57 protein-coding genes (1 of these 57 cut by a window edge) are annotated in these 57,355 nt (G+C 43.7%); 24 read left to right on the forward strand and 33 right to left on the reverse strand.

Annotation, left to right across the window (positions count from 1 at the left end):
• The first annotated feature begins 344 nt into the window (after nt 1–344).
• On the forward strand, nt 345–764 hold the full coding sequence (locus tag APB76_RS05275) for a hypothetical protein (RefSeq protein WP_054961216.1): 420 nt from the start codon (nt 345–347) through the stop codon (nt 762–764).
• A gap of 284 nt (nt 765–1,048) precedes the next feature.
• Here the strand turns inward: APB76_RS05275 and APB76_RS05280 are convergent, their stop codons facing one another.
• The 20 genes from APB76_RS05280 to APB76_RS05375 all read right to left on the reverse strand — a co-directional run bounded on the left by APB76_RS05280 (nt 1,049) and on the right by APB76_RS05375 (nt 24,815).
• Nucleotides 1,049–2,116, reverse strand: a complete 1,068-nt coding sequence (locus APB76_RS05280; RefSeq protein ID WP_054961215.1) for a hypothetical protein — start codon at nt 2,114–2,116, stop codon at nt 1,049–1,051.
• On the reverse strand, nt 2,109–4,565 hold the full coding sequence (locus APB76_RS05285; protein ID WP_054961214.1) for a TcfC E-set like domain-containing protein: 2,457 nt from the start codon (nt 4,563–4,565) through the stop codon (nt 2,109–2,111). Before APB76_RS05285 ends, APB76_RS05280 begins: the two co-directional genes overlap by 8 nt.
• 24 nt (nt 4,566–4,589) lie before the next feature.
• Nucleotides 4,590–5,321, reverse strand: coding sequence for a hypothetical protein (locus tag APB76_RS05290; RefSeq protein ID WP_054961213.1), 732 nt, complete (start codon nt 5,319–5,321; stop codon nt 4,590–4,592).
• 71 nt (nt 5,322–5,392) lie between these two features.
• Nucleotides 5,393–5,881 (reverse strand): CS1 type fimbrial major subunit, encoded by a 489-nt coding sequence (locus APB76_RS05295; protein ID WP_054961212.1) that lies wholly within the window; start codon nt 5,879–5,881, stop codon nt 5,393–5,395.
• 422 nt (nt 5,882–6,303) lie between these two features.
• Nucleotides 6,304–7,983, reverse strand: coding sequence for a DUF342 domain-containing protein (locus tag APB76_RS05300; protein ID WP_054961211.1), 1,680 nt, complete (start codon nt 7,981–7,983; stop codon nt 6,304–6,306).
• A 120-nt stretch (nt 7,984–8,103) separates the two neighbouring features.
• Nucleotides 8,104–9,801 carry a SpoIIE family protein phosphatase gene (locus tag APB76_RS05305; protein WP_049845857.1) on the reverse strand — a complete coding sequence of 566 codons (1,698 nt, stop codon included), beginning with the start codon at nt 9,799–9,801 and terminating at the stop codon, nt 8,104–8,106.
• 17 nt (nt 9,802–9,818) lie between these two features.
• On the reverse strand, nt 9,819–10,118 hold the full coding sequence (locus tag APB76_RS05310; protein WP_049845858.1) for an STAS domain-containing protein: 300 nt from the start codon (nt 10,116–10,118) through the stop codon (nt 9,819–9,821).
• 43 nt (nt 10,119–10,161) lie between these two features.
• On the reverse strand, nt 10,162–11,325 hold the full coding sequence (locus APB76_RS05315) for a methyl-accepting chemotaxis protein (RefSeq protein WP_054961210.1): 1,164 nt from the start codon (nt 11,323–11,325) through the stop codon (nt 10,162–10,164).
• Between the two features lie 30 nt (nt 11,326–11,355).
• On the reverse strand, nt 11,356–12,402 hold the full coding sequence (locus APB76_RS05320; RefSeq protein WP_054961209.1) for a protein-glutamate methylesterase/protein-glutamine glutaminase: 1,047 nt from the start codon (nt 12,400–12,402) through the stop codon (nt 11,356–11,358).
• Nucleotides 12,402–13,049 (reverse strand): chemotaxis protein CheD, encoded by a 648-nt coding sequence (locus APB76_RS05325; protein WP_049845861.1) that lies wholly within the window; start codon nt 13,047–13,049, stop codon nt 12,402–12,404. Before APB76_RS05325 ends, APB76_RS05320 begins: the two co-directional genes overlap by 1 nt.
• Nucleotides 13,050–13,058: 9 nt before the next feature.
• Nucleotides 13,059–13,916 carry a CheR family methyltransferase gene (locus APB76_RS05330; protein WP_049845862.1) on the reverse strand — a complete coding sequence of 286 codons (858 nt, stop codon included), beginning with the start codon at nt 13,914–13,916 and terminating at the stop codon, nt 13,059–13,061.
• Nucleotides 13,901–16,300, reverse strand: coding sequence for an aerotaxis transducer Aer2 (aer2, locus tag APB76_RS05335; protein ID WP_054961208.1), 2,400 nt, complete (start codon nt 16,298–16,300; stop codon nt 13,901–13,903). Before aer2 ends, APB76_RS05330 begins: the two co-directional genes overlap by 16 nt.
• 75 nt (nt 16,301–16,375) lie before the next feature.
• Complete coding sequence (locus APB76_RS05340) at nt 16,376–16,846, reverse strand: chemotaxis protein CheW (protein WP_049845864.1); 471 nt, start codon at nt 16,844–16,846, stop codon at nt 16,376–16,378.
• Nucleotides 16,843–17,406: a chemotaxis protein CheW gene (locus APB76_RS05345; RefSeq protein WP_082880279.1), complete on the reverse strand. Its 564-nt coding sequence runs from the start codon at nt 17,404–17,406 to the stop codon at nt 16,843–16,845. The genes APB76_RS05340 and APB76_RS05345 overlap by 4 nt, the downstream gene beginning before the upstream one ends.
• A 9-nt stretch (nt 17,407–17,415) precedes the next feature.
• Nucleotides 17,416–19,506 (reverse strand): chemotaxis protein CheA, encoded by a 2,091-nt coding sequence (locus tag APB76_RS05350; RefSeq protein WP_054961207.1) that lies wholly within the window; start codon nt 19,504–19,506, stop codon nt 17,416–17,418.
• Nucleotides 19,507–19,551: 45 nt separating this feature from the next.
• Nucleotides 19,552–19,911 (reverse strand): response regulator, encoded by a 360-nt coding sequence (locus tag APB76_RS05355; protein ID WP_049845867.1) that lies wholly within the window; start codon nt 19,909–19,911, stop codon nt 19,552–19,554.
• Nucleotide 19,912: 1 nt separating this feature from the next.
• Complete coding sequence (locus APB76_RS05360) at nt 19,913–20,197, reverse strand: STAS domain-containing protein (protein ID WP_049845868.1); 285 nt, start codon at nt 20,195–20,197, stop codon at nt 19,913–19,915.
• Nucleotides 20,198–20,527: 330 nt separating this feature from the next.
• Nucleotides 20,528–22,528, reverse strand: coding sequence for a tRNA(Met) cytidine acetyltransferase TmcA (locus APB76_RS05365; RefSeq protein WP_054961206.1), 2,001 nt, complete (start codon nt 22,526–22,528; stop codon nt 20,528–20,530).
• A gap of 90 nt (nt 22,529–22,618) precedes the next feature.
• Entirely contained in the window at nt 22,619–23,590 is a 972-nt protein-coding gene (locus APB76_RS05370; RefSeq protein WP_049845870.1) for a ParB/RepB/Spo0J family partition protein, read from the reverse strand.
• 7 nt (nt 23,591–23,597) lie between these two features.
• On the reverse strand, nt 23,598–24,815 hold the full coding sequence (locus APB76_RS05375) for a ParA family protein (RefSeq protein WP_049845871.1): 1,218 nt from the start codon (nt 24,813–24,815) through the stop codon (nt 23,598–23,600).
• A 1,238-nt stretch (nt 24,816–26,053) separates the two neighbouring features.
• Between APB76_RS05375 and APB76_RS05380 the strand changes: the two genes are divergently transcribed.
• Entirely contained in the window at nt 26,054–28,024 is a 1,971-nt protein-coding gene (locus APB76_RS05380; RefSeq protein ID WP_049845872.1) for a replication initiator protein RctB domain-containing protein, read from the forward strand.
• A gap of 498 nt (nt 28,025–28,522) precedes the next feature.
• Entirely contained in the window at nt 28,523–30,058 is a 1,536-nt protein-coding gene (locus APB76_RS05385) for an alpha/beta fold hydrolase (protein ID WP_054961205.1), read from the forward strand.
• An 80-nt stretch (nt 30,059–30,138) separates the two neighbouring features.
• Here the strand turns inward: APB76_RS05385 and APB76_RS05390 are convergent, their stop codons facing one another.
• Genes APB76_RS05390 through APB76_RS05400 form a run of 3 tightly spaced genes read right to left on the reverse strand, consistent with a single transcriptional unit; the run spans nt 30,139 to nt 32,380 of the window.
• Nucleotides 30,139–30,606, reverse strand: coding sequence for a hypothetical protein (locus tag APB76_RS05390; protein ID WP_054961204.1), 468 nt, complete (start codon nt 30,604–30,606; stop codon nt 30,139–30,141).
• Entirely contained in the window at nt 30,603–31,535 is a 933-nt protein-coding gene (locus APB76_RS05395; protein WP_054961203.1) for an ABC transporter ATP-binding protein, read from the reverse strand. The genes APB76_RS05390 and APB76_RS05395 overlap by 4 nt, the downstream gene beginning before the upstream one ends.
• Nucleotides 31,532–32,380: an ABC transporter ATP-binding protein gene (locus APB76_RS05400; protein ID WP_054961202.1), complete on the reverse strand. Its 849-nt coding sequence runs from the start codon at nt 32,378–32,380 to the stop codon at nt 31,532–31,534. The genes APB76_RS05395 and APB76_RS05400 overlap by 4 nt, the downstream gene beginning before the upstream one ends.
• Nucleotides 32,381–32,738: 358 nt before the next feature.
• Here APB76_RS05400 and APB76_RS05405 point away from each other — a divergent pair, with 358 nt between their 5' ends.
• The 4 genes from APB76_RS05405 (at nt 32,739) to APB76_RS05420 (ending at nt 35,486) form a co-directional block, all read left to right on the forward strand.
• Complete coding sequence (locus APB76_RS05405; RefSeq protein ID WP_004746308.1) at nt 32,739–32,936, forward strand: PA3496 family putative envelope integrity protein; 198 nt, start codon at nt 32,739–32,741, stop codon at nt 32,934–32,936.
• 163 nt (nt 32,937–33,099) lie between these two features.
• Entirely contained in the window at nt 33,100–33,309 is a 210-nt protein-coding gene (locus APB76_RS05410; protein WP_038202197.1) for a DUF3283 family protein, read from the forward strand.
• A 92-nt stretch (nt 33,310–33,401) separates the two neighbouring features.
• On the forward strand, nt 33,402–34,118 hold the full coding sequence (locus APB76_RS05415) for a YebC/PmpR family DNA-binding transcriptional regulator (RefSeq protein ID WP_054961201.1): 717 nt from the start codon (nt 33,402–33,404) through the stop codon (nt 34,116–34,118).
• Nucleotides 34,119–34,253: 135 nt separating this feature from the next.
• Entirely contained in the window at nt 34,254–35,486 is a 1,233-nt protein-coding gene (locus APB76_RS05420; RefSeq protein ID WP_237767881.1) for a lysozyme inhibitor LprI family protein, read from the forward strand.
• A 57-nt stretch (nt 35,487–35,543) separates the two neighbouring features.
• Here APB76_RS05420 and APB76_RS05425 read toward each other — a convergent pair whose 3' ends face one another.
• Nucleotides 35,544–35,780: a DUF2798 domain-containing protein gene (locus tag APB76_RS05425; protein WP_054961200.1), complete on the reverse strand. Its 237-nt coding sequence runs from the start codon at nt 35,778–35,780 to the stop codon at nt 35,544–35,546.
• Between the two features lie 83 nt (nt 35,781–35,863).
• Between APB76_RS05425 and APB76_RS05430 the strand changes: the two genes are divergently transcribed.
• Together APB76_RS05430 and APB76_RS05435 are read left to right on the forward strand one after the other, a co-directional pair.
• Nucleotides 35,864–36,769, forward strand: coding sequence for a LysR family transcriptional regulator (locus tag APB76_RS05430; RefSeq protein ID WP_054961199.1), 906 nt, complete (start codon nt 35,864–35,866; stop codon nt 36,767–36,769).
• A 38-nt stretch (nt 36,770–36,807) separates the two neighbouring features.
• Complete coding sequence (locus APB76_RS05435; protein ID WP_054961198.1) at nt 36,808–37,539, forward strand: glucose 1-dehydrogenase; 732 nt, start codon at nt 36,808–36,810, stop codon at nt 37,537–37,539.
• Between the two features lie 79 nt (nt 37,540–37,618).
• Here APB76_RS05435 and APB76_RS05440 read toward each other — a convergent pair whose 3' ends face one another.
• The 3 genes from APB76_RS05440 to ulaR all read right to left on the reverse strand — a co-directional run bounded on the left by APB76_RS05440 (nt 37,619) and on the right by ulaR (nt 40,956).
• Entirely contained in the window at nt 37,619–38,866 is a 1,248-nt protein-coding gene (locus tag APB76_RS05440; protein ID WP_054961197.1) for a leucine-rich repeat-containing protein kinase family protein, read from the reverse strand.
• A 151-nt stretch (nt 38,867–39,017) separates the two neighbouring features.
• Complete coding sequence (gene ulaG, locus APB76_RS05445; protein WP_054961196.1) at nt 39,018–40,085, reverse strand: L-ascorbate 6-phosphate lactonase; 1,068 nt, start codon at nt 40,083–40,085, stop codon at nt 39,018–39,020.
• Between the two features lie 115 nt (nt 40,086–40,200).
• Nucleotides 40,201–40,956 (reverse strand): HTH-type transcriptional regulator UlaR, encoded by a 756-nt coding sequence (gene ulaR, locus APB76_RS05450; protein ID WP_049845884.1) that lies wholly within the window; start codon nt 40,954–40,956, stop codon nt 40,201–40,203.
• 364 nt (nt 40,957–41,320) lie between these two features.
• On the opposite strand from ulaR, the gene APB76_RS05455 reads away from it, so the two are divergent.
• The 7 genes from APB76_RS05455 to APB76_RS05485 all read left to right on the forward strand — a co-directional run bounded on the left by APB76_RS05455 (nt 41,321) and on the right by APB76_RS05485 (nt 47,339).
• Nucleotides 41,321–43,081: a PTS ascorbate-specific subunit IIBC gene (locus tag APB76_RS05455; RefSeq protein WP_049845885.1), complete on the forward strand. Its 1,761-nt coding sequence runs from the start codon at nt 41,321–41,323 to the stop codon at nt 43,079–43,081.
• A 71-nt stretch (nt 43,082–43,152) separates the two neighbouring features.
• Nucleotides 43,153–43,629: a PTS sugar transporter subunit IIA gene (locus tag APB76_RS05460; protein WP_054961195.1), complete on the forward strand. Its 477-nt coding sequence runs from the start codon at nt 43,153–43,155 to the stop codon at nt 43,627–43,629.
• A 9-nt stretch (nt 43,630–43,638) separates the two neighbouring features.
• Nucleotides 43,639–44,331: an L-ribulose-5-phosphate 4-epimerase gene (locus tag APB76_RS05465; RefSeq protein WP_054961194.1), complete on the forward strand. Its 693-nt coding sequence runs from the start codon at nt 43,639–43,641 to the stop codon at nt 44,329–44,331.
• 21 nt (nt 44,332–44,352) lie between these two features.
• Nucleotides 44,353–45,174 carry a Cof-type HAD-IIB family hydrolase gene (locus APB76_RS05470; protein WP_054961193.1) on the forward strand — a complete coding sequence of 274 codons (822 nt, stop codon included), beginning with the start codon at nt 44,353–44,355 and terminating at the stop codon, nt 45,172–45,174.
• A 5-nt stretch (nt 45,175–45,179) separates the two neighbouring features.
• Nucleotides 45,180–45,827, forward strand: coding sequence for a 3-keto-L-gulonate-6-phosphate decarboxylase UlaD (locus APB76_RS05475; protein ID WP_004749371.1), 648 nt, complete (start codon nt 45,180–45,182; stop codon nt 45,825–45,827).
• Nucleotides 45,828–45,836: 9 nt separating this feature from the next.
• On the forward strand, nt 45,837–46,718 hold the full coding sequence (locus APB76_RS05480; protein WP_049845889.1) for an L-ribulose-5-phosphate 3-epimerase: 882 nt from the start codon (nt 45,837–45,839) through the stop codon (nt 46,716–46,718).
• A 198-nt stretch (nt 46,719–46,916) separates the two neighbouring features.
• Entirely contained in the window at nt 46,917–47,339 is a 423-nt protein-coding gene (locus tag APB76_RS05485; protein WP_049845890.1) for a hypothetical protein, read from the forward strand.
• Between the two features lie 39 nt (nt 47,340–47,378).
• Here the strand turns inward: APB76_RS05485 and APB76_RS05490 are convergent, their stop codons facing one another.
• Nucleotides 47,379–47,765, reverse strand: coding sequence for a hypothetical protein (locus APB76_RS05490; protein ID WP_054961192.1), 387 nt, complete (start codon nt 47,763–47,765; stop codon nt 47,379–47,381).
• Nucleotides 47,766–47,774: 9 nt separating this feature from the next.
• Nucleotides 47,775–48,080, reverse strand: coding sequence for a monooxygenase (locus tag APB76_RS05495; protein ID WP_054961191.1), 306 nt, complete (start codon nt 48,078–48,080; stop codon nt 47,775–47,777).
• A 131-nt stretch (nt 48,081–48,211) separates the two neighbouring features.
• On the opposite strand from APB76_RS05495, the gene APB76_RS05500 reads away from it, so the two are divergent.
• The 4 genes from APB76_RS05500 (at nt 48,212) to APB76_RS05515 (ending at nt 51,462) form a co-directional block, all read left to right on the forward strand.
• Nucleotides 48,212–49,105, forward strand: coding sequence for a LysR family transcriptional regulator (locus tag APB76_RS05500; RefSeq protein ID WP_054961227.1), 894 nt, complete (start codon nt 48,212–48,214; stop codon nt 49,103–49,105).
• Between the two features lie 175 nt (nt 49,106–49,280).
• Nucleotides 49,281–49,841, forward strand: a complete 561-nt coding sequence (locus tag APB76_RS05505) for a sugar O-acetyltransferase (protein WP_054961190.1) — start codon at nt 49,281–49,283, stop codon at nt 49,839–49,841.
• 318 nt (nt 49,842–50,159) lie between these two features.
• Entirely contained in the window at nt 50,160–50,372 is a 213-nt protein-coding gene (gene cspE / locus APB76_RS05510) for a transcription antiterminator/RNA stability regulator CspE (RefSeq protein WP_049845894.1), read from the forward strand.
• Between the two features lie 670 nt (nt 50,373–51,042).
• Complete coding sequence (locus APB76_RS05515) at nt 51,043–51,462, forward strand: VOC family protein (protein ID WP_049845895.1); 420 nt, start codon at nt 51,043–51,045, stop codon at nt 51,460–51,462.
• A 51-nt stretch (nt 51,463–51,513) separates the two neighbouring features.
• On the opposite strand, the gene cysS is transcribed toward APB76_RS05515, so the two are convergent.
• The gene (cysS, locus tag APB76_RS05520; RefSeq protein WP_054961189.1) at nt 51,514–52,884 is read right to left on the reverse strand and encodes a cysteine--tRNA ligase; all 1,371 of its coding nucleotides are present in this window, start codon (nt 52,882–52,884) and stop codon (nt 51,514–51,516) included.
• Nucleotides 52,885–53,173: 289 nt separating this feature from the next.
• Between cysS and APB76_RS05525 the strand changes: the two genes are divergently transcribed.
• Nucleotides 53,174–53,446 carry a DUF134 domain-containing protein gene (locus tag APB76_RS05525; protein ID WP_054961188.1) on the forward strand — a complete coding sequence of 91 codons (273 nt, stop codon included), beginning with the start codon at nt 53,174–53,176 and terminating at the stop codon, nt 53,444–53,446.
• A 7-nt stretch (nt 53,447–53,453) separates the two neighbouring features.
• Here the strand turns inward: APB76_RS05525 and nqrM are convergent, their stop codons facing one another.
• The 3 genes from nqrM to APB76_RS05540 all read right to left on the reverse strand — a co-directional run bounded on the left by nqrM (nt 53,454) and on the right by APB76_RS05540 (nt 54,797).
• Entirely contained in the window at nt 53,454–53,648 is a 195-nt protein-coding gene (nqrM, locus tag APB76_RS05530; protein WP_054961187.1) for a (Na+)-NQR maturation NqrM, read from the reverse strand.
• Nucleotides 53,645–54,070, reverse strand: coding sequence for a NifB/NifX family molybdenum-iron cluster-binding protein (locus APB76_RS05535; protein ID WP_054961186.1), 426 nt, complete (start codon nt 54,068–54,070; stop codon nt 53,645–53,647). Before APB76_RS05535 ends, nqrM begins: the two co-directional genes overlap by 4 nt.
• 232 nt (nt 54,071–54,302) lie before the next feature.
• The gene (locus APB76_RS05540) at nt 54,303–54,797 is read right to left on the reverse strand and encodes a MarR family winged helix-turn-helix transcriptional regulator (RefSeq protein WP_054961185.1); all 495 of its coding nucleotides are present in this window, start codon (nt 54,795–54,797) and stop codon (nt 54,303–54,305) included.
• Nucleotides 54,798–54,920: 123 nt separating this feature from the next.
• Between APB76_RS05540 and APB76_RS05545 the strand changes: the two genes are divergently transcribed.
• The 3 genes from APB76_RS05545 to APB76_RS05555 all read left to right on the forward strand — a co-directional run.
• Nucleotides 54,921–55,835 (forward strand): EamA family transporter, encoded by a 915-nt coding sequence (locus APB76_RS05545; protein ID WP_054961184.1) that lies wholly within the window; start codon nt 54,921–54,923, stop codon nt 55,833–55,835.
• Nucleotide 55,836: 1 nt separating this feature from the next.
• Nucleotides 55,837–56,430 carry an NADPH-dependent FMN reductase gene (locus APB76_RS05550; protein WP_054961183.1) on the forward strand — a complete coding sequence of 198 codons (594 nt, stop codon included), beginning with the start codon at nt 55,837–55,839 and terminating at the stop codon, nt 56,428–56,430.
• Between the two features lie 159 nt (nt 56,431–56,589).
• Nucleotides 56,590–57,355: the 5' portion of an MFS transporter gene (locus APB76_RS05555; protein WP_054961182.1), read on the forward strand. It continues 566 nt past the right edge of the window; the window shows 766 of its 1,332 coding nt (coding positions 1–766); its start codon is at nt 56,590–56,592; the stop codon falls past the right edge of the window.

Genomic DNA, 57,355 nt, shown 5'->3' on the forward strand with positions numbered 1-57,355 from the left:
AGCTGATCAGATCGTAGCTTCTTGATTTAGTTCCATCGATTTAAGCAACAAAGCCCCCTCAGAGTAGTAATAAAAGCACTGCCGTTATTCTTCCTAGTGCGAGTGAACGCTATTTATCCACGCCACTAATTACTGGCGCCTAATCGCGTAAATCGGAGCTGCAGGTTACCACCAGTAGCTCAGCCACCTACAAATAGATAATGAGCCATAAGGATATGTATTGTGTTTGATGACTTTCAAGGTATGCTGTTGGCTGTCTGGAGCCAAGATATAGCGTCCCTTCTCTCCCCTGAAAACGTGACCACCATCTATATTTTTCCGCTATCATCATTGGTTTGGAAGGAATGTTTATTCCTGCTGCCCTATTACCGAACGCTAGTGTCATCATTTTAATGGGCACGCTTGCAGCTCTTGGCAAAGTTGAGTCACAATTTGCACTGCCTTTACTCATTCTTGCCGCATCAATTAGTCACTGGATAGCATTTCTTCAAGGAAGTTTCCTCACTAAGCTGCCCACGGTTCAACGTTGGGTGAGTAGAGTTTCTGGTGAGCGACTCAAAACAGTCGACTCATTATTATTTAGGCACCTCTTTATCGCCCTCTTTATGCGCTCGCTTCATCCCAATCGTTCGGACACTTGTACCTATGACTATGGGTATACGCGGGCAGCAGTCAATGTTGTTTCAGTTTTACTCGATATTAAGTGCCATAATGTGGGTAAGCTTGCTGTTTGGGATTGGGTATTTGATACCCTCTCTCCCTGAAAACCTTAATAAGACTGTAACAGCTAGCCCGCAGCTACTTCTACCATCCGCTCAATGAACGGAACTCCATACCTTATTTGAAATATCACCATGACTTCGAGCGATGGCCATCAGCAGCGCCACCCAAGCTTAGTTTTAACGTCATCACCAGAATCAAGCTAGGCTTTGGACGCTTTTACACTGCCATTTACGCGAGCGCACCGTACCCAACTAGGGTACGGCGCGCTTTGTTTGGCCTATTGCGTTCATACGAGAAAGCGTCGAGTCCGGTCTAGTTTCGTTTGCTAGAAATCGGCTTCGAAAGTGAGGTTAATAGTATCAAAATAAGTCCTGCCGCTTTCGCCATATTGCTTGACCCCATTTAAAGTAAAGTCAATATAACCCTGGTAGTCATAATAGCTGCCAGTGAAATCTACCCCATCAATATAGGTAGGAGTACCATGTTGTAAGTCGAATGTCCTTACTTGCTCGGGGAACCTTGCTTGAGTCGCCAGCTCCATCTGGGTGCCGGCAAAATTGCAATCTCCACCAGAGGTCGCAGAGTTCGGACTGCTACATGTCATGGTGATACTGTACCTCTCATTACTCTGAGCCCGAAACCGCACTTGACCAGTGAAAGTATCGTCATTCTCGTACGATGGCTGCAACGCCACTGACGTATACGGCATATCAATCTTAAATGAGTGCCCAACAACCATACTCAGGTTTGGGATCAGTGGCGTGGTCTTAACACCAGTATACGAATCCGCAGTCAACTGTATTTCTTGACTGCGGAACAGATAGCCGCCACGTGTTGAATAATAACCCGGAGCAACAGCTTGAGGATCGAGCAATTCAAAGGCAAGAGTGACGTATAGAGAAATGTCTAAGCCAGGGTTGTGAGATATTTTGACTTCACCTAGTGCCCCTATATTTTTTTCACCATATAAATTGAAAATGTTAGTATCCTTAGCACAAGTATCCCCCGTTACACTTCCCGGACCGGCAAAGGCTCCGGGCGTTCGTTTGCGTGTGCCTAGCGGCGAGATTTTGATTCGGGCGGTACCATTACCAGTTTTTTCATACAAAGTCACCTCCACAGGCTGATTTACTATGCCCTCATACCCCCAAGATGCTGGGCCTTGGAGGGTGCCAGATATCTGGTACTCTCTAGCAAAAGCATTATTCTCCGTGCATAGCGGCATGCCCCCCCCTGACTGAGGGAACAAATAGCTACCTGACACACCCGGTGTATAATGAAGTAGCCCTACTGGTATGGTGTACTGCGCGCAATATGCCAAACTAGACCAAACCACTAGATAACAAGCTATCGCAAGTCGATGAAACCTTTTCTTTAACGTATTTTTACCCACCTTGGCACCCTACCTTACCAAGGTATATGAACTCTTGGCTGTTAGTCGATAAACTAGTATCAAGATTGACGGTGCATAACGAACGACCACTACCATCTAACAGCTCTATGACTGGGTACTGGCGCGATACTGTTAACTGAAAATATTCATCACTATCAGTGCCTAACACATCAATTACAGATTCATGGTTGCTCACTGTGATTTGTGACTCATGATTTTTAAGCGTGACGGTATTTCCACCCATATCACCGAAATCAATATAGCCCGCGGCTTCAAACGTCTGTCTCGGAGCGATAGCCAAAAAATCAAAATTACCTTTGTACAACACATAGTTGTAGCTGTAATCATCAATAACCGCATTTGAAGAGTTAAGATACATGCTGCTTTCGGTAAAGCTCGGTACATTGACCAAAGTATTGCTATTTCTAAGCTTAACTGAGGTGCCTCCACTCACATCCGCACGAATATCAATTGCGCTATCAGGTGGGGTTTCCATCTTTATAATAACTCCAGAACTTACCCCCTTTCGATCGAAAGCATATTGGTTTCCTGAAAAATACATATTGCCGCTGACCCTTCCATATTGATTGCTGTTATAAGTACCTTGTTGAGAATCGCGATAAACAAAGCCACCCAGATAAGCGTTAGCACTGTCAAACTTAAAATCGGCGTCAGCACCAAGTCTGATAAACTCCTCACCACCACCTGCCGAAAACGTTACTTGGTTCAACATGCTTTGCTCTAACCCTTGTTTCGACAAGATAGCTTCACCATAAGACGACTTTCGCTGCCCTGTGTATGTGAAGTTAGTGTCAAGCGAGTAATCCCGTCGGTTACCAAGTGTGAAATTAAGTGAAAACGTCACCAGCAGGTCATCAACCGACGAGGTACCGACAGAAGTCTGAAAGTTAGCAGGTAATCCAAACACATTCACAGAAGCCTGATTCGTTATATTCAGTTCTCGATACTCTTCTCTATACTGCGGTGCATTCGTCTTTGAAGTATGAGCATTAAACATAAATAGCTGGGAATATCTGAGCTCTGGCATTAACGATACATTTACGAACTGCGAGTGGTTTTCGACTCCAAGCAAATCACTAAAGCGGTAGTTAAAGTTGCTATTCACCATCTTGTCCAGAAATGTACCCACATAATTCGCTTGTACGTTAATCCCCCAATTTTTTTTCTCAATATCAAATTCAGTTGCGAGTTCAACACCAATTGGAGAAGCTAACTGATAGTTAATCGATGATTCTAAATATTGTGTATCTCCAATATTTAGCATTGAAAGTGAAACCGTTGCGTAGTCACTAACTTTGGAACTATAACGAAGGCCCACTGTAACAGCGTTGTAACTACCATCTAATACGTCGTTCTGCCCTTCTTCCGAGTTCATCGCCCCAAATGCCAGGGCGAAGCCATTATCCGTCAACGAATTACTCACGGTGTCCGTGATAACCTCTAGTTCTTCACCATTCAACGACCTTCGCACAATGGATACATCGTAAACACCGATTGGAAAGTCAATGACAGGGATGTTTGCCATACCTGCTGAGGCGCGCGTTACGTATAAAAGACGGTTGTCGCGGTATACCTCGACCATACCGGTAAATGGCATAAAAACCTGTAAGGGCCGCCCCGACCCTTGCTCTTTATTCCGGAACGTTTCACTAGTTGATGAGTACCACCCCCCTAGCATGTTACGGCTAGGTATGACTCCGATGCTAGACTTGATGAGATCGTTTTGACTCGAGGATTTGATCCCAAACTCATACTTTTTCCCAGCATAAGTTCTGGAGCCCAATATTTTGTTAACATTGAGCGAATCCTGTCCATTATAGCGTTCAAATGTCGGTTCGATTTCAAAAAGATATTCAGCATAGGAAGCCTGACCTGTTAACGACAAAGAACCGTTAGAGCTATCACCTTCAGTGAAATTAGCGTTGTATTGTACGCTTCCACTCACTTTGTCTACCGTACTTCGGCCAATGTGCTCTCGCGCCTGTGTTTCCCTGCCGTTATTAGCTTCAATAGAAAAATATTGGTTTAATGCCTCTACAGAGGACTCGTCCGGCTGTAGATATACTAACAATAATTTATCTTCGAGCTTTTCACGCAGTGTAAAGCTCATCGTTTCACAAAGCGTTTCATTAGCCAAAAGGTCTTGGATGAGTACACTTGACGCACAGTTGTATGTTTTGTCGAGATCTAGCTCTAGCTCTCCCGAACGGTAACGCTTAACACCAGATTCGGAGAAAACGACCTCACCTTCATCAATGGATTTGTTTAAATATACCAGTTCAGTAGGTGTGGCTTCGCGATCAAGCAGCCCTTCAAATCCGGGGGGAGTTGCAAAGTTAAAGCTATTCCTTTGAGTGGTTGTATTCGTATCTGAGGCGACCGCAGGAAAACAAAACAACACAGCACAAGTAGACAATAATTTTCTCACTTTTTGCCTCATTTTCACTACTTATTAATTTGTCACGACTCTCTTGCCTACAGCTGGTTCGACTAAGTCACACTGCCATGTTAATTTGCCAGTACCCTTGGCCATGGAACTAAAGTCAATTTGTCGCTTTGGTGGAAGTCGAAACTCAGTAAAAACCTGACACTCACTCCCGATGCAAATATTACAACTTTGCAGTAGAACTATACTGTCACCGTTATTCGTTATTGTGTTTTCATTAGTTTCGAGTTTATAGTCAGGGTCAGATTTAACGACAGTGGCAAACGTGGTGGAAGAAATTGAGAAGAACAATCTTGCTTCACTGTCATTCTTATCTTCAATCCCTGAGTACTCGACTTCGGTAATGGGATAAAATCGGATTTTATAGTTCCTATCTTCATTCACACTACTACCTGTATATATTGCTCTTACATTTGTCCTTCCATTTGGTGGAATAGCGACTTTATCTGGAAGAACAACCAAATCATCTTTCTTTAACCTTCCCTTTATCTCTATCAGCTCTTCTTTTTTAGTTCCAATACTCTCCGGTGAAATATAATAGACACCTATTTTTACGAATCTTGGCGTTTCTTTATCAGGATTAGATACTTGTATTAGTGATGACGAGTTATTTTTATTTGAATCTAGAATTGTTAATTTACTGTCAACTAATACCTGCATAACATTTGCTGTAGCAGGCCAGCTGAGAACGATGACAACAAATAGATATACTCGAATAAAATAATTGAGGTATGCCATGCTTTTATCCAGTTCTCAAGAAATGGAGTGCGACAAGCACTCCAGTTGTTTAAATGAACCAAGTATGAAGATTAAAAGTTATCTTCAAAAACCATGTTAACCACACCAGCATATAAGCCGACGGCTGTATGGGTGCCTGTAGTTTCGATTTCTAAATCGACGATATGCGTTTGAGATGAATTACCGGCTGAATTTCCAACGACTCCTACAGGCGTTGCGCCAAGCGCTTCTCCTTGCACTTTTACGACCAAAGGTATTTTATTTGTACCGCTGACCATAGCGGCTTCTTGTTGAAGACTAGCGGTAAGCCCAACCGCTGTCGTCGCTTCTAGACGTAAGCTATATGGGTTAAATGTTTGTGAAACTGTGTCATATGGTAATGAGATATCAGTTGGCCATGCTCCGTACGTGGGCTCAATAGTAAAAGTACCAGAAGGAATCGTTGCAGAAACATTGATTACTTTATTTATTTTGTCACCAGATGCTGCATTTACTGACCCAGTCGCAATCGCGGCCGTCAGAATCAAAGAAGCTATAATCCCTGCTTTAGTATTAACCATGTTTACACCTTATTTTTGGTTGAGTCGTCGACCGTCTAATCTCTTCGACGGTTTAATTGATAGGTTCTTCAAGTACTCCTCCCATGTACTATTATGAGAAAGCGCTCGTTACCTACTTAAACTCTGACCAATATACAAACATTAAACAAGTTAATTATCGACAGATAAATATCATTAACAATTTAACAAAAAGAATTACCCAATAACCACTATGGCCTGCACTTGTTAGTAAGATTAACGATTTAGTTAACAATTAACTTAATCGTTAAAAGTAAATACAATCATTTAAGAGGGGGGATATTGATAGGTAACTAACAAAAAAGTTGAGTTCTTAGATAGGAGAATATAAAAGGTTAGGATTTTTATTATATAAATCACTTTAGTAGTATCCTATTCCTCCTAAAAAGAATAGGATACAAATACTATAATTCTTGCCCGACATCTTCTTCTTCAAGCATTGAGGTAAACTTAATTTCAAACTGATTGAAATTGAATGTGCTTGGGCCATGAACACGTTTGGTGGTGACTTTCTCTTCACCAAACTGGACAGTAACATGGGTAAAGACTTTGTTTTTCACCTCAATAATAGATTCTTCCAAAGCAGCCTCAAGTTCCTGTTCATGGGTATCTCGCGCGTGTTTTACTTTTTCTAGATGAGCATTGGCATTACTCTTGTCCGCTTCGAGCTTCTCTTCCTGTTCTGGAGTGCGCTCTGATTTAGGAATTTTCTTTAACTCCAACTCCTTACGCACCATATCCATGGTTGCTTCTTGAGCTTGAGTGTATTGCTCTTTCAACTTCGCTTGCTTGTCTTTGAACATTTGGAAGCGAGCAAAGGCATGTACATGAGTGGCGGTATCCCCCTCGACCCCAAGATTTACACAAGTCACTTTGTCGCCAACTTTTGCGCTACCACCGCTAAGTGTTCCTTGCCTTTCATTGGCGTCACATACCACTAAATTGTGTCCGCATCGTATTTCATTGTTCATACAGTGTACGGCTAGGTGAATATCAGTGGCTGCTTGCAATTCGCTAAACTGCGCGTAATTCGCCGTAATTGAACCACCAGATTTAACCACGCAGCTCTTTTTCTCATCTTCGGAAACATTGTGACCTATGATTCCTTTCGCAACCTCTATGTCGCCTTGAGCCTGTATATCTGCAGATTCAATAAAGCCGCCAACCGTCAATGAGCCTGTAGTCCGTACGACCATATCGGACTCGATATTGCCAAATACCACTACATTGCCTTTAAACTTTACGTGCCCAGTAGAAACACCAATTGTCGGTAGACATAGAGCATCTTCTACATCAACACTCTTCTCTTTTAATACAGGCATTCCAGAGACTTCTGCAACCAGAAGGTTTGGGTTAGCGGGCGACACTTGGGTTCCTTTCCCGGCTTTTAGCACAGAGTCATTACCGGGTTTAGGGGGAATTATTTTTCCCTGCACGGTCATTCCAGGTTTGCCTTTTGTAGCAGGGACTCGCTTCATTAGGTGGTCATTGGCCGAAACAGTGATGGTTTCCCCAAGATTCAGCATATCGACTTTGCCGTCGTCACCTGACGCCTTTGGAGCAAGCACTTGTTTGGTTGGGTCTTGAACAAGAGGAATGAATTTAGCATCGACGCCTTGGACAGGATTCTTCCCCTTAGCAACAGGCTGCGTAAAGGTCTCACCAGCCTTCAACTGGTGGCTCATTACCAGCACCTTTTTCAGTGCTAGTTTGTTGATCCCTTTAGTAACATGGGCCTGCGCAAGTGCCTGAACAATCTGAGGGCCTCTGAGTGGTTTGCCTTTATAAGCACCGACCACAACCATACTCGCCAACATATCATGCTCGGACAACACCACTTCAACCGTTGCATCCTGTACTTCAGCAATTGCTATTCCGACGTAAGCTTCACTTTTCATATCCTTTGCAAGATTGATAAATCGCGCGACTTCCTCTTCAAGCAGTTTATACTCATCTGCATCAATTGCTGTTAGAGCTTCATTTAACCCTCTAGTATCAAAGTTATTATCCACCGTGATATCTGGTGATAACTTTGCGACTACCTGTTCCTTGTCTTCAGAAAAAGCGACAAACTTGTTCCACATGCCATTCTGCCCTATAAACTTCCTATCTTGAGTGTATAGAAGTTATTCCCACAACTGTATCAAGTGTGTAACAATTTAGGGCGTACGTCACTAGAAGGCGTTTTTACACTGTAAATAACGTTAGCTAGAACTCGGAAAGTGATGAGCAGCTCCTAAAGAGTACACAGCTTTGACACGGCAACCTTGTTTTGAATACTCCAATAAGTCACATAATTCGGAAGCAAGAATGATGCCTCTGCCATGAGTCAGGTTCTTGTCTGACAGGTTATAAGTCCTCTCATAATCGAATCCTACTCCGTTGTGTTCAAGTTCAAAACTTATCGTCTGGTTGACAGGCTCATAGTCAACCTTGAGCTCGACCCAAGCAGTGTCATCTAGCTGTTTAATTTTTTCTTCTCTCATCTGATAAAACAGGAAGAAACCATCTGATTGCTCTTTGATTGATGAATCTAGCTTTAGCAAGCCATGTTCAATTGCATTAGCGAATAACTCTGAGAGGACCGAACAAACGAGATCTAAATGCGCACCACTTATGAGAATGCCTGCTAAGAACTTACGTACCTCTGTCATAACGGTCACTTCCCGAAGAATACTACCGTCTAAGCGTAAAGTTGAACTTGATGGCACCTTACTCAATGGAATAATGTCACGAGGTGCTTGTTGAGAATTACCATTCAGAATTGGAAACTTCATGGTAAGTATCGACAAATCATCGCCGACAGATTTGTTAGCAAATTGACGGACAGATTCATACAGAACGGGAATTAAGCTCTGATCGCCAGAAAGTGACGCTTCTAGCCGCTTCTGACCAAACTGCTCTCCACTCTCGTTAGTCGCCTCAATAACACCATCGGTATAACACACAATCTGCTGGTCAGGCTCAAGCTTAAAATGGACAATGTTGGATTCAAATTCGTGTGTATTGAGCACCCCAAGTGGCATATGAGTCGAGGTTAGCCTTCTAACAATAGCTCCGTCGTCGTCAATCAAATAACCATCAGGTAGCCCACCTCCCCACCAAGACACTTCAAACCCATTCGCACGCACTTCAAAAATGCTGGCGGCCAACATCATACCCATTGGCAGGAAACGAACTAACACATCGTTAATTTCACGAGCGATCTCTCCTAAAGAGAGTCCTTTTGCCGCCATTGAAAAAAAGGCCCGAGTCGCAGGAATTGCTGAAATAGCCGCTGGTAAACCATGACCAGTCGCATCGGCAATCATCACGTAAACGCCACCATGAGGCCGATTTGCGACTACGATCAGATCGCCATTGAAAACAGTCGAAGGTGTCGATAAATAGTTAATGCCGTAGATGTTTTTAACTTGAGAACTCATCTCATGCATTAGGTTGGAAAATATAGACTCGGCAATAGCGTAGTCATAACGAACTTGCTCGCGGAACTGGCTAAGTTCATCACGTTGCTCTTTAACCTCATTATGCATTCTAACAATACGGCAATGTGCCTGAACTTTGGCAATTAAAACACTTCTTTCTACAGGTTTAAGAATGAAGTCATCGCCAACCGTTAAACAGCGCTCAAAAGAAACATCATCATCAAGCACCGTTAGGAAAATGATAGGAATATGAACATCAGAAAACGCTTGTTTTATCTCTTCCGCTGTAGTGAAGCCATCCTTGATCGGCATCATGACGTCGAGCAGTATCACGTCAGGCAAGCTGTCCATCTTTTTCATAGCTTCGACCACCCCTTCACCGTTTTCAAAAGTCGTTACGGTGTCTGACAGATGGTTGAGCATGAATCGACACAATTCTCGATTGGTCGCGTGATCATCGACGATCATTACATGCATATAAACCTCCGAGTATTTTACTCAATGGCAAATTTTTTATCGAATCGAGATATGGTCAATATCTTCCTCACTTGAGGTAAAGTGTTGGTAATTCGAATCATACCGTCTTCTTGCCCCAAGTAATTGTGCATATTGAGCAACATACCAAGACCCGCACTATCGATGTAATCGACTTTTCTAAGATCTATAGTGAAGCGAAACTCTTGGCGGTCGTTATAGCACCGACGAAACTCTTGAACCAAATTGAAACCAAAGGCTCCCTCAATCAAGATAGTGATGTGTTTAGTTGCCGAATCAATCACAGTTTCTACTGACATACTCTTCCCCTTTCACCTTATGTTGTAAACGAAAGTTTAATTGTTAGAAAAGCTCTACTTCCCCTTCTTGGATGTTTTCTTGCGATGCAGCCGGAGCGCCTCTGCTTTCTATTTCTAACTGTAGTGCAATTACCCCATCGGTAAAGTCTTGTTGATCAATATCTTGGCGAGCCCACTGCTCGCACAAGCTAGTAAACTGTTGCAAAAACGCCACCGACTGTTTGGCATAATCACCTTGTTGAACAATGATATCGGCAAACTGTAAAGCTCGAATGCCGTTGTCAACTTGCGCATGAAGCAAATCGCCGCTTGAGCGGATCTTGTGAACCTCTTGTTCGACAGTTCGGTTAACCTCCTGAACACCGCGTAGCATGTCATCAACCTTTTCTTTAGATTCAATCGCTTCAGTCATGTCGATTGAAGCCATCTCACCTACTGTCTTATTCGCTTCTTTAACCGTTTTCTGAGCGATGTTAATTTCTGCCTCAATTTCATCATTAAGCTCTTTAGCTTTGTGAGAAAGATTACGCACCTCTTGGGCAACGACAGCAAAGCCACGCCCAGCCTCTCCAGCTCGAGCCGCTTCAATCGCTGCATTTAAAGCAAGAAGATTGGTTTGTTCAGACAGTCCTCTAACTTGCGCCAACAATTTAAATACCGAGTCTAACTTGTCGGACATATCATGAATGCTATGCACAGCCGAGATACTTTTTTCTGAGACAACAACCAACGTATCGACGAAGTGACGAATTATTGCCTCCGTTTTTGGTAGCACCTGGCTGATATCGCTGTCCTTATCTTGATTACCGAGTAAGTTATCTACCAGCTCAGTGGTGATTTGATTTTGACTTTCAGCGAGTTTTTGTAACTCGAAATAGCTTTCATTAAGCGTTTCAACAGATTCGTCAACCACGCTACGCTGATGGTCAAGCGGCTCAATAAGCTGGTGCGCTATCCTACTTAGCATAGGAGAGACTTCTCGAGGTGGTTGGATCTTCGACTTCGGGGCTTTCTCAGTGGTACTTTTTAATGCAACATTTTCGGCTGCACGCTTTGGCAACACAAACCAAGGAATCGCTGCTGCTAACACGGTCAAAGCAACATGAGCAATTGAAGTCGACATACTCATTGCGATGGACAAAAGCACAATTTGTGAGCCAATTGCGATGAAGTATCGGACTTTTAAACTATGGGTTATGGCTTTCATCAGACTTCCTTGAAGTTGTATACCGTCTGACTAAGCGTCAGTCGACAAGTATTGACATATCTGCTTGGGGACCTGAGCTAGATCAAGCACTGATAACGCCGCGTTCATCTCGATAGCAACGCGAGGCATCCCCCAAACAACCGAAGAGGCTTGATCTTGGGCAATGGTTTTCCCACCAGCTTGCTTGATCCGCAACATGCCTTGAGCACCATCCTTTCCCATGCCCGTTAAAATAACGCCAATCGCATTCTTACCCACCGTTTCCGCCACTGCATCAAACATGACATCGACAGAAGGTTTATGAAGATTGACGGCTGGCCTATCATCTTGCTGGCAATACAGATGGTTACCGCGGCGAACAACCACAAGATGTTTATCTCCTGGTGCCACGTAAGCGCAACCATTAACCAAAGGGGCACGATTTACACTAAGTTCTTTTACATCGATTTTGCTACTGTCGTTTAATCTTGCGGCAAATGACGCAGAGAACATGGCGCTGATATGCTGGGTGATAATAATCGGTGGTAGCCCTGCGGGCAGTGCACTAAGCACCTGTTTAACGGCTTCTGTTCCCCCAGTTGAGGCACCTATTGCTATGACCTCTACTTTATGATGACCCTTTGATGGTGAGATAACTTGTTCGACTTCCAGCTGTACTGGTGATTTGTTGGCTACGTTCGCTCCCGCCGCCATCTTGATTTTGTCATTAACCAGTTGCTTGTAGTTGACCATCTCTGCGGTGCTTTCCACGGCAGGCTTAGGAAAATAGTCAACCGCACCTAGCTCTAGAGCAGTGAGCGTCGCTTCGGCACCATGCTGAGTTAAAGTAGAGATCATCACAACAGGCATCGGACGCAATCGCATTATGTTTTTCAAAAACTTAACGCCATTCATTTTCGGCATCTCAATATCGAGCGTAATCACATCAGGGTTATGCTGCTTGATGAGTTCTCTCGCCTGAAAAGGATCTTCCGCCATCGCCACTACTTTCAGCTCGGGGTCAGAGTTGATCAACTGTGACAGCAGCGCTCTAAAAACGGGGGAGTCGTCAACAATGAGTACTTTTATTTTTTTCATTAGAACAGCTCCACATCATCGTCATGTGGACGATGACTTTCTTTATCCAATTGACTGGCATATTTTTCTTCTTGATGCTGGAGGTTATGAACTTCGGTAAATGGAATGCGTTTAAGCCAGGCTTTACCACTAATCGGATCAAATAACACTTTTCGCGGTTCTAACCCTCCGAGATCTTGAGCAATAACATCAAGCCCTTCTTGTTCGACATAATTGAGAATAAAGGCAATGTTTTTGCCTCCAACCATACTGTTGAGTCCTAACATCTGCGCACCACCAAACAGCTTTACTTGCAGAGCGGCGCGTCGGGCACCTCTCTCAATTAAAGCGTTGATCAACATCTCCATCGCATAACTGCCATAGCGAGAGGCTGTTGACACCACCTCTTCTGGTTTCCATGTTTTTAGCTGTGACTTGTTATCAAATGGCAGCAAGAAATGATTCATCCCACCAACTTGCGCTTCAAGATCCCATATACAAGCAGCAATACATGATCCCAAGCCTGTCGCGATGATTTCGTCCTTTTTTTGGCTACAGTACACACCACCAGGTAGCACCTTCACGATATGCTTCCCTTTGGACGGATGATAAAAGCGATTAAAGTGACTGTTTTCGTACTTAGGTGTATCGGTTCTTGCCCAGTTCATGGTGCGTGCCTATTTCTTAACGTAAATGGTGTGCCCTAGATGATGAAAGATATCTAAGTCTGCTGGTACACCCTCTGAATGACCGATAAAAAGTACCCCATTAGGTTTCAATTGGTGGTGAAAACGTTTGAGCAACTTTTCTTGAGTTTGCCTATCAAAATAAATCATCACATTACGACATGAGATGAGGTCGAACTTGTGTTCAAAATCCCACTTATCTAATAAGTTCAGGCGTCGAAAGTGAATAAGTTTTTGTAAACCTGCTTTACATTTAATTTTGCCTTGATACTGACCGGAACCTCTGACAAAACAGGGCTTAAGGTATTGCTTAGGAATACTCGCTATAGCCTCATCGCTATACAAGCCACTCTGCGCATGGGTTAATACTTTCGTATCTAAATCTGTAGCTGTGATCCTGACATCTTCAAAATAGCTAAGGGCATTCGCCCAATGCAAAGATGAAATCAGGCTGTAAGGTTCTTCGCCCGTAGAACATCCAGCAGACCATAGTTTGAGGTTTTTTATCCCTCGCTCTCGCCACTCTTTAATCAAGACCTTCTCTATAAATTCAAAGTGATGGAATTCACGAAAGAACTGAGTTTTATTGGTGGTCAAGCTGTTGATAAACGTCATTTGCTCGGCCGGATCTTGTTCAATGATCGGACGATACTCACTAAAACGCTTCAAACCGAGCCGTCTAAGTTGTCGACTGACTCTGCCATATACCATGGTTCGCTTTCTATCTGAGAAGAATATGCCAACGTTCTTATGCATAAACCACTGAATAAACTTGAAATCTTTGTCAGTAAGTTCAAATTCATCTGCCGCTGGCATTGCTCTCTCAGTTTGAACTAGAACTCTTCCCATTCGTCTCCATCCTCTTCAAGCTTAAAGCTAGAATTGGCGACCTTAGGTGTTCGAATATCTCGAATGTTGGTCTCTCGGCTTGCCCTCTCAGACGGCTTTGATTCAAATGTCGTCACATTGTTGTCCGTCGCAAAGAAGTTCATCAGATGCAGTAACTCTTTACCTTCATCTTTCAGTGATTGACTCGCTGCGGAGGTTTCTTCAACCAGTGAGGCATTTTGCTGGGTCATCTCATCCATGGTGCTAATTGCGCGATTAATTTCATCAATACCTGTTGACTGCTCAAGGCTAGAAGAAGCAATTTGCGCGATAAGCTCTGTCACCTTTTGTACCGCTGCTACTATTTCGTTGAGTGTTTCGCCAGATTCGTCGACTAAACGAGAGCCTTCATCCACTTTCTCGACACTATCGTTGATCAATCCTTTGATTTCTTTCGCTGCTGCGGCACTGCGCTGCGCCAAATTGCGCACCTCACCTGCGACCACAGCAAAACCTCTACCTTGCTCACCTGCGCGAGCGGCCTCTACTGCGGCGTTCAGAGCTAGTAGGTTGGTTTGGAAGGCGATCTCATCAATGACACCGATAATGTCAGCAATTTTTTTACTCGCAGTATTAATTTCAGACATCGCAGATACCGCTTGTCCAACGACCTCTCCCCCTTTACTGGCTTTTTTCGCGGCATCATCAGAGAGTTCATTCGCACCTTTGGCGTTGTCAGCATTTTGGCGTACCGTTGCCGTCATTTGTTCCATACTCGCCGCGGTCTCTTCTAGATTAGACGCCTGCGCTTCAACACGTTGGCTCAAGTCATTATTACCTTCAGCAATCTCAGTCGAAGCTGTTGCCACGCGGGCAGAAGATTGGGTGATCTTGTCGACCATATTCCGAATATTGAGAATTGAAGTATTGACCGCATTAGACAGCCGAGCAAACTCTCCGGTGTTATCTTCAGACATGTTGGTATTGAGATTACCATCTGCCACCTGACTCATAACATCAATGCACTGACCAATTGGTGCAACCATAGTATCGAGTAAACTATTGATTCCATCTCCAAGTTCCTTCATAAAGCCGTTGTAAACACTGGTGTCAATACGTTCGTTTAAATCACCAGCAATGGCTTTTTGAATCAAGGACTCTACTTGTCGCTGCCCATCTTGTTGCTCGGTTATATCAATCCATTGTAAGGCAGGCCCAATATAATTCCCCTCGCCGTCGCGCATGGCGATACAGGTGAGGTTAAACTCCAGACCGCCAACCGCGATATTGGATGAAAATGGCAAGCGGTCAGGATTACTAATAATGCTACGCTGGTGCCCTGGATTCTTGTGGAAGATATCAATGTTTTTTCCAACTAGGTTACTCGCATCGAATCCTGTCAGCACCTTTCTAAGGTCGCTTTCTCTACTGCTGAGTAGTGTTTGTAAAGCAGGATTTAGATAGGTGATAATGCCATCTTTGTTGGCCATCATTAGATTTGTTGTCATACCGGAAACAGCGGAAGCAAGTCGTCCAATTTCTTCTTCTTTTGCACGCTCCTCTGTAACGTCACGCCATTCAAGCGTGTTACCAATGTAGTTACCTTGAGCATCGTTGATCGCGGCGACATTAAGCTCGATCTTGATGTCAGCAATGGCAATGTCTGTGCTGTATGGCAGGTTACTTGGATCTGCCAGTAATTGTCTTTGATGAGCAGGGTTGCGATGGAACTCGTCGATGCAACGCCCCAATAACCACTCTTCACTTGCTGTAAACCCAGACCACACGGATCGCATGGTCGCTTCATGCTTTTTAAATAAGCTGATGGTTTCTTGGTTGGCGTAGGTAATAGTTAGATCTCTATCAATCATCACCATAGCGGTTTGAGCTTGATTAACAGCTGCTTGCAAGCGCGATATTTCATTGTTTTGTTTGACTCTTGCTGTGACGTCAGACCATTCCAGTGTATTACCCACATAATTACCTTGAGCATCAATGATGGCCCCAACATTAAGCTCAATTAGGACATCTTTGACCGTAATTGTCGTGGTGTAAGGCAAGTTTGAAGGGTTGGAAAGCATTTGACGCTGATGGCTAGGGTTAGAGTGGAATAAGTCGATACAATAGCCAAGAAGGAACTCTTCCGTGGCATGGAAGTTAGGCCAAATAGACTGGAATAAGGCCTCATGAGTTTTGAGAAGATCTACTGACTTCCGGTTTAGGTACGTTATCTTAAAATCGCGATCGATCATCATTAACGCGGTTTGAGCAGCATTCAATGCTGAAAACAACTGCTCTGTGGTTACACCTTGTTCTTGTTCAGGTTCAAAATCTTCTGTTAGCGTATCCTGCGTTGGTGCTTCAAACTGAGCAGCAGGTACTGTTTTCCTATTCCAAAATGCCATGAGTTATCCCTCACTGGTTGCTTCTTCTGACGTATTTCACCAATATAAATAGACACGACTTGACTTACATTGGTATTAGGCCCAACTCTCTTCCTCTTGGTTGGGTACCGGAAGCTCAGCAACATCAAAAAGAGCTTCCATGTGAATAAGTATTAAGTGACCGTTATTAACAGATGCGATACCACGCACGTAGCTATGATCAACACTTGTCGAGACATGGGGCGACGGTTTGATTTCCTCTTCGGTCAGCGGGTAGACCTCTGAAACTCCATCAACAATGATGCCAAGCGGGTGTTTATGTGAGTCGTTAAGAACAATCACGACTGTCGTAGAACTGATTTCGGCTGGCGACAAGTCAAAACGCATACGGAGATCGACAATAGGTACGTATTCCCCTCGAATCTCTAGTACACCTTTCATATAGTTAGGAGAATTAGGGACTTGCCTTACAGCGCTCCACCCTCGAACCTCGCGGACATCTAAAATAGGCACTCCGTACTCTTCTCCCTCAAGAACGAAGCTAAGAAACTCTTCGGTCATAATCATCTATCAGCCCTCAGAATTCGGTCGATATTGAGCAGTTCTTCAGTATCAAGTAGCGACATCACATGATCTCCGACATTAATCAAGCCTTGGAGGTATGGTGTAACAAGAGACTCTCCCACCGCAGGGTAAAGCTCATTACTTCCCTGGCTAACCACATCACTGACCGCATCGACAACCAGGCCCATCAAACGCTCTTGCTCATCGTCACTGTATCGCAGCACAATAACCACGGTAGTAGGACGATAGTCATTAGTGCCAATTGAAAAACGCAGTCTCAAATCAATGACGGGCACAATCATACCCCGCAAGTTAATCACACCACGCACAAACTTCGGTGCTCTAGGTATAGGCGTTGGTCTCTCCCAGACACGGATCTCTTCGACATCTTTAATTTCTACACCATACAGCTCATGGTCGAGTTTGAAGCTCAGAAAATCAGCGCTCTCGCTCACTTCGCCACTGACATTTTCCAGCATCGCCGCAGTCTGAGCCTCAATATTCTGCTTAGCCACTCCCGAGATATCATTGACATTGGTGATGTCACTCGTCACTGTATCCATGTTTGCTCCTTAGGCCGCCACGCCTTTGTGAGTCGTTTCAGACGTTCGTTTTAAGAAGTTCGTAATAAGTCCCTGAATATCTAAAATGAGCGAAACAGAACCGTCACCTAATATCGTTGCTCCAGAAATCCCAGCGACTTTACTGTAATTGGACTCAAGGCTCTTGATGACAACTTGCTGCTGATCAAGCAACTCATTTAGCAACAAACCCACTCGATTACCGGCCCCTTCAACGAAACAAAGGATGCCATTATCCAGCCCATCGCTACTTCCCATTTCTAGTTCATCTTGAAGGCGAAGTATTGGTATGTTCTCTTCCCGTAGGCGGTAGAGTTCAATGCCTCCAGACGCGAGCTTTATACAGTTCGGATCAATTTGGATAGACTCCACAATGGTTAGCAGCGGGATGACATAGACCTCCCTTCCGACTCGCACCAATTGGCCGTCCAGAATGGCTAGGGTTAAAGGCAAACTGATAGTAAAGCTGCTTCCCCTGCCCAGCTCAGATTCCACTTCGATATGACCACCAAGCTCCTCAATATTTCTTCTGACCACATCCATACCTACCCCTCGACCAGAGATGTCTGAGACTTCTTCTGCGGTAGAGAAACCGGGGGCAAAAATAAGGTTCATGATTTGCTTGTCAGAATACTCTTCTCGACGAGAGTCCTGTGCAAGCACTCCTTTTTCTAGAGCTTTGTTCCATAGCTTGTCACAATTTAATCCTGCGCCATCATCGTTTATTTCAATGACTATTGAGCCACCTTGGTGATAAGCATTAAGCTCTATTGTCCCAACTTCACTCTTACCAGCTGCAAGGCGTTGTTCAGGTTGCTCTATGCCATGATCGATGCCATTTCTGACTAAGTGAACGAGAGGGTCAACAATGCGCTCCAACACTGTTTTATCCAGCTCTGTTTGTTCACCTTTGATTTGTAGATCAACTTGCTTTTCCAAGCGGCCAGATAAGTCACGGACTAAACGAGGGAATCGACTAAAGGCGAAACTCATCGGCAACATACGAATATTGAGTACGTTTTCTTGTAGATCTTTGCTGTTTTGCAGTAGCTGATCTAGACCCGTTTTGAGCTTTTCCAACTTCTCGATGGTGAAATCATTACCAATTTCAGTCAGCATGGACTGTGTAATGACCAACTCGCCGACGAGGTTAATCAAACTATCAACTTTGTCTATGTCGACTCGAATAGAACTGACGCTGGTATCTGATTTGGCAACCTTAGTCGCCTTGGGTTCTTGCTCTTTCGTCTCTTCAGTAGAAGTTGAAGATGGCGAGTTGTTCTCAAGATCCTGTATCTCTGCATGCATTGAAGTAGGCTCGGAGCTTTCGTTTTCTTGAGAAGCCGAGAGATTTGCTTGTGCCCTTTCTATCTTCAGGTCACATTCATCTTCAACCCACTCAAACACCTCTCGAATTAACGCTTCTTCGACACTGCCATCAAGGGTTGTTGTCCATGCTAAAAAACACAGTTCAGCTTCGATATCATCTATATCAGGCAGCTTGGTCGTATCTGCAACAATCTGACAAGATTCATCCAAATCCTTAAGTTCACGTAAGATGCGTAGTGGGTCGTTGCCACTAAAAAACATTTCAGGATACGGAGAAAACTGGATACACCACGCTTGATCTACAGATGTTTGATTGGATGGCGAGTTTGATTCAGATTCAATAGAGACATATTCACTGTTTGGTTCGTCACCTAATAATGCACTGAGCTTGTCTCCGACCTCTTGCTTTAGCGGTTCATTTACTTCACTACCCTGCTCATGTCCTTCAAGCATGCTGTGTATGCAATCGCCACTTTTGAGCAATAAATCGATGGTTTCTGCCGTTAAAACACGTTCATTGTTACGCACTAGATCTAGGTAAGCTTCAACGTTATGAGTGAATTCGCTGATATCGATCAAATTGAAGGTGCCGGCTCCCCCCTTAATTGAGTGAGCGGCACGAAATATTGTATTGATCGATTCATCTTCTACATGTGATGGATCTAAGTTAAGCAGTACATCTTCTAGCACCTCAAGATTTTCACGACACTCTTCGTAAAACATCTTGCGCAGCTGTTCCATGTCTAAAGCCATATTGTAGCCTCACCAAATGACGTTTCTGTGAGAATTTGTGCTCGTTTAAATTACGCGTTTTAGTGTTTTTAATAGCGTATCTGGATTAAACGGCTTCACTAACCATCCGGTCGCACCGACCGACTTTCCTTGCTGCTTTTTATCTGTACTGGTTTCAGTGGTTAACATCAGAATCGGGATAAATTTGTATTGCGGTTTTTCACGCAATGCTTTGACAAGCTCAAAGCCCCCCATATTTGGCATATTGACATCCGATATCACTACATCAAATTTCGAGGAGCTGACTTTGCTCAACGCATCACGTCCATCATTGGCCGTTTCTACGTCATAGCCAGCATCGCGCAAAGTATGACTGACCATCTGACGTATCGAAACGGAGTCATCCACAGCTAGAATTTTAGTCATATTACCCTTCTCCAACTTCTGTGTTTATATCAAACTGTCCATCCAGACCAAGCGTAATAATGCCTTCGACCAGTGACGGCGTCGGTCGCACTAATTGAATCGTTATCTGATTGGATCTGGCAGAATGGAATAATGAGGCAAGCGCCTGAATACCAGCTGCATCGACGCGACCAACGTGGGACGCATCAATTTTGAGCTGTTCGTGTTGTGCAAGCCATGATTTGTACTGGGATGCAGAGTCGAGAACCGTTGAAATATCCAACGACTCAGGTAATAAACACTCCATGTTTTCAACCTTTACTAATATTATTATTCCTAGCCGATATTAAGCATGTTGCTTAACAATGAGTGTAGGAAGGAATCATTAATTCGCAAGTTGCTGATATACAGAATATGGATGAGTTACTGAGAATAAAATTGGTGTAAAGTTTAATTGTCTTTAGATATGAAAGGATTACATTACGTTTCATATCAGAAAAAAAATGGGATACTTCTGCGAGTTTCAATAATTGCTTCGAAATCAATTCCGTATGTTCAAGTAAGGGATTTGGACTTTACACTGTAAATTGTTCCTAAACTTTCAAGTTTTGAGCGTTTTTACAGTGTAAATTTGTTGCTAGGAAGTCGAACTCAATAACATAGCACGCGTTTGATCTCTAAAAGCCTGCTCTACTTGTTTTCGTCCAGTGTAACCAAAAGAATTACTGCACTCATCCCAACTCCACCGTTGCACGACTTTTCTTATAAACAAATCTGTTGCGCTGTGAAGTAGATCAGGCGAACTCTTCCACCAAAGATCTAGGAATGGAGCAACGCTATCGAAACTCGCACCTCCTTGGCTGTAGCTCAAAATGAGCGGCTGAACACCAGACTCGGTAACGGAAGCATTACTATTTAGGATTAAACTACGGACAAGTTCAATCTCAAGTTCGCTAAATGTTTCTCCCAGTGCATACTGAGTAACAAGAGAATAACTTCGTTCAATCGATGTCTTCCATTCTACGTCACCATAGATCATGACCAGTGAGTGTGTGCCACTCGCTTGCTCCCGTAGAGTCCCCAATTTAACTGGAGTAAATCCACAATGACGCCAAAACTGAACCAGTTCGGTTGTCGCGCCAAAGCTGGTGGAGTAAAAATCATAATCAGAGCGCTCGATCAGTTGCTGGACCATTTCACTGCCAATGTGCTTTCTCTGTAACGTTGGGTGAACCGCAATTCGCATAATTCTTAAACTGGCCTGCTTAGCTGCCTGTTCAATTCCAAGTTGATTGGCAATTAACGCGGGAACCAAATTCCCTTTAGGGCGTCGCCGACCAAGCTGAATCTGTTCGACTAAGTCACTCTCTAACTTTCCTTCAGCAACGGTTAACATACAAGCTAGACACACACCCTGTTCCAAAATGGCGTGTAACTGAATGGCGTCGTCACTAAGTAATAACATTAAATCATTTGGTGATGTCTGGTAATGAGCATTCACAAGTAGAGCAAAGCAAGAGCGCAAAATCTCAGGTTCAGCGACCAGTCTGTCCTTCTCAAGCTGAATCAGTTGGCCTATTAACTGGCCAGCTTTCCAATCAGGCAATTCAGCATCTAGTAAAAATGATTCAAACAGCCATTGCTCGAGTGGGTCCCCCTCATTCCAACGAATAGGTTGATCAAGGTGAAAAAAACGAGTCCCTGGGCGGTGCATTGTTAACCAAGATCGAAATTTAACGGTAAAACCTCGTCCACATCCTTCATAGCCATGAATAGTCGTTGAGAAGACGGCACGATGATGAACCTCAACCATTTCTTGCAGCATAGGAATAGGAATCGCCGAAGCTTCATCCACAAACAGACAATCGCTCTGACGTTGGCTACGAAGCAATTCATCCGGTGCCACAAACTCAAGTATCGATTGTTTATACTGCAAGCGCCCTTTCTCTGCATGAGCTTGTGGCAACAAACGCTGAGCATGTTCAAAAACAGGCTGAACCGTCATCAGACTCGGAGCAGTCACTATGATATGGATGGTACGTTGCTGCAAAATGTGCGCAGCAGCAATACCAAGTGCACTGCTCTTCCCCCTGCCGCGATCTGCAGTCATCACAAGAGGTCGCTTTCTGTGGCCTTCGACAACTTTTAGAATTTTCTCTACTGCTTGGTTTTGCTGCTCAAAGCGCAGTCTCGATCGTGTTTCTACTACGTCGGGTATCAACAGTGGATGGTCTTCTTCAATTACGATGAGTTGTTGCAATGCCGCATTCAACCATACTTGGTCAAGTGTCGGCTGAGTCTGTTTCTCAGGCAAAATAACAACCAAGCCTCCCCCTCGGACACAGCCAGTTGCCGCGGTAAAACTATTGGCATCGAAGCCATCACGAAAGTCGCAACATAATAGCTTGCATTCTTGACCAAGTAACTGCTGACCTTTTTTAAAGCCAACACTTTTTGCTATTTTTGGGTCGCTCACACCACCTAGCAAGAAAATATCCTCACTTGGCACCAAACTAAAAACCGCTTGCAGGCTTTGCTGTTGCCAGCGTTCACTGCCTTTTAAGACAACACCATAACGATGATTAGACTTAGCAGAGGCTTCTAGCAGTTGAGAAAAGTGGTCTGTGATTGCGGTCATGAGTTAAGGAAAATTCTAAAGGTTGCAATTAGCCACCATTATGGCACAAAAAAAGCCGCAAATAGCGGCTTAATACGATTATGGTATCTGTTAGTTTAGCTTTTTCTCAACTAGGTCTAACAGCTCTTGCATAAGAACATCATCTACTTTTTTCAGGTTTAACGTTAGGCTATTCCCTTTTCGGGTATAGCTCGCTCGCCCCTTAACTAACTCCGTTTTCGCCGGAGCAGACTTCTTACTTGGTGATAACTCTTCGATCCAAGTTTCAATCGCCTCTGTCACTTCTTTAGTAATTCGAGCTACACCTTGAGACTGAGTTCGTTGCCACACAAAGCCTTTATCTGAGGTGCACTTATCAAGAAGCTTCCCCTGTTTTTCAGACTCTAAGCCATTAAATTGCTTGTGCAGTTTAACGATAGTTGGGCGACCAAGTTCAGCCACATTTGGATACGCTTGTAGCAGCTCAAGGGGTAAGTCTGCGGCTTTCAGCGCTCCACTCACGAGAGCCTCACTGCACTGGAACATTTTAGCTAGTGCTTTTTGGTCTTCAGCGTCACCGCTTTCCAACTTGGCTAGCATCTCTCTGCCCTTCTCGTACAAAGACAAAGGTTTGTGAGCATTAGCTACATCAGATAAGAACTTAGCGTGTTCAGTGCTTATATTCTCACCGACATAAATCAAGAACTCTTTGTCGGCAAGAGTACATGACATACGGCGGCGGCTACCATCGAGAACCTCGATTTTGCCATCTTCGCGTTTACGCCCGACCGCAGGATACTGTTGACCACGTTCTTTTAGCGTGATTAAGACATCGGATAATGCATGTTCGTTTAAAAAAGATTGCTCACGGGCGTTTTCTGCAAACACAACGGTTTCTTCTGCAATCTGTTGCGCTGGAATACGCACGAGTTCAAATTGAACTTTCTCTTCACCGGCGACAGCAAGTTCGATAACCTGAGCCTGCTCTTTCGCTGCTTGCTGAGCCTCTTGCGGTGTAGTGACATGGCGCTTATTCGCCTTGCCAAACAATCTTGCGTTTAAATCTGAAGTTTTGATTGCCATTTTTTACTTACCCCTGATTTAATGATGACCAATGACTATGTAGAACGCGTTCAAGCTCTAACGCGCTTTTTTGTACTGCATCTTGCGCAGTAGCAAGGGTTTTCTTACCCCCTTCAAAATCACCCGTCGTTAAGTCAAACACGGTACTGTAAGTATCTGCACAAGTTTCAAATGCACGGCTACGTGGAATCGTTGCCATGGTTACTTGATCGCCGAGCAAGTAATTCATTTCTGTTAGTACCGCGACTTGCTTCTTGTTGTCGTCTTCAAACATTGTCGGCATCAGCCTTACAAATTCTAGGCCTTGCCAATCTTCTGGGAACATCTCGTACACAGTAGGAAGATGCTGGAAGAAGTTAACCGTCGATGCCCAGTCTAAACGTTTTGCCGCGCATGGAATAAGCAGTGCATTTGATGCATACATGGCGTTCCACACTAAAGGGTCAACGTGAGGGCCAGTATCAATCATGATTACATCAAAATCATCAGCAATCTTATCGATCAGCTTTTCTTTTAGTAGCTTAACGATATCAAGTGATTGATTCTGAGAAAGATGCTGCCACGCTTCTGCGTTAAACATTGCATCTTCAGGGAAAGCAGATACTGTTTTTAGATTCGGATATTGAGTAGGTAGCAGCACATTTCTGTGTAAGAACTCGTTATCTACATCAACTCCCTCTGGGACATTATCAAGCATAACATCGACCGCAGAGTAGATATTGTCGTGGTCATTTAAGCTAATCTGAGGATTTAAAAACAGACGCAAAGAGCCCTGTGGATCCAAATCTATAAGGCAAATTCGGTAACGTTTATCTAGATTCAATGCTAAGCAAGCAGCAAGGTGAACCGCAGTCATCGATTTGCCAGTACCACCCTTTTGGTTCTGCACATTGATGATCCAAGGTTTGTTTTCACTGTTATTCTTACGTTCATGGAAGTTTGGAATACCAGCAGCATCCATCAACATATGCGCTTCTTGCAATGAAATTGAATAATGGTTGGCATTATTCTTAGTAAATTGATGGCCAGACTCTTCAAGCTTATTGATTGCATCGTCTAGTTTACGTCGGGTTAAACCAGAACGAGTTTCCATCAATGCCTTCGACATTGGTGGAAAATGTTCGTCGCTGCGTTCTTCCAATACAATTTCGATACGATCAGCCTGAACCTGAGCAGTTTTTTCCGCTAGCTGAATGAGACTATCAATCGTATGTTCTCGTTTCATTTGCCAAATTCCGTTATTAATGACCTGAAATCCATTGTACAGCATTACCCATAACAGACAATAAAAAGGTGAACGTTCAATTATAGATTTAAATCACATTAAATAGAATTCTGACATAAATTTTAATGCCATTGAGCAATAATGGGGCAGTCCACAGCTATATAAATGTATAACTACGCTCAAATAAGACAGCAGATTAAAAATGTTGCAGTGTCACTTATTTACAATGTAAACATAATAGATAATTATTTTTACAAAAAATTTCATCGGAACGATTAAGAATCAACCCCAATTTACGGAGCATGCATTTTTGACTTAGGTTCAGTAAACAGAAACAAGTATTCGAGCAAAAATATATAAACGAGTATGCGAACGCCTATTGAGGTATACAAAGGTATAGGAACAATGATCAAGGAAGCTTTGGTGATCATGCTTTCAGGGATTTGCGACCAATTAGGAACGATGATCAAGGATAATCGAAGCAGAAAATGTACTCACTAGTGATCCCATTGGAATGATCAAATTACGGAACAATGATCAAGTGTAATAGAAGCTCGGAAGCATGAAAAAATAGCGTCAACTTACGGAAAAATGCAGATGAAGTAAGAGTTAGGGCTCAATTAAGCCCAACACTAGCGGATTGTTGAATGACAAGTGAAACAATAACAAATACAGCGCAGATTTCTTGATCATGCTTTCAGAAAACTATTTATCAGTGGATGAATGAGACTTAGCGATGTAGATTGTTGTTCAACTAACGATATCGTATAAATAGCGTTCAATCAGGCTCACAATCTCGCTCACCTTGATCATCGTTTCGTAAAAGTAAGCGGGAGAAAAAGAGGATTTCCCCATTGGAACTAAATAGTTATTCTTCTGGCTGTGGATAAAGTGTGTAGGGATGATGATCATGCTTTCATAATCATATTGATCATTGATTCGAACCAATGATGATCATCGTTCTAATAATATTTGATCATGCTTTCAAACACTTACTGATCATGCTTTCGGACAACTCATGATCATGCTTTCTAAGTCATTTAAAAAAAAACATTTAATTACAACAAGTTATGACCAGGTTAGTGCTCGGATCAATAGATCATATAATCAATTAAGATCAGATTAATCAAAAAGATCAGTTATTTAAAAGCAATAATTTTTTCTTTATTTATGATCTTTTTTTCTTTATTCTTTCGGAACTATAGCGATATTACGGCTAGTGTGACACGGATCTAATAATGAGCTCAGACGAAAAACTACTGATAAAAGCGCCAAGAAGCCACAAAGATGGACACTTATTTGAAGTATCTGAAGTTGCTGTTAATTGGATAGAACAGTACCAACACTTCAAAGGCGTTACGAAAAGTATCGTCGAACTTCTTAATCTCATCTCCTTAAGAGGTTTTAGCAGCAAAGATGGATTAGTTTCTACAACTGAACTGATTGATGCCACTGATGGTCAAGTAACCCGCGCAGCTATCCAGCAAAGGTTACGCGCAGCCGTCAATATTGGGTTATTTCAACAGGTTCCTGTTCGATTTGAAGAAGGTCTGGCTGGGAAAACCATGCTGCACCGTTTCGTGAACCCCAATCAGCTAATCTCCGTTTTAGGTGCAACGAGTCTGGTTACAGAGTCCGTCAAACAAACCGAGAAACAGAAACGCTCAAAAGCTCTGGCGCAAACTCAAGTTAATAAACGATTATTAAACGAGCATGGGCTTAATACACCACCAGCGATGAAAGATGAAGCTGATCAGTTTGTTGTTTCACCAACCAACTGGGCAGGTATTATAGATCAAGCACTTGCGCCACCACGCACTCGTAAAAGTTATCAGAAAAGCATGGTTTCGATCTCTGGAACTCGCGCTGTGATCGAGACACGATCGTCAAAAAATATTATGACAGTGGACGATTTGATGACCTTGTTTGCGTTGTTCACTCTGACGGTTCAGTACCATGAGCACCACCAGCATCAGTACCAGCTTGATGGGACTCATGTACCAAATAAAACGCCATTGTACATTACCGATATTCTTTCTCTGCGTGGTAAAAAGGATAGTGGGCCAGCACGAGACTCTATTCGCGATAGTATTGACCGGATCGAGTTTACGGATTTTCAGTTACATGAGCTAACAGGTCGTTGGTTAAGTGAAAATATGCCAGAAGGCTTCAAGAGCGATCGTTTTAGATTTTTGGCCCGTACCATCACTGCATCGGAAGAAGCGCCTACAGAGGGCGCTGACGGCGAAATACGCATTAAACCGAACCTATACATCCTTGTTTGGGAACCATCGTTTTATGATGAGCTACTGACACGCGACTATTTCTTCTTGTTTCCACCGGAAATTTTAAAACAACATACCTTGGTATTTCAGTTGTACAGTTACTTTCGTACCCGTATGTCGCGCCGTCACGCGGATACCATGCTATTGAGTGAGCTGAACCAGAAGTTGGCGCGAAATATCGAATGGCGTCGTTTTTCGATGGATCTGATCCGTGAGCTGAAAAAGCTCTCAGAAGAGAAGGGCACAGAAGATCTATTCTTGGTTAATCTTTGGGGTTATCACTTAACGATCTCTACCATGATCGAGAATGGCAAAGTGAAAGACTATCAGTTTGATATTAAGTGTGATGCGGAAGAAGTGCTGCGTTACTCACGAGCACGTACCACCAATGCGGGCAAGCGTAATATGGCACCGACGCTTCCGAACCCGCTTCGTAATGAAATGGTGTCGAAGCAGCAACTCGAAGAGATGTCACAAATTATTGATGGTGAGTTTGAACCCATCCAGCGCAAAGAGCGCGCGCCACGTGGCAAACTTGGACGCCGAGTTAAACAGCGCAAGCACCTAGTAGAGATCAATGCCGATGAGATCACCATTACTCTATCTAAATATACCTCTTCAGAGGCTCTAGAACGCTCTATATCGGCTTTGGCTGCTATGACAGGGCATTCCCATAGCTCAATCCAAGAAGAGTGTCTGGAGTTGATTGACAAGCTAGATTACTTACGTGTCGGTGACCAAGCTATTCCCTATGAGACGTTGAGTAAGATGGTTGAACTTTATAATAGCCAAAGTGAGAATAAGCATTTGTCTATCGAACGCTTGATTGCAGGCCTAGCTGTGCGTCGTAAGGTGTGTAAACAAGTTTTTGAAGGGCATCTAGATGAAAGTGTTTTCAGAGCCCTCGACGAGGTGGCTGTGTAACACAAGACAAGATTCAATCTACTAAAGCCAGCATCTTAATCGCTGGTTTTATTGCGTTTACTAACCTTGATATACAACTTGTAACATTTTTCGCACCATAAAACAAAGCTACTACATTCCCCTGACAATGAACTGACATAGGCCGGGTGGCGGTTGGATAATATCTATCCCGAATAGACAACCTTTTGTCCTTTCTGATGAATGAGGGATAGGATTATCCCTGATAGATTGGCTCATATTGTTACATTCATTCTGAATATTTTGCGAGTTCTCCGAGCTCGCTTTTTTTTTGCCTAAAATTCAGTGAACTACATACTCATTCCGCAACGATGATCAAGGTAGTTACCCTTGATCATCGTTCCGTCTTTATTTCCAGCAATCCTTTTGTCGCTTCTTAAAAGAAAAAAGGCGCAATTATCAAGACCATTCCTTTCATGTTTTATTGTGGAAATCGATAGTACGCTCCGCTAATTATATTTGAGTAGAGACGTTTCGTAGATGAATAGAAAGTTAGCAGTATTAGCGATTGCGACAGCGATAGCTGGATGTGGGGGAGGAGATGAAGGAAGCACTCCATCAACAACCAGTAACAATCTTCTGAACTTGTCTACGTTATCAAACGCGTCGGCAGAACTTCAAACGGTGCAATGTAATCAACTACAATTGGTTGGCAAGAACTATGTTCAGCCAAATACCGTTGATAGTTGCTGGCTTTTACAAGTGCCGGAAGATTACGCGCAACCTAACGGTAAGAAGATTCAAATCGCCGTTGCTAAGACGAGCGCTCAAGGTGCTAAAAAAGGTTCATTTGTTTTCTTAGATGGTGGACCTGGAGGAATGTCATTAAGTACTGCTGGCTATAGTAATAGTCACTTCCCCGCTCTCTCTTCCAACCATGATATCTATTTCGTTGATCAGCGTGGTACCGGCTATTCTACACCTTCACTGAGTTGTGATTTTGGTGACTCTGGTACGACTCAGCAAATCAAAGATTGTAAAAGCAAGTACACTAACAATGGTGTTGTTTTAGACCAATACACCAATGTCAACAATGCATTAGATTTACTTGTACTTGAGAAAAAGCTGACCCAAGCGAAGCAACTAGATAACGGCTGGAAGCTCTATGGTGTGTCATATGGAACACGTCTAGCCATGACAATGGCGCGTGAAGAGCAAAAGCAGATTAATTCAGGGTATCAGACATCCAATGCTATTCAAATGATGGTGCTGGATGGCGTGTTTCCGATAGAGGTCAATGGCATCAAGGATATGCCTTGGTCAAACTATGAGTCGCTTGACCGCTTATTGGAAGTTTGTCGCCGTAGTGGCATTTATTGCAATGAAAACACTCTAAAATCGGCTCTTAACACTCGTCTTGGCGAGATTGGCGAGCAGTATCGGTTACCCTTGCTCAATTATTTGGTTCAAGAGAGCATGAGCCGTACTTACAGCGTTCAAGGAGACAAAAAATATGAGCCAGTAGCACTGCTGAATCTTACCAAAGCTCAAATTGAGTCCGATATTATTTCTATGGCGACGGATTCCTATAGTGCTTTAGAACCTGATATGTTTACAGGAATGGGGTTGTCTAATATCTGCGCAGAGGAACCTGTCAAGCCTGCCCATCACTCAGTTCACCCAAGCCGTGGGAAGTGGGGAGCGAATGTGCAGAGTGTTGTCGATACAAGCCACCACCTAGGACTGAGCAGCGAAGCTTGTGAGGCTTGGAGCGTAAGCACTGTCTCTGCTAGCAACTATGCCTCGATGACACCTGTAACTTATCCTGTTTTATTACTAAGTGGTGCTAACGATGGTCAAACGCCCCCTGCTTGGGCTGACGTTTCGTCGACTAAGTTCTCAAATAAGTTAAGTTTGGTATCGGATGATGGGGGACATGGGATCATTACGGATGCTAGAGATGGAGAAAACATCTGTCTAAAAGATATCGTGCTTAGTGCGATCAATAATCCAGAAACCATGCGTGATATCAACACCAGTTGTTTAAACACCAGCAATTTCAAATATACACCCTAATGGCGAGTGATTGATTTGAAGCATATAGACGCCCTCCGTAGCTGTGAGGGCGTTTTTATTGGTATAAATAATTGGTGCTTTCACAAGACTAAACCTTGATCATTGTTCCGAGGTTCATTCCAAGCATGAGCTGCCATAAACCGGACATGGGCATTAATTAGTTGATGGGACTGCTCTTGCCAACCACTATGACTTTGCTGATTGCAAAACTCTAGGCTTAGTACCGTAAGGTGCTGCATTCGTTTCATACACCAATCTTTAAGTTCCATTTCGCTGGCTGGATTCGACACCACTTGTTGCAGCTTACTGTAGGCAAGCTGTAAGAACTGGTATGCCTTATTTGGTGAGTCGTAACGTGAGTGATCGAAGATACGCAGGCAACCATCTAACCAGCAAGCAATGGCTTTACTCTGTTGATCTGAAATCAGTGGTCCCCAAATTTGATCGGGCGGTGATAGGATCAATGATTCAAGATTACTTCCTTGATCATGCTTTCGGTGTTGATACCAGATCCCGATCTGCTCTACCCACGTATCTAATTGATTCATGCTGCCTTAACCCAATGTTTTACGAAATGATTTGGCCCTACTTGATCAAACCCTTCTTTCACAATCGCACTTTGTTCACGGATCTGATCGGCATCTAATGAATAGTTTGGTTCATTTTCCACCAATTGACCAAACGGCAGATCTGGATCGGGCACAGCGGAGATCAGAAGCTTGGTATAAGGGTGTTGTGGATCGGTTAAGATCGCTTGAGTGTCACCCCACTCAACAATCTGGCCTTTGTACATAACGGCGGTTTCTTCGGCAATGTAGTGGGCAGTCGCAAGATCGTGGGTGATGTACAAAAAGCCAATCCCCAGATCTTTTTTCATCCGTTGCATCAGATTCAGTACGCCAAGACGAATAGAGACGTCTAGCATCGAGGTCGGTTCGTCGGCGAGAATGACCTCTGCCCCAACAGCTAGGGCTCTGGCTAGGTTAACTCTTTGTCTTTGACCACCACTTAGTTCATGTGGGTACTTTTTTAAGGTGTCAGGAGCGAGTTCTACTAACTCCATTAGCTCGTTCAACTTTGCTGGGATGTCGGCTTTATTGGCTACTTGCTTGTGAATCTGAAGTGGACGAGTTAAATGATGCTCAATGGTTTGGGTAGGATTTAGCGAACCAAACGGGTCTTGAAACACCATTTGTACTTTACTTCGGTAATCAAGCAGCTCTTTCTTGCTAGTGATTTCATTAATGTTTTTGCCATTAAATAGAATATCACCTGAGGTCGCAGGGTAGACCTTGGTGATCAAACGTGCGCAAGTACTCTTCCCACAACCAGACTCTCCAACTAGCGCTAAGGTATGGCCTTTATGCAGATTGAGGGTTATCCCTTGCAGGGCTTTAAATCGCTCAACAGACGCAAATCCACCGCCGATAGTGAACTCTTTAACCACATTGTTGAGTTGAATGATGGGTTGGATCATGCGAGGGCTCCTTGCTGCTGATGTTTACCTTTGTGAATGTTCGGGAATGAGGCCCATAGTTTTTGCGTATATGGGTGATGAGGGTTGTTGCGTATATGCTTTGACTGATTGACCTCAACAATTTCGCCATGACGCATGATGGCGATACGGTCGCATAATTGGCTCATCAGGGCTAAATCGTGAGTAATAAACAGAACCGAGAATCCAAACTCTTCACGTAGCTGATAGATTTGCTGCAAAATTTCACGTTGTACTACCACATCCAGTGCCGTGGTCGGTTCATCCATAATGATCAGCTTTGGATTGAGCGATAGAGCGATAGCGATGACCAGTCGTTGTCTCATGCCGCCACTGAACTGGTGAGGGTATTCAGTGAGACGTTCATGGGGAATGTTGACTAAATCGAGCAGCTTTTCAGCGCGCTCTTTGGCTTGTTCTTCGCTCATGCCTCTATGGTGGCGCAGGACGTCGGCAAATTGCTCTTGAATTGGCAGGACAGGATTGAGTGAGTTCATGGCACTTTGAAAGACCATGGCTATTTTGCTCCAACGGATAGCCCCGAGATCTTTATCGGATAGCCTAAGTAGGTCTTGCCCCTCGAAATGAATTTCACCGCCAGAGATAAACGCAGGTGGCTTATGTAGACGATTAATCGCAAAAGCGATGGTGCTTTTACCACAGCCTGATTCGCCGGCAAGGCCAAATATTTCACCTTTGCCTATGTCAAAACTGACAGACTTCACTGCGTTGAAGTCGCCCGTGTCGGTAATGTAGTCGATACATAAATCCCGAATCTTGATGATCGGGTCAGCATGAAAGGCATGCGCCTTAGCTAGTTCACTCATAATCTTACTCAAAACATAAAAGGTAATGATTATCATTAATACTTATTTTGTAAGAGAAAAGAAGGATAAGCAAAAAGGGTGAAGTGACTCGAAAAAGCGCTCGGATTATAGGCAGAGCTATATGAAGAAGAGGAACAAGCAAGGCTAAAAATGAGACTCGGATCGCCTTCATTTTTGTAGGGGTAATCCTCTAAATGTACTGCGCTAAAACCGTCGGCGCAAAACTTATTTATACAAAAAACAGTAAGAGTTTCTGAACTATTAGCACAATCACATTATGGAGCTAAAATTCTTAACAAGGGGCGAGTGGTTTTGCTACAGATTAGTTGTCCCTAGCATGGTTTGTTCGGAGGTTATTATGTCCATTAATTCTATTGACCATGATGAAATGAGTAAAATTGCTGGCAAGTGGGACTTCACGGAAGAAGTAGAGTCACAAAAGCCGACTAAGGGTGCCAAATCTGCCGAAGCTCGTCGTCGTATCGAAGCATTAAAAGAGATTCGTGAGAGTGGGTTAACTATCGAAGAGGCAAAGGAACTAGGCATTTTGCACTAGTTGTGACACACATATGCGATTACCTAAGGGTGGCACAGGAAAGCCACCCTTTGTTTTTGAGAGTTTTTTGATCTAACCCTTCACTCCCACTGCAATTCCTCGCTACATTCGCTTTGGGTGTGGTATATTCCCTCCCCATATTTTTACAGATTTAAATTTTGCTATGTCGATAAACCTGTCAACTCTCCCCGCAAGCGAAAAAAACAAGATTGAACTTGATAAGCAAGCTTCTTTTTTAGTTTGGAAGCTTCGTGAAGCGAAAGCTGTGCCTGATGAGATTGATCAGGAGGCAGCCAAAATTGCCGATGAAGAAGAAAAGGCTTCATTCCTAGAGTCTGTAGCTAAATATAAGCGAGTAATGGGCGTCGCGTAACGTAACCATTTTCTCTGCAAGGCGAGAAATTGAAATGTGCTCGCTTTTTGCTAAAATCCTTCGCGTTAAATTGAATTAGAGAGAACATCCCGATGGGAAGAAGTTTTGAAGTGCGCAAAGCCTCAATGGCTAAAACTGCTGGCGCAAAAATTAAAGTTTATTCCAAATACGGTAAAGAAATTTACATGTGCGCGAAAAATGGCGGTGCAGATCCAGACATGAACTTGTCTCTTAAGCACCTGATCGCAAAAGCGAAAAAAGACCAAGTTCCTGCACACGTTATCGACAAAGCGATTGATAAAGCTACTGGTGGTGGTGGTGAAGACTACGTCCCTGCACGCTACGAAGGCTTTGGTCCTGGCGGCACAAGCGTCATCGTTGATTGCCTAACTGACAACGGTAACCGTACTTTCCAAGATGTACGCCAATGTTTCGTTAAAACAGGTGCGAAAATTGGTGTTGAAGGTTCTGTTTCACACATGTTTGATCACCAAGCAGTATTCCAGTTCAAAGGCGATGATGATGAAATCATCCTAGAGACGCTGATGATGGAAGACGTAGACGTGACAGACGTTGAACTTGAAGATGGTGTCATTACGGTATTCGCTCCTCACACAGAATTCTTCAAAACTAAGACGGCTCTAAGCGGTGCGTTCCCAGATCTGGCTCTTGATGTAGAAGAGATCACTTTCGTACCTCAAACTCACACGCCAGTTGCGGGTGAAGATGCAGAGAAGTTCCAGAAGTTCTTAGATCTTCTAGATGACTGTGACGACGTGCAGCAGGTTTACCACAACGCAGAGCTTTAATTGCTAAGCGCTGAACATCAGATAAACCAAAAAGGGATCGATTCGATCCCTTTTTTCGTTTTCGCGTGTTAATAATAGAGCTGATACCAAACTCGAAAGAGGATTCACTCTGCTTATTTTGTTATTGATGGACCAATGATGACCAAATTTCTTCCTATTATCTTGGCTTGCAGCATAGCTTTTTCCGCTGCTTCAACCGAGCTGGATTTCGTGACGAAAGCACAGCAGCTTTATGAAGCAGGCGATAAAAAACAAGCACAGACTTTGTTTACTCAGGCGGCTGAACACGGCAATGCCGAAGCGCACTTTAGACTTGCTTACCAATACATTTTACCGGATGAAGAGAGTGTCTACCATTTGCAGCAAGCCGCTGAGCAAGGTCATCAACAGGCCCTTGAATACTATCTAGATAAGGTGTTTTTTCGCGCGGGTAGCATCAAAATGTCCGATCCCAAAAACGCACTTGCTACCTACCACAAAGCGAAACAACACAACACGAACTTATCTCTTTATGATGAAGATCGTACCGTCCAAGTTCTTACTTATGCGGCTGAAGTTCCTGAGCGAGATAGTGATGCCTTTTTCGATATATACCAAGTAAAGGATGAAGATGGCGATTGGCCCTTCTATGACGTGTGGGAACTTGCAGAACAAGCCTCTAAGAAGGGGAGTGTTTTTGGTAACCCAGACCCTGAACTTATCTTTTGGCTGATCACCCGTGGAGGAGAGGTCCCAGCAGAGTTGTCGTATGCGGTGACAGACTATTATCAGCATTGGAAAAATGATCAGGTCGTGCCTTTTAATCTATGTCAGTATGTGACTAGTGGATCTGGGGCTGGCTATTGCGCTGATAGGGATGCCGTAGAGCAGGAGAAACGTCGTCAGAGTGAGATAGCCTCATTAACAGAAAAGCTGCCAGGGGAAAGCCATGCTCTTTTGGAACGTGCCTACAAAGAGATGGAAGACTTTGTCACGCTCAAAGCGCAGCAAGAAGAAATGCATGGTGGTACGGGGCGTACTGCTTGGATAATAAGCTCGATTCAAGAGCAGAAGGATCTTTACCTTTCTATGCTAGATAAAGCTATTCAAGGCGATATAGAGCCCGTTTCAAATTCGCTCGCTAAAACCGATAGTCAGCTCAACGCTACTTATAAAAAGGTGATGAATCAGCTTAAACTGCCATCTGAAGACTATGAGATGCCAAAGCCGGAAGCTGATGATGTGAGAGAAGTACAAAGACAGTGGATCAAGCATCGCGATGCGACATGCCGCTTGATCGCGTTAGTCGACTCAACGTTAAAAGAGCAATGCCTCAATTGGATAACGGCTCAAAGAGAGCGAGAGTTGCAAGGTATTATCACGCTATAATGGCTCGAACAAATATGACAAGGGGACGTGAGGTCCCCTTTTTGTTTTTTAAACGCTTTAAGCCTGCGAGAAAGAGTTTGCGCCTGCTAACCAGTTAGACAACTTTCTAATTTGCGGTAAGACAGTCAAGTTAAGTGTTAGAGCTGCTGGCCATGCCAGAAGAAAGCTATCTAGCCAAATCGCTGGCCACTCGTTACTAAAGCCCAATTTATAGCCCGAAATCAATCCGGACATTATGATGGCCATGGTCAAAGACGAAAGTAGGGCGGAAATCCAAAAATGTTTGCGGCTCATAAATTCTCCTCTTGTTGTTGTTGTTCTGATGTAATTAAGGATATAACTATCCAATAGTGAAAAAAATAAGCAGGTATAGAAGTATGAATTCCATATTTGGAAACATGGATGATCTTTATTTGTTTTGTTGTGTGGTGGAAGAGGGATCGCTGTTGTCGGCATCCAAAAAGCTTCAGCTTCCTGTTTCGACCATGTCACGCCGCTTATCTGCGCTTGAACAGCGTCTCAATACACGATTATTGGAAAAGAAGGGCAGAGAGCTGGTGGCAACACAAAATGGCTCAGAAGCCTTTGAGCTGATTAGAAGTGGCATGGAATCGGTTGAATCTGGCTTTGGACAAATGCTTTCTGATACGCAGGAAGTGTCGGGCAAGATAAAGCTCGCTATTCCACACAACTTTTATCGAGCCTTTGTGGGAGAGGTTGTCGAGCAGTTTTTGGCTGATTACCCTAAAGTATCGCTCGATCTGGTACTTAGCCAAGAGCAAGCAGTCCCACAGACTGACCGAGATTTGTTGATCACCTTCGACTTGGCAGAGATGAATGACATGATCGCCAGACCTTTATTTAAAGCTCGCCATGCCTTCTTTTCCAGTCCTGAATACTTAACCAAAGTAGGGGAGGTTAACGATCTTGCATCATTGAGTCAGCTTGACTGGGTCAGCGTTGATCATGCTCTAGACATTTCCGTGTATGAGCAAGAGCATCTGGTTGATGTGATGAGCGTGAAGCCTAAGCTGATCGTGAATGATATTTTGGCGGTATGTGGCGCTGTAGAGAAAGGTTTAGGCGTTGCGTCTTTGCCTTTCAGACATGTGCATAAAGGGATGAACTTAGTTCGGGTATTGCCTCAGTATCAACGCAGTGTTAGACAGGCCTATCTAGTTTATAAGCAAAGGCGTTATCAACCCAAAGCTTTCAGTTTGTTGGTAGAGCGCTTAATGGCTGGCGTAGAGAAGATGCAAGAGCCAACGGATTTTACACTGTAAAGTCACCTCAATTGGAATTAAAGAGTAAAGGAAAATAAATGGATAAAGTGGTTATTGTAACGGGAGCGGGTAGGGGAATTGGCGCTGAAACCGCAAAACTTCTTGCAAGCCAAGGCTATGCTGTCGCGGTCAATTATCTTAAAAACCACCAGCGTGCTGATGAAGTGGTTGAGCAGATTGTTTCTACAGGTGGAGAGGCACTCGCGATTCAGGCTGATGTTTCAGACCAAGCGCAAGTTGAAGCTATGTTTGCTCAAGTTACTCAGCGCTATGGCACGGTCACTCACTTGGTGAACAATGCAGGTGTTCTGTTTACTCAATCAACCTTGAGTGAGATTGACCTAGAACGATTTAAGAAGGTAATGGACTCCAATGTCATAAGTTGCTTCTTGTGCTGCAAGGCGTTTATCAATCAGCTTGATAGTAATGGCTCTATCGTTAATGTATCTTCTGCCGCATCAAGAACAGGAGCGCCATTTGAATATGTAGACTACGCGGCTTCTAAAGGCGCGATGGACTCGTTAACCAAAGGGCTGTCACTTGAGCTTGCGTCGCGAAATATCCGTGTTAATGGTGTCAGACCAGGCTGCATTTACACAGAAATGCACGCCGATGGGGGGGAGCCAGGACGAGTAGATAGGCTTGGGCCACAACTTCCACTAGGCCGCGGAGGAACGGCATTGGAGGTCGCGAACTCTATTGCTTGGTTATTGTCTGATGAGGCGTCGTTCGTCACCGGCTCTTTTATTGATATAGCGGGTGGGCGGTAGTGCTCTCAGTCAAAACGACCATCATGCACTAATGGTCGTTTCGCTATCAAATCAAAAGTAACTCTACACCTGAATAAGATTAGCCAGTGATTAGGGCGAGGTTCTTTAAGCTTTTGTAGGCCGCAGTTTGTGTCTCAATCGGCTTACACACCGAGAGTAGATCATCAATAAAGTGCCCCAAAGCGCGAGCTTCAACCTTTCTAATACCGCGTTGTTGGGTTTCGGTTAAGTAGTCGTAGACTGATGCGGCGCCAAAATCGCCAAATATCATCTCACCCTGTTCATTGATCAACACATTGTGCGCGTAGAGGTCACCATGACATACCTTGTTATCGTGTAGGTGATTAAACACACCCATCATTTGCTCAACAATCTTTTCAATCTGACTGACCGAAAGAGTGAAGTCTTGTTTAAAAACATCTCGTGTACAGGTTTGTAATGTTGGTGGTAGACCAAGATTAAAGTAGCTATCTGGGATCAATTCCATTACCAAGGCAAGGTGATTGTCCTCGTTTACTTGAGCGATAGATTTCACAAGGTTGTTGTGGTGACCTGTTTGCAGGCAAGCTTGCAGCTCATCGCAAGGATAGCCATCACTGGTTACGTCTCCCTTAAACACTTTTACCGCAACATGGGCTGGGAAGTCGAAATTGGCGTCGAGCCAATCCGCGTGAGAGATCACCCCAGAAGCCCCTTGCCCTAAAACCTGATTAAGCTTGTAAGCGCTTGAAGCAACTTGTGGAACACTTTCTTCAAGACTGGTTCTTTCACAGAAAGGGTTGCCTGCAAAAGCCATCCACGCCAGTTTGGGAAGCTCAAGTAGTATGCTAGGGAAGCACTCAAGTTGATTTGCAGACAGGCGCACTAACTCCAAGTTGAGCAACTGGTTAAAGCTGTTGGGTAGTGATGTCAGTTTGTTACCCGCCAAGGCTAATTTTTGCAGGCGCGGGCGATAACCCAAAGATTCTGGCAACTTACTGATCTGGTTATCGGTCAGAATCAACCAACGTAGTTGCTCTGGTAATGACTCTTCGGCGACACGAACAATTTGGTTGCTTTTAAAACCAACCATCTCAAGCTTGTCACAGCGTCCGAGAACAAGCGGAAGGCGTGTGAAACGGTTATTGGAAGCAAATACTATCTTGAGTTGCTTTAATTCAGTGAGCCACTCCGGCAGTTCACTTAAAAGGTTGTTTGAAACATCGAGAATTTCCAACGTATCAGCTAAGGCTAAGATCTCTTGTGGTAACTCGGTTAGTTGTTCAGAAAGTTGAAGACGCTGAATGCCTGTAAGCTCTCCGCTTTTAAGTTGTTCTACTGTGTGCAAACTGACTGCCTATAGTTGCTCGTGAATAGGAAAAGAGCGCGTATTCTACGCAGGTTGGCAACAAAAGGCGAGGTGAGCGTTAGATAGGTATTAGGTTCGACAATAAAAAAGCCGAGTGGATAAACACTCGGCTTGGCAGGTATGGGTACGGTTATAAAAACGCCTTGTATGGCAGTTCTGGTTCATTTTTAAAGATGTCTTTGAAACCACGGAAATGTTGATAATGCATACGTCCTTTGTCTGTTGGGTAAGTGTACTTACCACCAACCTGCCAGAAGAACGGAGCAAAGCTGTACTGAAGACGATCTTTTTTCATGTTCCATAGCACTTCAATTTCTCGAGGGTCATTTTGGAAGTTGGCCCAGATGTCGTGGTGAAATGGCATAACGACCTCACAGTCTAGTGACTCAGCCGCTCTGAGAATATCCGATGAAGTCATTTTATCAGTGACACCGCGAGGGTTCTCACCATAAGAAAGTAATGCAACATCAATTTGGTACTCGTTACCATGTGATGCGTAGTAGTTCGAGTAGTGTGAGTCACCAGAGTGATAAACAGAACCACCAGTTGTTTCGACTAAGTAGTTGACGGCACGTTTGTCCATTCCATCCAAGATCTCTTTGTCGTATGACGATGTACCTTCTGGAAGCGTTACCAGTGCAGTGCGGTCAAATGAGTCGAGAACGCGGATCTTCAAGTCACCCACTTCTAATACATCCCCAACTTTTGCTACAACACAACGCTCTTCAGGAACCCCCCAGCCCATCCATAGATCGACACAAGCTTGTGGGCCGATAAATTTAACGTGCTCGGGGCAGTTTTGTAGGACCGCTGCGGCAACGTTGACGTCAATATGATCAGCGTGATCATGAGAGGCGAGTACAGCATCGATCTCTTTGATCGCAAATGGGTCAAGTGGGAAAATTGCAGTACGCAAGTTTGGTTGAAGCGCTTCTACACCGCCCATACGCATCATCTGGTGTTGGTTTTTCATGAACGCATTCTTTTGCGTTTTCTTACCAGTACCACACCAGAAGTCGATCGAAATATTGGTATTGCCTTCACTTTTAAGCCAGATCCCAGTACACCCTAGCCACCACATAGAGAATGTATTTGGTTCTACTAAAGTGTTTTCGATCTCTTCGTTTAGCCATGTACCCCACTCAGGGAAAGTGCTTAAGATCCAAGATTCACGGGTTATTTCATTCACTTTGCTCATAACAGTACCTTTAATTTCACGATATTTGATTTATTTAGGATGTAGGGAGCTAAGCGTCTTAATATGAGATTAAGACACTGAGCTATTTATGGTGTTATTTATCTAATGGGTGGCGTTAAACCAGGATGACTTGTGTTCCTTGAGCTTCAATAGCTTTGACAACGTCAGGGTTGGCATCTTTGCCTGTTATAACGATATCAATCTTGCTCGCAGGGCAGAAAACCATCCCTGTTCTTTGGCCCACTTTCGAACTATCCACGACCACGACTAACTTATCGATTTGCTCAAGCATTTGCTGCTCTGCTACTGCGGTAAGCATGTCTGCTTTATAAAGTCCCGCTTCAGTTAAGCCTTTGCCTGAGGTAAACATCCAGTTACCCGCATACCCTCCTAATGAATCAGGTGCGGGGTTAAGAAAGATGTTTTGCGCTTTATTGTATTGGCCACCAATAATGATCACATCGTCATGATCCTCATTGATTAGATAGCTCGCCAATGGAAAGTAATTGGTGACAATCTGTACATCTTGGCCACACAGTTTTTGGCCCAGTAAAAATGCGGTTGAACCACAGTTGATGACTACGCTATCACCCGAGTCACACAAATCAGCAGCGCGTAACGCTATAAGAGACTTCTCTTCATAGTGCTCAGTACTGTTGATGTTTAGTGGTGACCACTTTTTCTTTTGGCTCTCAATACGCTCAGCACCGTTACGAACTTTACGTAATTTGCCCAACTCATCGAGCTTTGAAATGTCGCGACGAGCCGTCGCAGGAGAGACATTGAAGCTGTTGATGATATGCGAGACGTTGATCGTCCGATTTTCTTCTAATAACGACAAGATGCCGTCGTGTCTTTGTACTTCGTTCATTCTTATCACCTTTTCAAGCGTTGTGATTACTTGGTGATTGCTTGTGATTTGTTTTGATTCTAATAATCATAAGTTTGATTGTCAAATGGGCACAGAACAAAAATATGCCATAAATCACAATTAATTGTAAGTTATTGATAATTAAGTGTTTGGTGGTTGTTGGTGTGATCGGTGGCTCAAAAACAGTCATTGGTTAAGGTCAAAATTGATAAAAATCAAAATAATCACAAGTGAGCATTGAATGATTACTTTTGATTGTTAAAGTCTAATTCGTGAGCAAAAGAGAGCGTATTTCATACATAAATTTGAAAACGTTCTGTCCTACGAACCAAATAAAATTACAAATACTATTAGGGGTAAAGATATGGAGTTCTTATACGACATCTTCTATATATTTTACAGCCAAGTAATGACCAAAGCCCCCTTGCTGCTTGGTCTCGTTACTTTTATTGGCTACTGGCTGCTGAGACGCGATCCTACGACGATAATCAAAGGCTCAATCAAAACGATTGTTGGCTTTATGCTAGTCCAAGTCGGTGCGGGCACACTGGTTAAGGGGTTTAAACCCGTTATCGAAAAATTGTCGGAATATCATGGATTGACAGGATCAGTTATTGACCCATATACAACCATGATGGCGACGATGGAAAACATGGGAGATATGTATTCCTGGGTTGGCTATGCAGTACTGCTAGCGTTGGGCCTTAACATTCTTCTCGTCCTTTTCCGCCGCTTCACTGGTATTCGCACCATTATGCTGACTGGTCATATCATGTTCCAACAGGCTGGTTTGGTTGCTGTTTTCTACTTCATTCTTGGCGCTTCTATGTGGGAGACCATCCTATATTCAGCGGTATTAATGGCGCTGTATTGGGGTATTTCTTCTAATATCATGTTCAAGCCTACTGAGGAAGTAACGGGTGGTGCTGGTTTCTCTATTGGTCACCAACAGCAGGTTGCTTCTTGGATCGCGACTAAGGTTGCACCAAAACTTGGCGATAAGAACGATAGTGTAGACCATATCGAACTGCCTAAATGGCTGCATATCTTCCATGACAGTATCGCTGCAACAGCGATCGTTATGACGGTTTTCTTTGGCATTATCTTGCTGTCGTTTGGCCTAGATAACCTACAAACAATGGCGGGTAAAACGCACTGGACAATCTACATCCTAGAAACAGGCTTGAAGTTTGCCGTAGCGATTCAAGTTATCGTTGCTGGTGTTCGTATGTTCGTTGCTGAACTGTCAGAAGCATTTAAGGGTATTTCTGAACGCGTGATTCCAAATGCAGTATTGGCTATCGACTGTGCAGCGATCTACGCGTTTTCTCCTAACGCTATGGTATTTGGCTTCATGTGGGGTGCTATTGGCCAATTCCTTGCTGTTGGCGCGCTGCTACTTGCTGACTCTCCAATCATGATCATCCCTGGCTTCATTCCAATGTTCTTCTCGAACGCGACAATTGGTGTCTTCGCTAACCACTTTGGTGGCTGGAAAGCGGTTATGAAAATCTGTTTCGTGATGGGCATTATCGAAGTGGTTGGCTCTGCTTGGGCTATTCAGCTGATTAGCAATCATGGTGTGGAATTCAGTGGTTGGATGGGTATGGCTGACTGGGCTCTATTGTTCCCACCTATCTTTGCCGGTATCTCAATGTCAAAAGCCTTCTTCTGGGTATTAGTCGCACTGTCACTGGTATACATGTTCTTTGCATCCAAACAGCTTCGAGCAGAAGAAGATGCGCAAGGCGTTGTTTCTGTTACAGAAGAACCTGAAGTGATTGAAGCGGTAGAACAAGCAATCAAAGCGAGCGACGGTGTTCGCCCAGTAAGCATCTTAGCGGTATGTGGTAATGGGCAAGGCTCTTCAATGATGATGAAGATGAAGATTGGTAAATACCTAGAGAAAAAAGGTATCCCTCATGTCATGGACTCATGTGCGGTGTCTGACTACAAGTCTAAGCTTGCATCGACTGACATCATCGTCTCATCGAAACACTTATCTGCTGAAATGGAGCCAGGCGAAGGCAAGTTTGTCTTGGGTGTACAGAACATGCTCAATCCGAACTCTTTTGGTGATGAGTTATTAGAAATCATCGACAAGAACTTCGCTGGAGCAAAGTAACCTCTATACAAAACAACCAATAACAACAACTAAGTGCCAGTTATGGCTGGCACTTCACTGGAGATAGAACAATGGGTTTTAAGCAATCACTGATCGACAACAATTCAATCAAACTACAAGCCTCTGCTTCTAATTGGCGTGAAGCCATCATCATTGGTACAGACATGCTGACCGCATCAGGTGCGATTTTGCCAAGCTACCATGAGGCGATCATCAACAGTGTAGAGAAACTAGGCCCTTACATCTGCATTGCACCTAACTTGGCACTGCCTCACGCTCGCCCTGAAGATGGCGTAATTCGAACGGCTTTTGCGCTCGTTACTCTCGAAGAGCCTGTGTTCTTTGAAGGGGAAGATGAGCCTGTTGATGTACTGATTACGTTAGCTGGCAGCTCTTCTGATGAACATATGGAAGGCTTAATGGAAGTGACTACGGTACTCGATGACGAAGATAGTGAAACGGGCGTTGATCTTAACAAGTTGCGTCGCTGCCGCACTAAGACTGATGTGTTTGACGTTATTGATGAAGCGCTAGCGGAAATGGCGTAAGGAGAAACTATGTATAGCGCACTAAAACAACGTGTCTTTGAAGCTAATCTCAAATTGCCTAAATACGGGTTAGTGACATTCACTTGGGGAAATGTGTCGGAAATAGATCGCGAACTTGGTGTATTGGCAATCAAACCTTCTGGTGTTGAGTACGATGCCATGACTGCAGACGACATGGTGATCGTGGATTTAGAAGGCCAAGTTATTGAGGGAAGACTAAATCCTTCCAGTGATACAGCGACGCATATTGAAATCTATAAAGCGTTTCCAGAGGTTGGCGGCGTAGTACACACTCACTCACGCAGTGCCACTATCTGGGCGCAGGCTGGGATTGATATTCCCGCACTAGGTACGACTCACGCTGATTACTTCTACGGAGATATCCCTTGTACCCGTAAATTGTCCCATGATGAAATTTCAGGTGCCTATGAGAAAAACACTGGGCTCGTCATCATAGAAGAGTTCAAGCAACGCGGTATTAAACCTATGGCAGTACCTAGCGTGATTGTGGCAGGACATGCGCCATTTTCCTGGGGAAAGAACGCAAATGATGCGGTTCACAATGCCGTGGTATTGGAAGAGATTTCGGCAATGGCTCTGGCGACGCGCTCGTTAAATAGTGGAATCAAGATTCAGCCAGAACTCTCAGACAAACACTACCTGCGTAAACACGGTGAGAATGCTTACTACGGCCAGCGTTAAACTTTGTAGGAGAAAGAGCCTATGTACAAGGTATTAGCATTAGATTTAGATGGAACAGTACTGACAGACGAACACACTATCCATCCTGAAGTTAAACGCGCGATTCAAGAAGCTAAGCAGCATTGCAAAGTTGTAGTAGTAACAGGGCGCCACCATACCGCCGCTAGGCCTTATTATTACGAGCTTGAACTAGACACTCCAATCATATGTTGTAACGGCACGTACGTTTATGACTATGCCAATGAGAAGGTTCTCAAACAGAACTCGATTAATAAGGAAGACGCTCAGATATTCATTGAGTTGGCGCGCGAGTTTCAGGTCAAGATGGTTATGTATATTTCTGATGCCATGACTTACTCGAACTACAACCCGATAACCTACATGCAAGCTTTGGAAAGTTGGGCTGAAGGTGCACCAAAAGCCCATCGTCCGAAGATATACAAGATTGACTCATTTAGTGAAACAGCGAATCAGACTGAGCATGTATGGAAGTTCGTTGTTGAGGGATGTCCAAGTTCAGTGGAGCGACTGTTGGAACACCCTTGGGTGAAGCGACAATTCAACGGTGAGCGCTCTTGGTCAAACCGAATTGACTTTGCCGCAAAAGGAAACAGCAAGGGCCTCCGTCTTGCTGAATATGTCTCTGAACTTGGTTACCACGCAAATCATGTGATCGCGGTTGGCGACAATCACAATGATATCTCAATGCTTCAATACGCCAATTTAGGTGTCGCAATGCGCAATGCCGACGACACCGTGAAGTCACACGCCAAACTCGTGTGCTCGACAGATAACAATCAAGATGGCTTGGCCCGTCTAATACGTGAAAAAATTAAAGGATAACGATAATGACAAAACCAATGATTCAAATCGCCCTAGACCAAACTAATTTACCTGCAGCCATTGAAGTGGCGAACAATGTTGAAAGCTTTGTTGATGTGATTGAAGTGGGCACTATCCTCGCATTTGCTGAGGGCATGAATGCGGTTTCGACTCTGCGTGCTAATCACCCTGATCATATTTTAGTCTGTGATATGAAAACGACAGACGGCGGAGCCATTCTAGCCAAAATGGCCTTCGAGGCGGGAGCTGATTGGATTACTGTTTCCGCTGCCGCACATATTGCAACTATAGAAGCGTGCAAGAAAGTCGCGGATCAGCACAAGGGCGAAATTCAGATTGAGATCTACGGTAATTGGACAATGGCAGACGCTCAAGCTTGGGTTGATTTAGGTGTCTCACAAGCCATTTATCACCGCTCTCGTGACGCAGAGTTGGCAGGAGTTGGCTGGACCGAACAAGATTTGGAAAAAATGCGTGCCTTGTCTGAACTTGGTCTAGAGTTATCTATCACTGGCGGTATAGTGCCTGAAGATCTTTACCTATTTGAGGGTATCAAGGCTAAAACTTTTATTGCGGGTCGAGCTCTAGCGGGTGAGCAGGGTAAGCAAACCGCTGAAGCACTTCGTGCTCAAATTGACCGCTTCTGGAACTAGGAGCTGGCTATGTATCAAAATCTTCAACGCCACCGAGTCGGTTTGTATGAAAAGGCCCTACCTAACGAGCTAAGTTGGGAAGAAAAGCTTAAAACGACCAAAGAGCTAGGATTCGATTTTTTAGAGATCTCTGTGGATGAATCTGACGAACGTCGCAGCCGCTTAGATTGGGATGATGAAACCATTTATGCTCTGCGTCACCAGTGTGAACGTTATGGGGTTCCTCTTCAATCGATGTGTTTAAGCGCTCATCGCAAGTATCCTTTCGGTTCGGCTGAACCTGAAACTCGCGAGCAAGCCTTACTGCATATGGAGAAAGCGATCTCATTGGCATACAAACTAGGCGTGCGTACGATTCAGCTAGCAGGCTATGATGTCTATTATGAGCCAGCCAATCAAGCGACTCACCAGCGGTTTATTCAAGGAATGAAGCAGTCAGCGAAGCTAGCTGAAAGGGCCGGAGTCATGCTTGCTGTCGAGATCATGGATACCGACTACCTGAATTCACTAAGTAAATTTGAGGTATTAAGCCGAGAGGTCAATTCACCTTATTTCACGGCTTACCCTGACGTTGGTAACATCTCTGGTTGGAACTACGATATCGTAACTGAGCTGAAATTGAGTAAACCACATATCACTCAGATTCACCTTAAGGACACTTATCGAGTGACTTCAGATTATAAAGGGCAATTTCGTGATCTGGTTATTGGTGAAGGTGAGGTGGATTTCAACTCGATATTCGATACCCTCAAGAAGACAGATTGTGTCGTCCCTTTGGTCATTGAAATGTGGGCTCAGGATGACAATTGGAAACAGAATATTCTCACTGCTCAGCGTCGCCTAAATCAAGCCTGTGATCATGCTGACTTGCCAAAGCTATTTGCAGCTTAGCATTGGAAAAGGTGCCTAGTACAAGGGCATCATGCTTCGGCGCTCAATCAGAGCGCCTTTCATCCCCCTTATGGGATAGTGCAGTGTAAGCCCCCCGTATTGCGCTGCACATTTTCAATCGAATGCATAAGATTTGACTTCAAGTCTGAGTTGGAGCACAGTTGCGCTGACTTTCCTATCTATAAGCTGCATACAAGAATGAAACTGCTTCACTTACAACTGTTTTGGTACGAAAAACATCACACTCTACTGGAGATGGAAGATCTACCAAGCTTAACTCCTACTCAAGAACAAGAGCTAAAAGAGTGGGTGAAACAGCGTCGTAAAATTCTAAGCTACGAAGTCCACCAGCAGACTTGGGTAAAAGTAAATATCGATGGCTTTGCCTCACAGATCAGGCTCAACCCAAACGGTACTTTGTCGGAGAAAGATCTTTTCAGTAATAAATCGCTTCAGGGCCTGTGGAAAGTTATGGAAGGCTTCTTGTTTATCAAAGTCATCAGTGGTGAGTTTATTGTTGAGTATCAAATCGTTGGTAGCAACCTAGAGAACATTCACTGCGGTATCGAGTACATCAACGGTAAAGTAAGTACTTACAGTAAGTTTATCGTGACAAAATAGGACAACTTAGGGCGTAGCTTTTAGACCATGCCCAAAGTGTCACTGCTTTCCGTTCAATTGGGCACTCAGCTGACGATAGCTAAGCAAGGACAACAGAGCGAAGAAGGCCGGATCGCTCCAACCGAAGTCGACAAAGATCCCCGTAAATCCAGCATAGCCAGTTATTGCGACACCGAGAAGGTTGGTGACAAGCAGCGCTTTGAGTAGCTGTTGCATTGTCTCTTTGTGCTCTATTGTTCTTAGAAGCAGGCTTACTGCTGCTACGCCTCCGAGAAAGATACTTGTGTGTTGTGACAGGAAGTAAGCGTACTTATCGTTAATCTCAACGCCATACATTGGCCACATCATGGTTGGCAGAAAAAACAGTGCGAATGCAAACGCAGTGTAGATGCTGCCGTGTAAGGTTAAAAACAGTCTATTCGTCATAGCGGTTCCTTACAGACCAACGGGCCCGAGATTGATTTCAGTCAGTGGCTGATTGATGTCAAAAATAACGCCACGTACTTCTGCTACGCCCATTTCTTTCAGTCTAGCGGCATGCATGTCTAGGTAATTTTGTGCACTGACTTCATCTTGAAAAAGATAGATACCACCACCTAGCTTTTCAGATTCATTTTCTGTCCAGATTTTCCAGATCATGCCGGGTTCTTGATTAATTGACTCCGCTAGACCAACCAATGCTTTAGACATCTCTTCGCCCATAGGGCCATGATATTCAAAGTCGACTTGTAGTAATTTCATCTTAGTTTCTCCAATTGTTGACTGTTGTGAACGCGTGTTGCTGTTCGATGGAGATATTGTTGTCTATATAAATTGAACATAAAAGTTCATAATATTGTGTATAAGTGTCTAAAAAACTGACAGGTCATGCGATGAGATTGAAAAGTACGCTTGAGCAATGGGTTACGCTGAAGGAAGTTGATAAGGCGGGCAGTATTCAAGCCGCGGCTTCGGCTTTAAACAAAAGCCATACAACCCTGATTTATTCGATAAAAAAGCTTGAAGATCAACTGGGCGTTAAGCTGGTGGAGGTTAAGGGAAGGCGTGCCACAGTCACAGAGCATGGTCGTTCACTGCTTAGAAGAGCGAGTAGCATGCTTGAACAGGCAAGAGAGCTGGAAGACTTAAGTCAACAAATCTCAGCGGGTGTCGAGTCAGAGATTACAGTCGCGATGGATCACCTTTGCGACCCGAGCCTGCTCTATCAACCGATGGCAGAGTATCTTAGTCAAAATAGTGCCACCTCGATTCAAGTAGTAGAGACTTCGCTATCTAAAACGGCAGAAATGGTGACCAGTGAGCAAGCTGATATTGCGATTATTACCTTGCCGGTGACCAATTACCCTGCTCAAGCTTTCTCGATGACGAGTATGTTGCCCGTTGTCTCAAGTAAGCACCCACTCGCAAGTCAGAGTCAGGTTTGTATGGCGGATTTTGCTACTCATTGCCAAGTTGTCATTCGCGATCTGGGGGCTACTCAGATTGACAACAAAGAGCAAAATGTCGGTTGGTTAAAAGCGAATCAGCGGATAACCGTCGACAATTTTGACCATGCATTTCGAGCGGTGGAACAAGGTGTCGGATTTTGCCGCTTGCCAGAGCACATCATCAAGTTAAGAAACAGAGGCCAGCTTAAGGTGCTTAAAGTCGAGCACAATGAAAGGTATCAAGTCCCGCTGCATATTACGCTTCCTAAGGGAGCCAAAACTGGCCCAGCCGCCAAATGTTTCTACGAATTGTTATTATCAAAAGCGGCTAAAGGCTAATCGTAACCCCTTAAAGCATAACAGTGAGTAATTACTTACAACCATTTGTTTACGTCGGTACGACGCAAAAAGTGACCTACCACACGCTGCGTTAAGTTAGTGATTTAATCTTTTTATAAGCTGACATTGGTATGCGATATTTCGATGGTAATTTTAAGATTTACTGGTAAGCGATATGAGAACCGAAAAAGAGAAAATGCTCGCTGGCGAGCCGTATGATGCGTGGGACAAAGAACTATATGACCAACGAATTGAATGTCGTAAAGTACTGCAAAAGCTCAACAATAGTATTCCAGATACCCAAGAGTGGCGCAGCGCGATTGATACTTTGATCCCTGATTCTAAAGACGCTTACGTCGAGCCTCCATTTCGTTGTGACTATGGTTCGAACATAAAACTCGGCAAAAACTTCTACGCTAATTTCAATTGCGTGGTGTTGGATGTGGCTGAAGTGCATATCGGTGATAATGTTCTCTTTGCCCCTAACGTACAAATCTATACTGCAGGTCACCCTCTCGACGTGAAAGGCCGGGTTGAAGAAGGCGTCGAGTTTGGTACACCGATTACTATTGGCGACAATGTCTGGCTTGGCGGTGGTGTGATCGTCTGCCCTGGCGTCACAATCGGTGAAAATAGCGTGGTTGGAGCGGGTAGTGTCGTCACCAAAGACATTCCAGCTAACGTTGTCGCGGCGGGTAGCCCATGTCGAGTGATTAAACCTATCGAACAAGCTTAAGGTTTTTAAAGCGTAGAAGAGTGACAAAGAGAGGTGCTCGCCTTTTACGTTTTTCTTATAGATTAAGCGCCAATATTATTAGTTGAAAAAATAATCAAAAATAGTTCTTTACAATTATCTAAAAAACACAAATAATGCCATCGCTCTGTTGTTCAGAGTTATTAAATGAAACATCCTGTTGTAAAGTAAAACCCTCAGAATTTCCTCTTGTTATCCTCTGTGTTTCCCTTAGCTTCATAGATACATTAAATAATTCAAGCTCCTAGTGCATCGCATTTTTGCGAAATAATTTTATTATTACTAAATAAGGGACATGATATGTCTAACAAAGTAAATGGTTCTGTAAAATGGTTTAACGAAACTAAAGGTTTCGGTTTTCTTTCTCAAGACAACGGTGGCGAAGATGTATTTGTACACTTCCGTGCTATCGCTTCTGAAGGTTTCAAGACTCTAGCTGAAGGCCAAAAAGTGTCTTTCGAAGTAGAGCAAGGTCAGAAAGGCCTTCAAGCAGCTAACGTTTCAGTACTATAACGTTTAGCAAGGGTGCAAGTGGCAAAGCGTCGCTTGCACACATTTATTCATTCTAGAAATACTATTTATAACACTCTTTCGAATACTCCAAATATTTCCTTATACCTCCTCTCTGTATTTGTCGTTGCGCTATTGGACTTCTTCGTCTCATTATAAATTTAGTAATCTATTCCTCTGATATTAGGTAATGGTTTTATTACTTGTCAGAAACTTAAATATATAAAGGCAAAATATGTCACGTTCAATCGGCCGTAAGCGCTTTTGGTTTCAACAGAATCGTAGCAAACAGAAAAACGAAAACAATAAGGATTTATGATAGTTACATTTAACTTATTGGAAAATGAGATCACTTGGCAATCAACACTTCATCAGCTCAATAGTGATGTTTTGAAACGTCATGTTTTATTTCATGGACGTCTTAGAGATATCAATATTTCCTTTCTCTATTGTGAGGCAACATTTAGCGGAAAAATTATTGATTCAACCAATGAGGTAGTGGGTTGTTTTTACATGACCGCTTCATAGATTCATCAGTATTGTCATCGCTCTCTCTGGCTCTCCAAAGTTTTGTTCAATTTCTAATTAAAAATCTAAAAAAAGTTCTTTACCTCAACCTTGGTTGAGGTTTTAGCATGCTTCTTGTTGGCTAGGAATTGATAAGGAGAAAGCAATGATTCAATTAGAGCATGTGAATTTAGTGGTTAAAGACATCCCTGAGATGTTGAAGTTCTATCAAGCAGCATTTCCACATTGGTCTGTGCGTGATGAAGGACAAGGGGAGTGGAGTGGCAAGCCGAGAAACTGGCTACATTTTGGTGATGAGTACCAATATATTGCAATGAGTGACCACGGTGAAGGAAACAATCGAGAACTGGCAGGCCATCAGGTAGGACTTGCCCACTTTGCTTATATCACCAATAACATTGATGCGGTGATCGGCCGATTGGTTGAAGCGGGTTATCCTATCGCTAAGCCGGGCGCTGATGAACCTTACCGTAAAAATGTCTACTTCGTTGATCCTGCAGGATTTGAGATTGAGTTTGTTGAATACCTAACAGATGATCCAAAACTGCGTAATTTATCGAGTTAAAGCGCTAGAGCGCAGAAAGCAATTGAGCCTTTCTGCGCGTTAGTGACGTTATTACAGAGGAGTAAATTCGAATTTATCGCCTTTATCGGCAACTTGGTATCCAAGTGCTGTGATTTGTTCTCGGATCTTATCGGCATCCGCAAAGCGCTTTTGTTGCTTCAGTACCAGTCTCTCCTCGGCAAGCCTTATGACCTCGTCGGGTACTATAACCTCTTCAATATGGTCAATATTCAGGCCTAATATCTTATCAAAAAACAACACAGTAGCTTTTATATCTTGGCTAGGGTAGGCGCTGTCTAATACATCCCATAACAAAGCGAGAGCCTTTGGCATATTTAGATCTTGATTGATGAGCAGGATAAAACGCAACTTATACTCCTCTATCAACTGCCCGTTATCTGCTAGCTTAGCCACCTTGTTTCTCAGTCGTTTTAGTGCTGTTTGCGCTCCTTGTAAACTTTCCCAAGTAAAGCTTAGATGACTTCTATAGTGACTCGTTAATGTTAGGTAGCGATAGGCTAAGGGCTCAAATCCACGCTCGAGTAACGCTTCTAGGCGCAAAGAAGTGCCAGATTTAGAAATTTTCTCTTTGTTAAGTTGTAGAAAAAAACCGTGAAGCCAATAGTTTGCTTGTATGTGCCCGTTTTTTGCTTGGCACTGCGCGATCTCGTTAGTGTGATGGATAGGAATATGGTCCTCGCCGCCAACATGAATGTCGAATTGTTCTCCTAGGTATTTTTCCGCCATTGCGGAACACTCGATGTGCCAGCCGGGAAATCCAACACCCCAAGGGCTTGGCCATTCCATTTGCCTAGCCTGCTCGCCAGAAAACTTCCACAATGCGAAGTCTGTCGCCAGTTTTTTATCAGCCATGTTGACCCTAATTCCGGCCTCTAAACCTGATGTATCCAAACGTGCGAGTCGACCATATTCACTTAATTTACTGGTGTCAAGATAGACTCCATCACGGGTCTGGTAGGTGAAGCCTTTCTCTTCTAGTTCAGTGATGAAGTCTATTTGCTCTTGGATATGCTCTGTTGCTCGGCAGATGGTGGTTGGGGTCAAGATATTGAGCTGCTTTAAGTCCGTTAGGAAAGCTTGCTCAAAATATTTCGCTATTTCCCAGGCAGACTTATTTTGTTTTCTAGCGCCTTTCTCCATTTTGTCTTCACCAGTGTCGGCATCTGAAGTCAGATGGCCAACGTCTGTGATGTTCATAACGTGATTCACTTGATACCCATTGAATGACAACACGCGTCTTAAGGTATCGACAAAAAGGTAGGTACGTAAGTTACCCGCGTGAGCGTAGTCATATACGGTTGGACCACAAGCATAAAGGCCTACTGTATTGCTATCAATGGACTTAAATGGTCTTTGTTCACGAGCCATAGTGTCAAATAACGTAAGGGTAACTGAGGTCATAGATTGTTCCTTCAAATACAAAAAGGCCGCGGATGCGAACATCAGCGGCCTGTGATTAGGTATAGATTTTTGCTAACTAATAGCTACACGAAAGCCGCCGTATATCGAAGCGATTACAGCAGCAACAAACTGGAGAGGTGTAGCTAAACAAATATGTCATTCTTTTACCCTAAAGAAGAGGTGTGAAAAATGCAACCTTTGGATTCACTTGGTTTCGAATTGGTTAGGTTGTTACAATTACAGGCTAAGCAACTTTGAAGCATCATTGAATTGGTGTTGGAACTTGATCATGGCTCGTCCTAAGAAACATCGTCACATCTGCACTCATGCAGCTCATGCTTTTTACAAACCCAATGGTGTGACTATGGATGAGTTGCAGATTGTTGAGCTGTTGCCGGATGAATTAGAAGCACTGAGACTTGCCGATCAAGAAGGGCTGAATCAGATTGATGCCGCCGTGCAAATGCAGGTGTCGCGCCAAACGTTTGGAAACATCATTAAACGCGCGAGGCAAAAGGTTGCTAGCAGCATCATCCAAGGTCATGCCCTAAAACTTCAATAGGCTTGAGCTACTCTGGCTCTTTGATTTGATAAAGCGTGCGCTTTGTCCCTTTGCATACATCTTTGCAGTCGCACTCCCTAGTGATGTTTAGTTTCGATAAACCACCACAACTGCCCTGAATTGGTCGGCGAGAGAACATCACCCCGATCGCCATTAAGGCTATAAAGCTAACGAAAATAAGTACTGTAAGTAGTAACGTCATCGTCTAATCCTCCGGATTGAGCGCCAGTTTGGTTGCGACGGTGCGAAAGCGAGAGCGGCGTTATTTTTGCCACAAGCTTTTTTCTTTGGTGATATTCGACCGTAATCCAAACTCTCTACTGCAATCAGCTCGGCAAAATTGATGTCGTGCACATCTTGCTTCGCTTTTGTGGCTAACACTTTAACTTTAGATTGAAACAGCCCTTTGAGCATATTTTGGCCAATGTTTCTCACTACAACAATGTCTACTTTGTAATCAGCGATAACCTGTTGCCACTTTTTCTTGGCACCACAACAAGATTCATCCTTAGAGATAGAGAGGTACTGTTTTTGCCGCGTGATGGAATCAATGATGGCGATTTGCTGGCAGCGAGAGAAGTGATTACTCACCGCGTTGTTAATACAAGGAATTGCGTAGATCATGCTGGCTCCAAAATACGTTGAAATTTGGAGCACTATAACGATCTATTACTGGCATATGCCAATAATAAAGTTGATTTCTTAGTTATCGAATTTCGAGAACAACTAATGTTTACCTACAGTTTCGGTAAACAAGAACCGCTTTTCAGTGGGTTCATGTTTTTGATTAAATAGAAAATGAATGTCTTCTATGTTTCTGGTTTAAGTTCGTCGGAAGTCGATTTTGGGGTAGCTATTATTTATCTTCGGATAACAGTACTTTGCGTAGTAGATTGGCAAGTTGATCTTGTTCATCTGGGTTTAGAACACTAAGCATATTGTTCATATTGGTGACGTGATCGTTCAGGGCGTTATCGATAAGTTCGATGCCTTTATTGGTTAGAATCACCTTACAGCTGCGTCTGTCATGTTCACTGAAAACTCTTTCCACAAGCTCTTGCTTAACCAAATGTTCTATCCGAGTGCTCACTGCCCCAGAAGACAGCATAAGAGTTTTATATAGCTCTGTTGGGGTAATACCATGGGCATCGCTACGGCGCATTGTTGCTAAGATGTCGAACTCAATGCTGCTTAGTCCGTGCTGTGTAAACACGCTGTCCATCCTCGACTTCCACAGATTGCTTGTGCGACGCAAGCGGCCAACAACTCCCATCGGCGAGCAGTTTAAATCGGGTCTTGCTTGTTTCCATTGAGCCAAAATTAAATCGACACTATCTGATGCTGATGGCATTTTTATCTCTCATCTAAATATCTTTTTAAAAAGATACTTGATCAAAAGTTAAGTTGCCATTACTTTATAAAAAGTGTCTTTTGCAAAAGATACTTTTTATTGAGATTATATGGAGAGACTCTAGTGAAGGATTTACATCAGATTAAAACCATAGTGTTGACGGCATTCGCCCCTATCGTATGGGGAAGTACTTACATAGTGACGACAGAGTTACTGCCAGCGGAAAGCCCTTTGCTTGCGGCAACGATTAGAGCCCTACCTGCAGGTTTGTTGCTCGTATTCTTTGGTAAAGCGCTACCCAGCTCAGCGTGGCTTGCTCGACTCGGGGTGCTCGGTTTTTTGAACATTGGGTTGTTCTTCTATTGCCTATTTTTTGCAGCGACATACTTACCGGGTGGTATGGCCGCTATGGTGATGTCTATTCAACCTGTTGCCGTGATATTACTGAGTTGGTGGTTGCTTGGTGCAAAGGTGTCAGCAATACAGCTCATGGCCTCGGTAGTGGGCATCTTTGGAATAGCTTTACTGGTTCTTAACAGTGCCGCGAAGTTAGACTTAGAAGGTCTCATCGTCGCGAGTGTTGGAACATTAAGCATGGCGAGTGGGGTCGTGCTGACTAAGAAATGGGGCAGACCTACAGGTATGTCTGTGCTGAATTTTACTGGTTGGCAGCTCCTGTTTGGTGGATTAATGCTGCTCCCAGTTGCTATATGGCTTGAGGGGGTACCTCATCAACTAACGCTAATGAACTCTTTGGGTTACTTGTACCTGAGTGTTATCGGGGCTGTAGTCGGGTATTTTCTGTGGTTTAGAGGCATTGATCAGTTGCCTACAACTACGGTCTCATTTCTCGGTTTTTTAAGCAGTGTCTCTGCTTGTATCTTGGGTTATATCGTTCTCGACCAGCATTTGTCGGTATTTCAGTTGCTTGGAGCATTATTGGTTTTGGTCTCTATTGTACTTGCAAGCCAGCGCTCCTCAGACAAATCGACTCTATCTAATCAAACTCCAACCATTCGATCATTAGAGGGAAACTAATATGAATATTACTATCGTATCTGGCAGCCAGCGTGACAATTCGCAGAGCTTAAATGTCGCTCGCTATTTAGAATCATTATCTGCTAAGCACTTTGAAACTATCAATGTTCTAGATTTACATCAGCTTAATTTGCCTCTCTGGAACGAAGGTGTTTGGCAGCAGTCGGAAGAATGGCAACAGTGGACGCCTATTGCAGAGATACTTAAACAATCTGATGCGATTGTTTTGATCACTCCCGAATGGCATGGAATGGCGACACCTGCAATTAAGAATTTCTTGTTGTTAACGACAGATGAAGAGCTAGCGCACAAGCCTGTGTTGCTAGTGAGTGTTTCTGCCAGTGTGAATGGCGTATATCCGATAAGCGAGTTACGTATGACAGGTAGCAAAAACAATCATGCTTGCTTTTTGCCAGATCATCTGATGTTTCGCAATATCGAAACGCTGATGACCCAAGATCACCAATTACAAGATGATGAGATGCACCAACGTAGTCAGTATACCTTGTCATTGCTTGCCCATTACGCTCAAGCACTTGCTCCTATTCATCGCGATATGGTGACTGTCGGAAAGCCATTTCGTTACGGAATGTAGCTACTTTACAGTGTAAAAGATCAAGTAGGGAGGTTGTCTAGTAATGGAATCTGTTTATCGCTTGATGTGTTTGACTTGGTCAACTTAGTAAAGATTCTAGAGTCCAATCAAAAAAGGGTATATACATAGTTTTATGTTATACAAACTGCTGAGTATTTAATGACTCTCCAAGAAATCCTTCAAATCCGCAATGTTCGCTGCTTCTTAATGTTTCGAAGCAGCTACTTTGCGCGCTTTTACTATCCAGTCTTCACTTTACTCTACTTAGATTATGGTTTGACCCTTTCTCAGTTTGCCATGCTCAACGTAGTCTGGGCGGCAACCATCGTTCTAGCAGAAGTACCATCTGGTGCATTTGCCGATACTCTAGGACGTAAAAAGCTGGTGGTGCTGTCTTCTATTGTCATGTTTATAGAAATCGCCATGATCGCCTTTGTTCCGACTGGCAATCCCACCTTAGTGTTCATGGTATTTTTGGTAAACCGGGTCTTGAGCGGTTTGGCTATGGCATTAGCCAGTGGTGCTGATGAAGCACTGGCTTATGACACGCTTAAAGAGCAGGGCAAAGAAGATCTGTGGCCGCGAGTATTACAGATTCAGTTACGTATCGCTTCAAGTGTCGGCATTGTTGTTACCTTGGTAGGCGCTGCAATGTACGACGTTAACTTTATGGCTCATGTTTATCACCTACTGGGGTTCTCAGCGCCAGAAACGACTCAAGATATAATGCGTATCCCTGTTTATGCGACCTTGTTTGTTGCCCTTATCGCCATGTACGCTGCGTTTAGCATGAGGGAAGAGAAGAAAACATTGCCAAGTGATAGCGGTAAGTTGGCAACGACGATGGCAAGTCTTAAACTCACCATGAATACGGGTAAGTGGGTGCTCTCAACACCATATGTTTTGTTTATTCTGCTTTATTACA

Origin of the sequence: Vibrio bivalvicida, assembly GCF_001399455.2 — a bacterium.
In the GTDB taxonomy this organism is placed as follows: domain Bacteria; phylum Pseudomonadota; class Gammaproteobacteria; order Enterobacterales; family Vibrionaceae; genus Vibrio; species Vibrio bivalvicida.

Bases quoted from the DNA above. Each gene is read 5' to 3' on its own strand.
- APB76_RS05290 (WP_054961213.1), bottom strand. From the start codon at position 5,321: ATGGCATACCTCAATTATTTTATTCGAGTATATCTATTTGTTGTCATC.
- APB76_RS05355 (WP_049845867.1), bottom strand. From the start codon at position 19,911: ATGACTAAAATTCTAGCTGTGGATGACTCCGTTTCGATACGTCAGATG.
- APB76_RS05550 (WP_054961183.1), top strand. From the start codon at position 55,837: ATGAATATTACTATCGTATCTGGCAGCCAGCGTGACAATTCGCAGAGC.
- cysS (WP_054961189.1), bottom strand. From the start codon at position 52,884: ATGACCTCAGTTACCCTTACGTTATTTGACACTATGGCTCGTGAACAA.
- APB76_RS05390 (WP_054961204.1), bottom strand. From the start codon at position 30,606: ATGAATCAATTAGATACGTGGGTAGAGCAGATCGGGATCTGGTATCAA.
- APB76_RS05540 (WP_054961185.1), bottom strand. From the start codon at position 54,797: ATGCCATCAGCATCAGATAGTGTCGATTTAATTTTGGCTCAATGGAAA.
- APB76_RS05525 (WP_054961188.1), top strand. From the start codon at position 53,174: ATGGCTCGTCCTAAGAAACATCGTCACATCTGCACTCATGCAGCTCAT.
- APB76_RS05375 (WP_049845871.1), bottom strand. From the start codon at position 24,815: ATGAAACGAGAACATACGATTGATAGTCTCATTCAGCTAGCGGAAAAA.
- APB76_RS05500 (WP_054961227.1), top strand. From the start codon at position 48,212: ATGAGATTGAAAAGTACGCTTGAGCAATGGGTTACGCTGAAGGAAGTT.
- APB76_RS05460 (WP_054961195.1), top strand. From the start codon at position 43,153: ATGGGTTTTAAGCAATCACTGATCGACAACAATTCAATCAAACTACAA.
- APB76_RS05305 (WP_049845857.1), bottom strand. From the start codon at position 9,801: ATGCATGTAATGATCGTCGATGATCACGCGACCAATCGAGAATTGTGT.
- APB76_RS05430 (WP_054961199.1), top strand. From the start codon at position 35,864: ATGAATTCCATATTTGGAAACATGGATGATCTTTATTTGTTTTGTTGT.
- APB76_RS05425 (WP_054961200.1), bottom strand. From the start codon at position 35,780: ATGAGCCGCAAACATTTTTGGATTTCCGCCCTACTTTCGTCTTTGACC.
- APB76_RS05400 (WP_054961202.1), bottom strand. From the start codon at position 32,380: ATGAGTGAACTAGCTAAGGCGCATGCCTTTCATGCTGACCCGATCATC.
- APB76_RS05275 (WP_054961216.1), top strand. From the start codon at position 345: ATGTTTATTCCTGCTGCCCTATTACCGAACGCTAGTGTCATCATTTTA.
- ulaG (WP_054961196.1), bottom strand. From the start codon at position 40,085: ATGAGCAAAGTGAATGAAATAACCCGTGAATCTTGGATCTTAAGCACT.
- APB76_RS05340 (WP_049845864.1), bottom strand. From the start codon at position 16,846: ATGATTATGACCGAAGAGTTTCTTAGCTTCGTTCTTGAGGGAGAAGAG.
- APB76_RS05415 (WP_054961201.1), top strand. From the start codon at position 33,402: ATGGGAAGAAGTTTTGAAGTGCGCAAAGCCTCAATGGCTAAAACTGCT.
- APB76_RS05405 (WP_004746308.1), top strand. From the start codon at position 32,739: ATGTCCATTAATTCTATTGACCATGATGAAATGAGTAAAATTGCTGGC.
- APB76_RS05475 (WP_004749371.1), top strand. From the start codon at position 45,180: ATGACAAAACCAATGATTCAAATCGCCCTAGACCAAACTAATTTACCT.
- APB76_RS05455 (WP_049845885.1), top strand. From the start codon at position 41,321: ATGGAGTTCTTATACGACATCTTCTATATATTTTACAGCCAAGTAATG.
- APB76_RS05300 (WP_054961211.1), bottom strand. From the start codon at position 7,983: ATGTGGAACAAGTTTGTCGCTTTTTCTGAAGACAAGGAACAGGTAGTC.
- APB76_RS05350 (WP_054961207.1), bottom strand. From the start codon at position 19,506: ATGGCTTTAGACATGGAACAGCTGCGCAAGATGTTTTACGAAGAGTGT.
- APB76_RS05480 (WP_049845889.1), top strand. From the start codon at position 45,837: ATGTATCAAAATCTTCAACGCCACCGAGTCGGTTTGTATGAAAAGGCC.
- APB76_RS05360 (WP_049845868.1), bottom strand. From the start codon at position 20,197: ATGGAGTGTTTATTACCTGAGTCGTTGGATATTTCAACGGTTCTCGAC.
- APB76_RS05345 (WP_082880279.1), bottom strand. From the start codon at position 17,406: ATGGATACAGTGACGAGTGACATCACCAATGTCAATGATATCTCGGGA.
- APB76_RS05535 (WP_054961186.1), bottom strand. From the start codon at position 54,070: ATGATCTACGCAATTCCTTGTATTAACAACGCGGTGAGTAATCACTTC.
- APB76_RS05370 (WP_049845870.1), bottom strand. From the start codon at position 23,590: ATGGCAATCAAAACTTCAGATTTAAACGCAAGATTGTTTGGCAAGGCG.
- APB76_RS05490 (WP_054961192.1), bottom strand. From the start codon at position 47,765: ATGACGAATAGACTGTTTTTAACCTTACACGGCAGCATCTACACTGCG.
- APB76_RS05385 (WP_054961205.1), top strand. From the start codon at position 28,523: ATGAATAGAAAGTTAGCAGTATTAGCGATTGCGACAGCGATAGCTGGA.
- APB76_RS05470 (WP_054961193.1), top strand. From the start codon at position 44,353: ATGTACAAGGTATTAGCATTAGATTTAGATGGAACAGTACTGACAGAC.
- nqrM (WP_054961187.1), bottom strand. From the start codon at position 53,648: ATGACGTTACTACTTACAGTACTTATTTTCGTTAGCTTTATAGCCTTA.
- APB76_RS05330 (WP_049845862.1), bottom strand. From the start codon at position 13,916: ATGGGAAGAGTTCTAGTTCAAACTGAGAGAGCAATGCCAGCGGCAGAT.
- APB76_RS05515 (WP_049845895.1), top strand. From the start codon at position 51,043: ATGATTCAATTAGAGCATGTGAATTTAGTGGTTAAAGACATCCCTGAG.
- aer2 (WP_054961208.1), bottom strand. From the start codon at position 16,300: ATGGCATTTTGGAATAGGAAAACAGTACCTGCTGCTCAGTTTGAAGCA.
- APB76_RS05310 (WP_049845858.1), bottom strand. From the start codon at position 10,118: ATGTCAGTAGAAACTGTGATTGATTCGGCAACTAAACACATCACTATC.
- APB76_RS05495 (WP_054961191.1), bottom strand. From the start codon at position 48,080: ATGAAATTACTACAAGTCGACTTTGAATATCATGGCCCTATGGGCGAA.
- APB76_RS05325 (WP_049845861.1), bottom strand. From the start codon at position 13,049: ATGAACTGGGCAAGAACCGATACACCTAAGTACGAAAACAGTCACTTT.
- APB76_RS05295 (WP_054961212.1), bottom strand. From the start codon at position 5,881: ATGGTTAATACTAAAGCAGGGATTATAGCTTCTTTGATTCTGACGGCC.
- APB76_RS05365 (WP_054961206.1), bottom strand. From the start codon at position 22,528: ATGACCGCAATCACAGACCACTTTTCTCAACTGCTAGAAGCCTCTGCT.
- APB76_RS05410 (WP_038202197.1), top strand. From the start codon at position 33,100: ATGTCGATAAACCTGTCAACTCTCCCCGCAAGCGAAAAAAACAAGATT.
- APB76_RS05505 (WP_054961190.1), top strand. From the start codon at position 49,281: ATGAGAACCGAAAAAGAGAAAATGCTCGCTGGCGAGCCGTATGATGCG.
- APB76_RS05465 (WP_054961194.1), top strand. From the start codon at position 43,639: ATGTATAGCGCACTAAAACAACGTGTCTTTGAAGCTAATCTCAAATTG.
- APB76_RS05320 (WP_054961209.1), bottom strand. From the start codon at position 12,402: ATGAAAAAAATAAAAGTACTCATTGTTGACGACTCCCCCGTTTTTAGA.
- APB76_RS05380 (WP_049845872.1), top strand. From the start codon at position 26,054: ATGAGCTCAGACGAAAAACTACTGATAAAAGCGCCAAGAAGCCACAAA.
- APB76_RS05485 (WP_049845890.1), top strand. From the start codon at position 46,917: ATGAAACTGCTTCACTTACAACTGTTTTGGTACGAAAAACATCACACT.
- APB76_RS05395 (WP_054961203.1), bottom strand. From the start codon at position 31,535: ATGATCCAACCCATCATTCAACTCAACAATGTGGTTAAAGAGTTCACT.
- ulaR (WP_049845884.1), bottom strand. From the start codon at position 40,956: ATGAACGAAGTACAAAGACACGACGGCATCTTGTCGTTATTAGAAGAA.
- cspE (WP_049845894.1), top strand. From the start codon at position 50,160: ATGTCTAACAAAGTAAATGGTTCTGTAAAATGGTTTAACGAAACTAAA.
- APB76_RS05315 (WP_054961210.1), bottom strand. From the start codon at position 11,325: ATGAAAGCCATAACCCATAGTTTAAAAGTCCGATACTTCATCGCAATT.
- APB76_RS05420 (WP_237767881.1), top strand. From the start codon at position 34,254: ATGATGACCAAATTTCTTCCTATTATCTTGGCTTGCAGCATAGCTTTT.
- APB76_RS05435 (WP_054961198.1), top strand. From the start codon at position 36,808: ATGGATAAAGTGGTTATTGTAACGGGAGCGGGTAGGGGAATTGGCGCT.